The sequence below is a fragment of the Streptomyces canus 299MFChir4.1 genome, from assembly GCF_000383615.1.
Taxonomy (GTDB): domain Bacteria; phylum Actinomycetota; class Actinomycetes; order Streptomycetales; family Streptomycetaceae; genus Streptomyces; species Streptomyces canus_C.
Genome location: NZ_KB911586.1, coordinates 1 through 56,466 on the forward strand (window position 1 = coordinate 1; position 56,466 = coordinate 56,466).

Annotated in this window: 50 protein-coding genes and 2 pseudogenes; 28 read left to right on the top strand and 24 right to left on the bottom strand. The window is 70.7% G+C overall.

The window, feature by feature from the left end:
- Positions 1-198: 198 nt before the first annotated feature.
- Genes H293_RS0113655 through H293_RS0113670 form a run of 4 tightly spaced genes read left to right on the top strand, consistent with a single transcriptional unit; the run spans position 199 to position 4,624 of the window.
- Positions 199-1,263: a hypothetical protein gene (locus H293_RS0113655; protein WP_020118452.1), complete on the top strand. Its 1,065-nt coding sequence runs from the start codon at positions 199-201 to the stop codon at positions 1,261-1,263.
- A gap of 16 nt (positions 1,264-1,279) precedes the next feature.
- Complete coding sequence (locus H293_RS0113660; RefSeq protein ID WP_033415395.1) at positions 1,280-2,473, top strand: toxic anion resistance protein; 1,194 nt, start codon at positions 1,280-1,282, stop codon at positions 2,471-2,473.
- Positions 2,470-4,026: a substrate-binding and vWA domain-containing protein gene (locus H293_RS0113665; protein WP_028807828.1), complete on the top strand. Its 1,557-nt coding sequence runs from the start codon at positions 2,470-2,472 to the stop codon at positions 4,024-4,026. Before H293_RS0113660 ends, H293_RS0113665 begins: the two co-directional genes overlap by 4 nt.
- The gene (locus H293_RS0113670) at positions 4,013-4,624 is read left to right on the top strand and encodes a hypothetical protein (protein WP_020118455.1); all 612 of its coding nucleotides are present in this window, start codon (positions 4,013-4,015) and stop codon (positions 4,622-4,624) included. Before H293_RS0113665 ends, H293_RS0113670 begins: the two co-directional genes overlap by 14 nt.
- 7 nt (positions 4,625-4,631) lie before the next feature.
- Here the strand turns inward: H293_RS0113670 and H293_RS0113675 are convergent, their stop codons facing one another.
- Together H293_RS0113675 and H293_RS0113680 are read right to left on the bottom strand one after the other, a co-directional pair.
- Positions 4,632-6,653 (bottom strand): DUF11 domain-containing protein, encoded by a 2,022-nt coding sequence (locus tag H293_RS0113675; protein WP_020118456.1) that lies wholly within the window; start codon positions 6,651-6,653, stop codon positions 4,632-4,634.
- Between the two features lie 255 nt (positions 6,654-6,908).
- Positions 6,909-8,732, bottom strand: coding sequence for a phosphoenolpyruvate carboxykinase (GTP) (locus H293_RS0113680; RefSeq protein WP_020118457.1), 1,824 nt, complete (start codon positions 8,730-8,732; stop codon positions 6,909-6,911).
- A 339-nt stretch (positions 8,733-9,071) separates the two neighbouring features.
- Here H293_RS0113680 and trhA point away from each other — a divergent pair, with 339 nt between their 5' ends.
- From trhA to H293_RS0113700, 4 genes are all read left to right on the top strand, one after another.
- Positions 9,072-9,785, top strand: coding sequence for a PAQR family membrane homeostasis protein TrhA (trhA, locus tag H293_RS0113685; protein ID WP_020118458.1), 714 nt, complete (start codon positions 9,072-9,074; stop codon positions 9,783-9,785).
- Between the two features lie 103 nt (positions 9,786-9,888).
- On the top strand, positions 9,889-11,427 hold the full coding sequence (locus H293_RS0113690) for an MFS transporter (protein ID WP_020118459.1): 1,539 nt from the start codon (positions 9,889-9,891) through the stop codon (positions 11,425-11,427).
- 11 nt (positions 11,428-11,438) lie between these two features.
- Positions 11,439-12,065, top strand: a complete 627-nt coding sequence (locus H293_RS0113695; protein ID WP_020118460.1) for a TetR/AcrR family transcriptional regulator — start codon at positions 11,439-11,441, stop codon at positions 12,063-12,065.
- Between the two features lie 33 nt (positions 12,066-12,098).
- Positions 12,099-12,857, top strand: coding sequence for a Mut7-C RNAse domain-containing protein (locus tag H293_RS0113700; protein ID WP_020118461.1), 759 nt, complete (start codon positions 12,099-12,101; stop codon positions 12,855-12,857).
- On the opposite strand, the gene H293_RS0113705 is transcribed toward H293_RS0113700, so the two are convergent.
- A complete protein-coding gene (locus tag H293_RS0113705) occupies positions 12,814-14,844 on the bottom strand; it encodes a thioredoxin domain-containing protein (RefSeq protein ID WP_020118462.1) in 2,031 nt (676 codons plus the stop codon). The two genes, H293_RS0113700 and H293_RS0113705, sit on opposite strands and share 44 nt — an antisense overlap.
- A gap of 167 nt (positions 14,845-15,011) precedes the next feature.
- On the opposite strand from H293_RS0113705, the gene H293_RS0113710 reads away from it, so the two are divergent.
- Positions 15,012-18,215, top strand: coding sequence for a tetratricopeptide repeat protein (locus H293_RS0113710; RefSeq protein WP_020118463.1), 3,204 nt, complete (start codon positions 15,012-15,014; stop codon positions 18,213-18,215).
- Between the two features lie 569 nt (positions 18,216-18,784).
- Here the strand turns inward: H293_RS0113710 and H293_RS0113715 are convergent.
- Entirely contained in the window at positions 18,785-19,042 is a 258-nt protein-coding gene (locus H293_RS0113715) for a hypothetical protein (protein WP_007384368.1), read from the bottom strand.
- Entirely contained in the window at positions 19,035-19,895 is an 861-nt protein-coding gene (gene mca, locus H293_RS0113720; RefSeq protein WP_033415396.1) for a mycothiol conjugate amidase Mca, read from the bottom strand. Before mca ends, H293_RS0113715 begins: the two co-directional genes overlap by 8 nt.
- A 136-nt stretch (positions 19,896-20,031) precedes the next feature.
- On the opposite strand from mca, the gene H293_RS0113725 reads away from it, so the two are divergent.
- Complete coding sequence (locus tag H293_RS0113725; RefSeq protein WP_020118466.1) at positions 20,032-20,430, top strand: DUF4307 domain-containing protein; 399 nt, start codon at positions 20,032-20,034, stop codon at positions 20,428-20,430.
- Between the two features lie 167 nt (positions 20,431-20,597).
- Positions 20,598-21,098 carry a transcription elongation factor GreA gene (greA, locus tag H293_RS0113730; protein ID WP_020118467.1) on the top strand — a complete coding sequence of 167 codons (501 nt, stop codon included), beginning with the start codon at positions 20,598-20,600 and terminating at the stop codon, positions 21,096-21,098.
- 60 nt (positions 21,099-21,158) lie between these two features.
- Here greA and H293_RS0113735 read toward each other — a convergent pair whose 3' ends face one another.
- The 3 genes from H293_RS0113735 to ilvA all read right to left on the bottom strand — a co-directional run bounded on the left by H293_RS0113735 (position 21,159) and on the right by ilvA (position 24,405).
- The gene (locus tag H293_RS0113735; RefSeq protein ID WP_020118468.1) at positions 21,159-22,016 is read right to left on the bottom strand and encodes an ABC transporter permease; all 858 of its coding nucleotides are present in this window, start codon (positions 22,014-22,016) and stop codon (positions 21,159-21,161) included.
- The gene (locus H293_RS0113740) at positions 22,013-22,993 is read right to left on the bottom strand and encodes a daunorubicin resistance protein DrrA family ABC transporter ATP-binding protein (protein WP_020118469.1); all 981 of its coding nucleotides are present in this window, start codon (positions 22,991-22,993) and stop codon (positions 22,013-22,015) included. Before H293_RS0113740 ends, H293_RS0113735 begins: the two co-directional genes overlap by 4 nt.
- Before the next feature lie 182 nt (positions 22,994-23,175).
- Positions 23,176-24,405: a threonine ammonia-lyase gene (ilvA, locus tag H293_RS0113745; RefSeq protein WP_020118470.1), complete on the bottom strand. Its 1,230-nt coding sequence runs from the start codon at positions 24,403-24,405 to the stop codon at positions 23,176-23,178.
- 163 nt (positions 24,406-24,568) lie between these two features.
- Between ilvA and H293_RS0113750 the strand changes: the two genes are divergently transcribed.
- From H293_RS0113750 to H293_RS0113760, 3 genes are all read left to right on the top strand, one after another.
- Positions 24,569-25,072, top strand: a complete 504-nt coding sequence (locus H293_RS0113750; RefSeq protein ID WP_020118471.1) for a MarR family winged helix-turn-helix transcriptional regulator — start codon at positions 24,569-24,571, stop codon at positions 25,070-25,072.
- Between the two features lie 169 nt (positions 25,073-25,241).
- Positions 25,242-25,745 (top strand): sigma factor-like helix-turn-helix DNA-binding protein, encoded by a 504-nt coding sequence (locus H293_RS0113755; RefSeq protein ID WP_020118472.1) that lies wholly within the window; start codon positions 25,242-25,244, stop codon positions 25,743-25,745.
- 28 nt (positions 25,746-25,773) lie between these two features.
- A complete protein-coding gene (locus H293_RS0113760) occupies positions 25,774-26,025 on the top strand; it encodes a hypothetical protein (protein ID WP_020118473.1) in 252 nt (83 codons plus the stop codon).
- Positions 26,026-26,051: 26 nt separating this feature from the next.
- On the opposite strand, the gene H293_RS0113765 is transcribed toward H293_RS0113760, so the two are convergent.
- The gene (locus tag H293_RS0113765) at positions 26,052-27,209 is read right to left on the bottom strand and encodes a cystathionine gamma-synthase (RefSeq protein WP_020118474.1); all 1,158 of its coding nucleotides are present in this window, start codon (positions 27,207-27,209) and stop codon (positions 26,052-26,054) included.
- Positions 27,210-27,402: 193 nt separating this feature from the next.
- Here H293_RS0113765 and H293_RS0113770 point away from each other — a divergent pair, with 193 nt between their 5' ends.
- Together H293_RS0113770 and H293_RS60090 are read left to right on the top strand one after the other, a co-directional pair.
- Complete coding sequence (locus tag H293_RS0113770) at positions 27,403-28,521, top strand: hypothetical protein (protein WP_020118475.1); 1,119 nt, start codon at positions 27,403-27,405, stop codon at positions 28,519-28,521.
- 353 nt (positions 28,522-28,874) lie between these two features.
- Positions 28,875-29,033: pseudogene (locus H293_RS60090) on the top strand (peptide-methionine (S)-S-oxide reductase MsrA); the annotation flags it as partial.
- A 168-nt stretch (positions 29,034-29,201) separates the two neighbouring features.
- Here H293_RS60090 and msrA read toward each other — a convergent pair.
- A complete protein-coding gene (msrA, locus tag H293_RS0113775) occupies positions 29,202-29,714 on the bottom strand; it encodes a peptide-methionine (S)-S-oxide reductase MsrA (RefSeq protein ID WP_020118476.1) in 513 nt (170 codons plus the stop codon).
- Between the two features lie 293 nt (positions 29,715-30,007).
- On the opposite strand from msrA, the gene H293_RS0113785 reads away from it, so the two are divergent.
- Positions 30,008-30,928: a DUF5829 family protein gene (locus tag H293_RS0113785; protein ID WP_020118478.1), complete on the top strand. Its 921-nt coding sequence runs from the start codon at positions 30,008-30,010 to the stop codon at positions 30,926-30,928.
- Between the two features lie 72 nt (positions 30,929-31,000).
- Here the strand turns inward: H293_RS0113785 and H293_RS0113790 are convergent, their stop codons facing one another.
- A complete protein-coding gene (locus H293_RS0113790) occupies positions 31,001-31,384 on the bottom strand; it encodes a VOC family protein (RefSeq protein ID WP_020118479.1) in 384 nt (127 codons plus the stop codon).
- Between the two features lie 440 nt (positions 31,385-31,824).
- Here H293_RS0113790 and H293_RS52680 point away from each other — a divergent pair.
- Positions 31,825-32,516 (top strand): annotated as a pseudogene (locus tag H293_RS52680) (FecCD family ABC transporter permease); the annotation flags it as partial.
- 101 nt (positions 32,517-32,617) lie between these two features.
- Here H293_RS52680 and H293_RS0113800 read toward each other — a convergent pair.
- Positions 32,618-33,658 carry an NAD(P)-dependent alcohol dehydrogenase gene (locus tag H293_RS0113800; protein ID WP_020118481.1) on the bottom strand — a complete coding sequence of 347 codons (1,041 nt, stop codon included), beginning with the start codon at positions 33,656-33,658 and terminating at the stop codon, positions 32,618-32,620.
- Between the two features lie 179 nt (positions 33,659-33,837).
- On the opposite strand from H293_RS0113800, the gene H293_RS0113805 reads away from it, so the two are divergent.
- Positions 33,838-34,740, top strand: coding sequence for a helix-turn-helix domain-containing protein (locus H293_RS0113805; RefSeq protein WP_020118482.1), 903 nt, complete (start codon positions 33,838-33,840; stop codon positions 34,738-34,740).
- A 12-nt stretch (positions 34,741-34,752) separates the two neighbouring features.
- Here H293_RS0113805 and H293_RS0113810 read toward each other — a convergent pair whose 3' ends face one another.
- The gene (locus tag H293_RS0113810; RefSeq protein WP_020118483.1) at positions 34,753-35,523 is read right to left on the bottom strand and encodes a group II truncated hemoglobin; all 771 of its coding nucleotides are present in this window, start codon (positions 35,521-35,523) and stop codon (positions 34,753-34,755) included.
- 126 nt (positions 35,524-35,649) lie between these two features.
- Here H293_RS0113810 and H293_RS58425 point away from each other — a divergent pair, with 126 nt between their 5' ends.
- Positions 35,650-35,838 (top strand): hypothetical protein, encoded by a 189-nt coding sequence (locus H293_RS58425; RefSeq protein ID WP_158694416.1) that lies wholly within the window; start codon positions 35,650-35,652, stop codon positions 35,836-35,838.
- Here H293_RS58425 and H293_RS0113820 read toward each other — a convergent pair.
- From H293_RS0113820 to H293_RS0113830, 3 genes are all read right to left on the bottom strand, one after another.
- A complete protein-coding gene (locus H293_RS0113820) occupies positions 35,826-39,146 on the bottom strand; it encodes a S8 family peptidase (protein WP_020118485.1) in 3,321 nt (1,106 codons plus the stop codon). The two genes, H293_RS58425 and H293_RS0113820, sit on opposite strands and share 13 nt — an antisense overlap.
- Before the next feature lie 210 nt (positions 39,147-39,356).
- Positions 39,357-40,040 (bottom strand): ABC transporter ATP-binding protein, encoded by a 684-nt coding sequence (locus H293_RS0113825; protein WP_020118486.1) that lies wholly within the window; start codon positions 40,038-40,040, stop codon positions 39,357-39,359.
- A 523-nt stretch (positions 40,041-40,563) separates the two neighbouring features.
- Complete coding sequence (locus tag H293_RS0113830) at positions 40,564-42,024, bottom strand: ABC transporter permease (RefSeq protein WP_020118487.1); 1,461 nt, start codon at positions 42,022-42,024, stop codon at positions 40,564-40,566.
- A 413-nt stretch (positions 42,025-42,437) separates the two neighbouring features.
- On the opposite strand from H293_RS0113830, the gene H293_RS53735 reads away from it, so the two are divergent.
- Genes H293_RS53735 through H293_RS53745 form a run of 3 tightly spaced genes read left to right on the top strand, consistent with a single transcriptional unit; the run spans position 42,438 to position 43,249 of the window.
- Positions 42,438-42,629, top strand: a complete 192-nt coding sequence (locus H293_RS53735) for a hypothetical protein (protein WP_020118488.1) — start codon at positions 42,438-42,440, stop codon at positions 42,627-42,629.
- A gap of 39 nt (positions 42,630-42,668) precedes the next feature.
- Positions 42,669-42,947: a hypothetical protein gene (locus tag H293_RS53740; RefSeq protein WP_020118489.1), complete on the top strand. Its 279-nt coding sequence runs from the start codon at positions 42,669-42,671 to the stop codon at positions 42,945-42,947.
- Complete coding sequence (locus H293_RS53745; protein WP_020118490.1) at positions 42,902-43,249, top strand: hypothetical protein; 348 nt, start codon at positions 42,902-42,904, stop codon at positions 43,247-43,249. The genes H293_RS53740 and H293_RS53745 overlap by 46 nt, the downstream gene beginning before the upstream one ends.
- Before the next feature lie 64 nt (positions 43,250-43,313).
- Here H293_RS53745 and H293_RS0113850 read toward each other — a convergent pair whose 3' ends face one another.
- On the bottom strand, positions 43,314-44,579 hold the full coding sequence (locus H293_RS0113850; protein WP_020118491.1) for a L,D-transpeptidase: 1,266 nt from the start codon (positions 44,577-44,579) through the stop codon (positions 43,314-43,316).
- Positions 44,580-44,781: 202 nt separating this feature from the next.
- Entirely contained in the window at positions 44,782-45,126 is a 345-nt protein-coding gene (locus H293_RS0113855; RefSeq protein ID WP_033415397.1) for a hypothetical protein, read from the bottom strand.
- Positions 45,127-45,256: 130 nt separating this feature from the next.
- Between H293_RS0113855 and H293_RS0113860 the strand changes: the two genes are divergently transcribed.
- Both H293_RS0113860 and H293_RS0113865 read left to right on the top strand, forming a co-directional pair.
- A complete protein-coding gene (locus tag H293_RS0113860; protein WP_007384334.1) occupies positions 45,257-45,538 on the top strand; it encodes an LPXTG cell wall anchor domain-containing protein in 282 nt (93 codons plus the stop codon).
- A gap of 42 nt (positions 45,539-45,580) precedes the next feature.
- On the top strand, positions 45,581-46,339 hold the full coding sequence (locus H293_RS0113865; RefSeq protein ID WP_051138098.1) for a hypothetical protein: 759 nt from the start codon (positions 45,581-45,583) through the stop codon (positions 46,337-46,339).
- Positions 46,340-46,383: 44 nt separating this feature from the next.
- Here the strand turns inward: H293_RS0113865 and hutH are convergent, their stop codons facing one another.
- From hutH to H293_RS0113880, 3 genes are all read right to left on the bottom strand, one after another.
- Complete coding sequence (hutH, locus tag H293_RS0113870) at positions 46,384-47,922, bottom strand: histidine ammonia-lyase (RefSeq protein ID WP_020118494.1); 1,539 nt, start codon at positions 47,920-47,922, stop codon at positions 46,384-46,386.
- A 79-nt stretch (positions 47,923-48,001) separates the two neighbouring features.
- Positions 48,002-49,150, bottom strand: coding sequence for a GGDEF domain-containing protein (locus H293_RS0113875; protein WP_020118495.1), 1,149 nt, complete (start codon positions 49,148-49,150; stop codon positions 48,002-48,004).
- A 483-nt stretch (positions 49,151-49,633) separates the two neighbouring features.
- Entirely contained in the window at positions 49,634-50,434 is an 801-nt protein-coding gene (locus H293_RS0113880; RefSeq protein ID WP_028807830.1) for an enoyl-CoA hydratase/isomerase family protein, read from the bottom strand.
- A 201-nt stretch (positions 50,435-50,635) separates the two neighbouring features.
- On the opposite strand from H293_RS0113880, the gene H293_RS52690 reads away from it, so the two are divergent.
- The gene (locus H293_RS52690; protein WP_020118497.1) at positions 50,636-51,289 is read left to right on the top strand and encodes a hypothetical protein; all 654 of its coding nucleotides are present in this window, start codon (positions 50,636-50,638) and stop codon (positions 51,287-51,289) included.
- Here H293_RS52690 and H293_RS0113890 read toward each other — a convergent pair.
- On the bottom strand, positions 51,286-52,380 hold the full coding sequence (locus H293_RS0113890) for an adenylate/guanylate cyclase domain-containing protein (protein ID WP_020118498.1): 1,095 nt from the start codon (positions 52,378-52,380) through the stop codon (positions 51,286-51,288). The genes H293_RS52690 and H293_RS0113890 overlap by 4 nt on opposite strands.
- 151 nt (positions 52,381-52,531) lie before the next feature.
- A complete protein-coding gene (locus H293_RS0113895; RefSeq protein ID WP_020118499.1) occupies positions 52,532-53,395 on the bottom strand; it encodes a biotin--[acetyl-CoA-carboxylase] ligase in 864 nt (287 codons plus the stop codon).
- Between the two features lie 111 nt (positions 53,396-53,506).
- On the opposite strand from H293_RS0113895, the gene H293_RS0113900 reads away from it, so the two are divergent.
- Both H293_RS0113900 and H293_RS0113905 read left to right on the top strand, forming a co-directional pair.
- Positions 53,507-55,099 (top strand): acyl-CoA carboxylase subunit beta, encoded by a 1,593-nt coding sequence (locus H293_RS0113900; protein WP_020118500.1) that lies wholly within the window; start codon positions 53,507-53,509, stop codon positions 55,097-55,099.
- Between the two features lie 17 nt (positions 55,100-55,116).
- Entirely contained in the window at positions 55,117-55,326 is a 210-nt protein-coding gene (locus H293_RS0113905; protein WP_020118501.1) for an acyl-CoA carboxylase epsilon subunit, read from the top strand.
- On the opposite strand, the gene H293_RS0113910 is transcribed toward H293_RS0113905, so the two are convergent.
- Positions 55,323-56,435, bottom strand: a complete 1,113-nt coding sequence (locus H293_RS0113910) for an SGNH/GDSL hydrolase family protein (RefSeq protein ID WP_020118502.1) — start codon at positions 56,433-56,435, stop codon at positions 55,323-55,325. The two genes, H293_RS0113905 and H293_RS0113910, sit on opposite strands and share 4 nt — an antisense overlap.
- Between the last annotated feature and the right edge of the window lie 31 nt (positions 56,436-56,466).

The window sequence follows — 56,466 nt, forward strand, 5'->3', positions numbered from 1 at the left end:
GGGGCGCCTCAGTCGGCCCTGTTGATCGGGGACCCCTGCTGCACCTGCCTGGCGCCTGATCGCCGTACGGGCTCGTGCCGGTTCCCCGCGCCCCTGGAGGGGCGCGGCCGCTCCGCCGTGTTGATCCGGGACCGGTACTACACCTGCCGTTCACCCTGTTCGCCGGGGAATGTTGGGTTCCGTGAGCAGGCTGCTCGTGTGAGACGAATCGTAGGGATCGTCCTCGCGGTCCTGCTGGTCGGCGGCGTGGTGGCAGCCGTCGTGGCGGGCCGGGAAGCGGACGACAAGGGCACGGCAACGAAGACCGTGCAGGGAGTGATCGGATCGGAGAAGGCCGAGTTCTTCGAGGATCCGGACGTGGTGAAGGCCCTCGCCGCCAAGGGCTACACCGTGAAGGCCGAGACCTCCGGGTCCTGGGCCATGGAGGGGCTGGACCTGGGCGGGTACGACTTCGCCTTTCCGTCCAGCCAGGCACCGGCCACCGAACTCGCCGCGAAGCACGGGGTACGGGGGACCCTCCCGCGGCCCTTCTACTCGCCCCTGGTCGTCGTGGCCCACAAGAACGCCGCCGAGGTCCTCGCGCGCAACGGCCTGGCCACCCTGGACGCCGAACACCGCGGCACCCTCAAGATGGCCGCCTACATCGACGCGGCCCGCGCGGACCGCACCTGGCAGCAGCTCAAGGGGGCGAGCAAGTACGGAGAGTTGACCGGCACCCTCTACCTCTCCAGCACCGACCCGGAGACCTCGAACTCCGGCGCCCTCTACCTCGCCGCCGCCTCCTATGCGGCGAACCGCGGCAAGGTCGTCTCGAGCGCCACCGAGGTCGCGAGGACGACTCCCCTGCTGCACAAGCTCGTCAGCGTGCAGGGCGCCCAGCAGTCCAGCACGGACGCGGCCTTCCGGGACTTCGTCAGCGGCGCCGGCAATCCGCTCGTGCTGGTCTACGAGTCCCAGGTCGCCGCGCTCCTCGCGGCCGGGCAGCACCCCGACGACCTGGTCGTCCTCTACCCGGACACCACGGTCGACAGCGACCACACGGTCGTACCGCTGACCGAGAACGGCCAGGCCGTCGCCGGACTCCTCGCCACCGACCCGCGGTTGCGTCGGCTGGAGGTCCGGCACGGGTTCCGGCCGCAGGGCGAGGCCACCCAGTTCGCCTCGGCCACCACCTATCTCAAGCAGGAACTGACCGGCGTCCGCCAGGCGCCCGTGCCCACCTCCGCGGTGCTGCACGAGCTGGCGCGACGGGCGCGGGGATGACGGGGGGACAGCACCGATGACATCCATGAACTCCATGAACTCCATGAACGACAACGACACCTTCACGCTCACTCCGCCCGAGCCCGTGGCCGCCGTGCCGCGCGAGAGGGCCGGCGGGCTCGTCCCCGTCGACGACTCCGTGCGGATCGACATGGCCGGGAAGGCCGCCGCGTACGTCGAGGGACTCGCGACGCTCGACGCCCGCTCGCCCGAGTTCGCCGGCAAGGTCGGTGAGATCACCGCGCTCGGCGCCGGCGAACTGCGGGGCGCCGCCGCGCAGTCCAACCGGATGCTGGAGCGGACCGTGCGCAGCCTGCCGGACAAGGGCGGGGACGCCCAGTCCCAGGTGGCCGGATCGCTCGTCGAACTGCGGCGCGTGGTCGAGGACCTGGACCCGAGGGACCTGTCCGCCTCAAAGGGCCGCAAGTTCCTGTCCCGGCTCCCCGGCGGCAACAGGCTGCGCGACCACGTCGCCAAGTACGCGTCCGCGCAGGGGACGTTGAACAGGATCGTGGGCTCGCTGCGCGGCGGTCAGGACGAACTGCGCAGGGACAACGCCGCGTTGCAGACCGAGCGGGTCCGCCTGTGGGAGACCATGGGCAAGCTCCAGGAGTACGTCGTGCTGACCGAGGCCCTGAACGCGGCCGTCGAGCAGCACATCTCCGCCGTGGGAGACCCCGGGGCGGCCGACTCGCTCCGCGCCGACGTGCTCTTCCCGGTCCGGCAGAAGCACCAGGACCTGCTCACCCAGCTCGCCGTCTGCGCCCAGGGCTACCTCGCCATGGACGTCGTACGGCGCAACAACGAGGAGCTGATCAAGGGCGCCGACCGGGCGGCCACGACCACCGTGTCGGCCCTGCGGATCTCCGTGATGCTGGCCTCCGCGCTCGACAACCAGAAGAAGGTCGTCGATCAGGTCAACGCCCTGCGCGGGACGACCGAGGACCACATCCGGGGCAACGCCGAGATGCTGGCGACCCAGAGCGGGGAGATCCAGCGCATCGCGGCCGACCCGGCGGTCGGCGCCGAGACCCTCCGGTCCGCCTTCCAGCAGATCTACCGGACCCTCGACGCGATCGACACGTACAAGGTCCAGGCGACCGAGGTGATGGCGGCGACCGTGGAGTCGCTGGCGTCGGAACTCCAGCACGCCGGCGCGTACCTGGAGCGCAGCCGGTCGCAGGGCGCCCTGGAAGGGGGCCTGGGATGAGACGACGCGCGGTGGCCGCCTGCCTGGCGGCGCTCGGCCTGCTCACCGCCTGCACGACCCGGGACGACGGGATCAGCGGTCTCTCGACGCCCGGCGTGCCCGGGCCCGCGGAGCCGGGCACCCTGCGTGTCCTGTCCTCCAGCGAGCTCGGCGACATGGCCCCGGTCCTCGCCCAGGTCGAGAAGGACACCGGCGTCAAGGTGAAGCTGAACCCCATCGGCACCCTGGACGCCGTGCGGATGCTGGCCGAGGGGAAGACCGACGGACAGTACGACGCCCTGTGGCTGTCCTCGAACGACTACCTCCGGCTGCGCCCCGAGGCGGCGCGGAAGGTGGTCTCCGAGACGCCCGTCATGTCGAGCCCGGTCGCGATCGGGGTGCGGTCCGCGACGGTGAAGGCGCTCGGCTGGAGGCCCGCCGACGTCACCTGGTCCCAGGTCGAACAGGCCGTCCAGGACGGGAGGCTGACGTACGGCATGACCGACCCGGCCCGCTCGAACTCCGGCTTCTCCACGCTGGTCTCGGTCGCCTCGGCCCTCTCCGGCGCCCAGTCGGCGCTCACCGACGCGGACGTCACGAAGGCCACGCCCCGGCTGAAGGAGTTCTTCAAGGGCCAGAAGCTGACGTCGGGTTCCTCGGGCTGGCTGGCCGCGGCCTACGACCGGCGCGGTGACGTCGACGCCCTGCTCAACTACGAGTCCGTCCTCATGGGCATCCCGGGCCTGACCGTGATCCGCCCGCGCGACGGCGTGATCACCGCCGACTACCCGCTCACCTCGCTCAGGTCCACCAGCGCGCGGACCCGCGAGGACGTCCGCCGCGTGACCGAGGACCTGCGCACCGAGAGGATCCAGCGGCAGATCACCGCACGCACCCACCGCCGCCCGGTGGTCGCCTCGGTACCTCCGGCCGGCGGCCTGGACACCACCCGCCGCCGTGAACTGCCCTTCCCGGGCACCCGTTCCGTCGCCGACGGCCTGCTCGACTCCTACGAGAACGAACTGCGGCGCCCGTCGCGGACCGTGTACGTCCTGGACACCTCGGGCTCGATGGAGGGCGACCGCCTGGACCGCCTCAAGACGGCCCTCACCGATCTCACCGGCGACTTCCGCGAACGCGAGGAGGTCACGCTGATGCCGTTCGGCTCCCAGGTCAAGAGCGTGCGGACCCATGTGGTCGAGCCGGCGGACCCGCGGGCCGGCCTGGCCGCCATCCGCGAGGACACCTCGGCGCTCTCCGCGGACGGCGACACCGCGATCTACACCTCGCTGGAGAAGGCGTACGGCCATCTCGGCACCGGCCGCGACGCGTTCACGTCGATCGTGCTGATGACGGACGGCGAGAACACGGCCGGGGCGAAGGCGCGGGACTTCGACGCCTTCTACGCGCGGCTCGGCCGGGAGGCCCGGGACACCCCCGTCTTCCCCATCCTCTTCGGCGACTCCGACCGCTCGGAGCTGGCCCACATCGCCGACCTGACCGGCGGCCGCCTCTTCGACGCCCGGCAGGGCTCGCTGGACGGCGCCTTCGAGGAGATCCGTGGCTATCAGTAGGTACCTGGAGTCCCGCAAGAACATCGCGGGCAGCGCGTGCGGACTGGCGGGCCTGGTCCTGACCTTCACGGGGGTGGCGGGCCCGTACTGGCCCGTGGTCGTGGCCGGGCTCTACGGCGCGGGCGCCCTGGTCGCCCCGCCGGAACGGCCGGCGCTCCCGGACTTCCCGGACCCCTCGGCCCAACTGGACTCGCTGCGCGCGGACTTCGACACGCTGCGCACCTATCTGACGGACATCGAGCTGTCGGTCACGGCGGCGGCCCGGCTGCGCGAACTCACCGAGCTGCTGACCGCCTTGCTCGACCGGGGCTGGGGCACGCAGCTGCTGACGCACGACCCGGAGGGGGTGCACTCCCTGTCCCGGATCGTCCGGCGCGACCTGCCCGAGGCCGTCGACAGCTTCGTACGGACGCGATGGTGGACGCGGATGACCCCGGGCACGGATTCCCCGGAGCTCCATCTGGAGCAGCAGCTGGGCCTGATGAAGAAGGACGCACAGCACCTGGCGGCGGCCCTCCGGGACACGGAGGCCCGCCGCCAGGAGACCCACACCCGGTACCTGGAGGACCGGGGCGGGCAGAGCGGGGTCAGTACGTGAGGGACGGTCAGGGGCAGCTGACGCGGATGTCACCCGAGTCGGTCGTGCAGGTGTCGGTGTTGGGTCCGCCGTTGGCGGTGTCGTTGCCGGAGACGTTGTCCACGGTGTTGAGGTTGTCGGTGCCGTAGTTGCCGGTCAGGTTGTCGTTGCCGGGGCCCGCGACCAGGGTGTCGTTGCCGACGCCGCCGTCGACGCGGTCGTTGCCGTAGCCGCCGTGCACGGTGTCGTTGCCGTAGCTCGCGTTGACGGTGTCGTCACCGCCGAGGGCGCAGATCACGTCGTTGCCGGAGGTGCCGTTGATGGTGTCGTTGCCGCTGGTGCCGATGCGGGTGCAGCCGCGGGCGTTGTTGACCGTGGTGGTCACCGTGGCCGTGTTGTTCGCGGTGGCCGGGTCGCTCTGGGCGGCGGTCGCCGAGGCGCGCTCGGTGAGGGTACCGGTGGCGCGGGGTTCGGTGACCACGGTGACGGTGGCCTTCGCACCGGGGGCGAGGGTGCCGAGGGCGCAGGTGACGGCGGTGGTGCAGGTGCCTTGGGAGGGGGTCGCCGAGATCACCGAGCCGGCCGGGCCGGTAAACGTGTCCGTGAGGGAGACGCCGGTGGCCGTGGTGCCGGTGCTGTTGTTGGTGACCGTGACGGTGTAGGTCGCCCGGTCGCCGATGCTGACCGTGCCGGGACCGGACTTCGTCACCGACAGATCCGCTCCGGCCGGTGGCGGCGGAGTGCTGCCGCCACCCTGGAAGCGGGCCAGGGCGAAGTCGGTGTCCGGACCGCCCCGGCCGGCGGCGACGATTCTGCCGTCGGACTGGACGGCCACGGCGCGGGCGAGGTCGCTGCCGCCGAAGTCCGCGGTCGCCGTGCCCCCGGTGCCGAAGCCGCTGTCCGTGCTGCCGTCGGGGTTGTAGCGCTGGACGGCGAAGTCACCGGCCGGCCCGGCGTCGCCGGCGAGGACGATCCGGCCGTCGCCCGGTTGCAGCGTCACGTCCCATGCGCCGATTCCGGCGGGGACGACCTTGCCGTCGCCGTCGAAGCCGGTGTCGAGGGAGCCGGACGGGTTGTAGCGGGCCAGACTGTCGCCGCCGGCGGCGACGATCTTCCCGTCGGGCTGGAGCGCGAGGCCCTCCACGGTCTCGTAGTCACCGAAGTCGGTGCGGACGACGCCGTCGCCGTCGAAGCTCGTGTCCACGCTGCCGTCGGTGGTGAAGCGCATCAGGAGGAAGTCGAACCGGGTCGAGCCCACCTGGCCCCCGACGACGATCTTCCCGTCGGGCTGAAGCAGCAGGGAGCGGGCGTCGCCGCCCTCCTCGGGGGCGGCGGACGGGTCGGCGGTCACCGTGCCGTCGCCGCCGAACGTGGTGTCCGGGGTGCCGTTGGCGTTGAGCCGGACCACGGCCACCTCGCCCCCGGTGTAGCCGGCCGCGACGATCCGGCCGGACGGGTCGACGGCCACGTCACGGGCCTCGGTCGGGCCGGCGATGTCGGCGAAGAACCTGCCGTCACCGCTGAAGGTGTTGTCGAGGCTGCCGTCGGAGTTGTACCGGGCCACCGTGAACCAGCAGCAGTCCTCGTACGAGCGTGTGCTGTAGCCCGCCACGATGATCCGGCCGTCGGGCTGGAGCGCCACGGCGTTGGCCTCGCTCCACTGGAGATCCGGGTCCATGTTGTTGATGGCGGTCGTCACCGTGCCGCCGGTGCCGAAGCCGGTGTCCGGGGTGCCGTCGGCGTTGTGCCGGGTGAGCGCCCAGCGGCCTTCGATCGCCGCGTTGTCGGTGGAGGAGCCGACGGAGAGGATCTTTCCGTCGGGCTGGACCGCCACGTCGTAGGCCTGGTCGTCGTCGGCGATGTCGGTGAGGACCTTGCCGTCGGCGCTGAAGGAGGTGTCCAGGTCGCCCGGGGCCGCGGCCGCGATGCCGGGCAGGGTCAGGACGAGGGCCAGGACGGTCGCCGCGACGGTTGCGGCCCGGGCCAGAAGGGCCCGGTGGCGGCGTGCACCCTGTCGGCGCCGCGCCGGTCGCGCATGAGCTGTGAGCATGTGCGACAGCCTTGCGCCGTACGCACACACCGGCGGCCGCCACGAGCGGCGTTGCCCTCACCGGACGCAGGAATCCATCCCGGTGGGTGAGCGGGCAGCACGCCCCGCACGCCATTGTGCGGGGCCGTTCGTGACTCAGGGCCTGTCCGGCGGACCATGCCGACGGGCAGCCCCTCGTGCCGCCACCCGCGGCCGGCCCGTGACGATCACGGGTCAGGGCTCCCATCGGGGCCGGCCGCGGGGGTCTACGGGGGATCAGCCCAGGCGCTCCACCAGCGCCCGGTACTCGTCCCACAGCTCCTTCGGGGTGTGGTCGCCGAAGGTGTTGAGGTGCTCGGGAATCAGGGACGCCTCCTCCCGCCACACCTCCTTGTCGACCGTGAGCAGGAACTCCAGGTCGGAGTCGGCCAGGTCGAGGCCCTTGGTGTCGAGGGAGTCCTTGGCCGGCAGGACACCGATCGGCGTCTCGACGCCCTCGGCCTTGCCCTCCAGCCGCTCCACGATCCACTTCAGGACGCGGCTGTTCTCGCCGAAGCCGGGCCAGACGAACTTGCCCTCGTCGTTCTTGCGGAACCAGTTGACGTAGTAGATCTTCGGCAGCTTCGACTGGTCCTTGCCCTTGGCCACGTCGACCCAGTGCCCCATGTAGTCGCCCATGTTGTAGCCGCAGAACGGCAGCATGGCGAAGGGGTCGCGGCGCAGCTCGCCGACCTTGCCCTCGGCGGCGGCGGTCTTCTCGGAAGCCACGTTGGCGCCGAGGAAGACGCCGTGGTTCCAGTCGAAGGACTCCGTCACCAGCGGCACCGCCGAGGCGCGCCGGCCGCCGAAGAGGATCGCCGAGATCGGCACGCCCTTGGGGTCCTCCCACTCGGGCGCGATGATCGGGCACTGCGCGGCGGGGGTGGTGAAGCGGGCGTTGGGGTGGGCTGCGGGGACGCCTGAGTCCGGCGTCCAGTCGTTGCCCTTCCAGTCGGTGAGGTGCGCCGGGGTCTCCTCCGTCATGCCCTCCCACCAGATGTCGTTGTCGTCGGTGAGGGCGACGTTGGTGAAGACCGAGTTGCCCCACAGCGTCTTCATCGCGTTGGCGTTGGTGTGCTCACCGGTGCCCGGCGCGACGCCGAAGAAGCCGGCCTCGGGGTTGATCGCGTAGAGGCGGCCGTCCTCGCCGAACCGCATCCAGGCGATGTCGTCGCCGATGGTCTCGACGGTCCAGCCGGAGATCGTGGGCTCCAGCATGGCGAGGTTGGTCTTGCCGCAGGCGGACGGGAACGCGGCGGCGACGTACTTGGACTCGCCCTGCGGCGGGGTGAGTTTGAGGATGAGCATGTGCTCGGCGAGCCAGCCCTCGTCGCGGGCCATCACCGACGCGATGCGCAGGGCGTAGCACTTCTTGCCGAGCAGGGCGTTGCCGCCGTAGCCGGAGCCGTAGGACCAGATCTCGCGGGACTCCGGGAAATGCGAGATGTACTTGGTGGAGTTGCACGGCCAGGGCACGTCCGCCTGGCCCTCCTCCAACGGCGCCCCGAGGGTGTGGACGGCCTTGACGAAGAAGCCGTCGTCGCCGAGTTCGTCCAGGACCGGCTGTCCCATACGGGTCATGGTACGCATGGAGACCGCGACGTAGGCGGAGTCGGTGATCTCGACGCCGATCGCGGAGAGGTCCGAGCCGAGCGGGCCCATGCAGAACGGGACGACGTACATCGTCCGGCCCTTCATCGAACCGCGGAAGACGCCCTGCTCCCCGGCGAAGATGTCCCGCATCTCCCCCGGTGCCTTCCAGTGGTTGGTCGGCCCCGCGTCCTCCTCCTTCTCCGAGCAGATGAAGGTGCGGTCCTCGACGCGCGCGACGTCGGTCGGGTCGGAGGCCGCGTAGTAGGAGTTGGGGCGCTTGATGGGGTCGAGCTTCTTGAAGGTGCCCTTCGCGACGAGCTCCTCGCACAGGCGCTCGTACTCCGCTTCGGATCCGTCACACCAGACCACGCTGTCCGGCTGGGTCAGTTCGGCGATCTCGTTCACCCACGAGATCAGTTCCTTGTGCTGGGTGGGGATGACGGGGGGAGCCGCGATGTCGCGCGCCACGATTGCTCCTAGATGAGGGATTTTTTGTTTGGAGGCCCCGTGGGGGCTGCGACCCGGATGCTTCTCGTGCCTTTTCGGTGGTGACCTTGGCGCTCATCCGGTGCCGACCGCACTCATTTGATCATCCGACCGAAGCGCCCATCTGTCCAGAGGGCATCACAGGTGAGCGGAGTGAGGATCGCCACGCTTTACATGGACACAGCGCGTTTATTTGCGTGCACTTAGCGTTCAGCCAACCGTTTCTTTACTGGTCAACTCCCGTGAGACGATGGCCACTCTCGACCGTTCCTCACGCAGTACTCATGCGTAACTTACGGTCCCGTAGGTACGATGCCGGGCATGACGCCGTCCGCCCCCGACGCCAACGCACCGTCCCTGCCCCACCAGATCAAGCAGCACGCCCACGACCTGGCCGAGCCCATCAAGCCGAAGCTGCGCGGCTGGCTCCACCTCGGCATGTTCCCGACCGCACTGATCGCGGGGCTGGTGCTCACCGCCCTCGCGGACTCCACCAGAGGCCGGATCGCCTGCGGGATCTTCGCCCTGACCGCCTGCCTGCTGTTCGGAGTCAGCGCGCTGTACCACCGGGGCACCTGGAGCCCCCGCATGGACGGCGTCCTGCGACGGCTGGACCACGCCAACATCTTCCTGATCATCGCGGGCACCTACACGCCGCTGACCATGCTGCTCCTGCCGGGCAGCAAGGGGCGCTGGCTGCTGTGGGGCATCTGGGGTGCGGCCGTGGCCGGCATCCTCTTCCGGGTCTTCTGGGTCGGCGCCCCGCGCTGGCTCTACACCCCCTGCTACATCGCGATGGGCTGGGCCGCGGTCTTCTTCCTGCCCGACTTCATGCGCGCCGGCGGGGTCACGGTCCTGGTCCTGGTCGTCATCGGCGGCCTGCTCTACAGCGCGGGCGGCGTGATCTACGGCCTCAAGCGACCGAACCCGTCACCGCGCTGGTTCGGCTTCCACGAGGTGTTCCACTCCCTGACCGTGGCCGCGTTCGCCGTCCACTACGTCGGCATCTCACTGGTGGCGTACCAGCACACGTAGACCGCTGCACACCCCTCCGAGGGCCACGGCTCCCCAGCTGTGGCCCTTTTTGCATGCCAAAGTCGATTGACAGTCTCTAGCTTTTGAGAGTTACTCTCATTTCATGGAAACCATCACTCCGGACCCCCGACGCTGGTGGGCCCTGGCCGCCCTCGTCGCAAGCATGCTGACGCTCGGCTTCGACCTGACGATCCTCAACGTGGCCCTGCCGACCATGGCCGCCGACCTCGACGCCGGAACCGGCGCCCAGCAATGGATGGCGGACGCCTACGTCGTCGTCTTCGCCGCCCTGATGCTCCCCGCGGGCCTCCTCGGCGACCGGTTCGGACGGCGCCGGATGCTGATCGCGGGACTCGCGGTCTTCCTCGCCGGCTCCCTGGTCGGCGCACTGGCCGGCGACGTCAACGCGGTCATCGCCGCCCGCGCGCTGATGGGCGTCGGCGGCGCCCTCGTCACCCCGCTCGCGCTCTCCGTGCTGCCCACGCTCTTCGCTCCCGACGAGCGCACCAAGGCCGTCGGCATCGTCTCCGCCGCCTCCGCGCTCGGCCTGCCGCTCGGCCCGATCATCGGCGGCTGGCTGCTGAACCACTTCTGGTGGGGCTCGGTCTTCCTGGTCAACGTCCCCATGGCCGCGATCGGCATCGCCGCCTGCGTCTTCCTGCTCCCCGAGACCCGCGACCCCTCCTCCCCCACGGTCGACGCCCTCTCCACCGCGCTCACCGTCACCGGCCTCGGCGCCCTCGTCTACGCGATCATCGAGGCACCCGCCCGCGGCTGGGGCGACCCGCTGGTGCTGGGCATGCTGGCGGGATCCGTCGTCCTGATCGCCGGACTGGTGCTGCGCGAACGCCGGGTCCGGCACCCCATGCTCGACATGACCCTGCTCACCCACCGCGGCTTCCTCTTCAACACCATCGCCGCGACCCTCGTGAACTTCGTCCTCTCCGGCCTGCTGTTCGTCCTCCCGCCCTTCCTCCAGGCCGTCCTCGGCCACGACGCCCTCGGCACCGGCGTCCGGCTGCTGCCGATGATGGGCGGACTGCTGGTCGCCTCCCGCCTCGCCCCCAAGGTCGTCACCCGCTTCGGCGCCCGCGCCACGGTCAGCGCCGGCCTGGTGGTCCTGGCCTTCGCCGGGCTCCTGGGCAGCCGTACGACCGCGGACTCCGGCTACGGATTCGTCGCGCTGTGGCTCTCGCTCACCGGCTTCGGCTTCGGCCTCTCGCTCATCCCCGCCATGAACGGCGGCCTCAGCGCCCTGCCCCGCGACCGCGCAGGCAGCGGCTCCGGACTCCTGATGACCATGCGCCAGGTCGGCGGCGCGATCGGCATCGCCCTGCTCGGCAGCCTGCTCGCCTCCACCTTCCGGGACCGCCTCGACGTCACCGGACTGCCCGCACAGGCCGCCGGCACCGCCCAGGAGTCCGTGGTCGCCGCCCACCAGGTCGCCCAGCGCACCGGCTCGGCCGACCTGCTGGCCTCCGCGAACAGCGCCTACGCCCACGGCATGGGCGTCGTCCTGCTGGTCTGCGGCATCGCGGCCCTCGTCGCCGCACTCCTCGCGGCCGCGTTCCTGCCGGGCACATCCCGCCCGACCGATACCCCCACCGACCCGGACATGGCTGCCGAGGAGGCCCATGCCTGAGAATGGCACCTATGACGCCCGTACACTCCACTCCCCCCGCTGACCTCTCCCAGCTGGGACTTCGCGAGCGGAAGAAGATCAAGACCCGGACGGCGATCCGCGACGCGACGTACGCGCTGATCGAGGAACAGGGCTACGAAGCCACCACGGTCGAGCAGATCGCCGAGCGCGCCGAGGTGTCGCCGTCCACGGTCTTCCGCTACTTCCCCACGAAGGAGGACATCGTCCTCACGGACGAGTACGACCCCGTCATGCTGGAGGAACTGCTCGCCCGGCCCGCGGACGAGCCGTGGATGGAGTCCGTGCGGCACATCCTGCACCGCGCCCTCGACGTCTCCGCGGTGGAACAGGAGGTGACCCGGCTGCGGGCCCGCCTGATGATCCAGGTCCCCGCGGTCCGCGCCCGCATGATGGAGAGCATGTCCGTCACCGGCCGCCTGCTCGCCGGCGCCATCGCGGAACGCACCGGCCGGGACGCGGACGACCTGGAGGTACGGGTCCTGACGATGTCCCTGCTCGGCGGTCTCACCGAGATGTACCAGTACTGGGCGGAGAACGGCATGCGGGACGACCTGCACGGCCTCACCGACCGCGCCCTGCACGTCCTGGAACACGGGCTGCCCCCGAAAAAGCCCTGAGCCCACCGCGCGCCCGCATGCCATCCTGACCCGGTGAGCGCACCCGAGATCCACGTCGAATTCGCCCCGGAACTGGCCCTGTTCATCCCGCAGGGACGCCGCCTCGGAGCCACCCCGGTCACCACCGACGGCACCTCCTCCCTCGGCCATGTCGTGGAGTCCCTCGGCGTCCCGCTCACCGAGGTCGGCACACTGCGCGTCAACGGCCGCGAGGTGCCGAGGTCCTACGTCCCCTCCGCGGGCGACACCGTCGACGTCCTCCCGGTCGCCCGCCCCCAGCAGGTCCCCGGCGCCCCGCTCCGCTTCCTCCTCGACGTCCACCTCGGCACCCTCGCCCGCCGACTGCGCCTGCTCGGCGTGGACACGGCCTACGAGTCCACGGACATCGGCGACCCGGCCCTCGCCACCCGCTCCGCGACCGAGAAACGCGTCATGCTCAGCCGCGACCGGGGCCTGCTGCACCGCAGGGAACTCTGGGCGGGCGCCTTCGTCTACAGCACCCGCCCCGAGGACCAACTCCGCGACATCCTGGACCGCTTCCGCCCCGAACTACGCCCCTGGACCCGCTGCACCGCCTGCAACGGCCTGCTGCGCGAGGCCACCAAGGAGCAGGTCGCGGACCGGCTGGAACACGGCACGGAACGCTCGTACGACGTGTTCGCCCAGTGCGAGGACTGCGGCCGCCCCTACTGGAAGGGCGCACACCACGAACAGCTGGAGGCGATCGTGGCGAACGCCCTGGCGGAGGCTAGCCGCCCAACGCCACCCGCAGCGCCTCCGCGTCGGTCGTAGGCGCGTCACAGGTGAAGTGCCGGCAGACGTAAGCCGTGGGCCGGCCGTCGACGAGGATCCGGTCGGCGAGCAACGGCAGTTCGTCACTGCCCGCGGTCCCCACCGCCACCACCGCGCCGGGAGCGGTACCCAGAAGTGCCGTCCGGTGCAGCGCCTTCGTGGCGTCGTCGGCCGGCGCGGGCCCCACGATCGCGACCTCCTTCGGCCCGTCCAGGAACGCCTCAGCGACCGCCAGCCCCCACCCGACGAACCGCGGCACCCGGGGCCCGAGCGCCTTCACCACCCCGAGCGCCTTCTCCGCGCCCTCGCGATGGGGCTCGGACCCGGTCTGCGCGGCGTAGGACACCAGCGCCCCCGCAGCGGCCGTCCACCCGGAGGGCACCGCGTTGTCGGTCGGGTCCTGCGGCCTCCGGATCAGCCGCTCGGCGTCGGCGGCGGTGTCGAACAGCGCCCCCTCCGGCCCGGTGAACCGCGTCAGCACGTGGTCGAGCAGGAACCCGGCGAAGTCGAGCCAGACCCCCTCCCCGGTCACCGACGCGAGCGCGAGGAACCCCTCGGCCACGTCGGCGTAATCCTCCAGCACCCCGGCGTTGGCACCCACCTGACCGTCCTTGCTGGTACGGGACAGCCGGACCTGCTCGTCCAGATGCAGCCGTACGAGGAGGTCGGCGGCCCCGAGCGCGGCGTCCACCAGGTCGGGCCGGTCGAAGTAGGCACCGGTCTCGGCGAGCGCGGCGATCGCGAGGCCGTTCCACGCGGCGACGACCTTGTCGTCCCGGCCGGGGGCAGGCCGCCGCGCCCGCGCGTCCAGCAGCCGCCGCCTGATGGACTCGACCTTCTCGGCGTCGAACACCGTCTCCTGCTGCGGGAGTTGCAGCACCGACTGCCCGTGCTCGAAGGTGCCCTCCTCGGTGACACCGAAGTACTGGGCGGCGAGCTCGGCATCCTGCTCCCCGAGCACCTCACGCAACTGCTCCGGCGTCCACACGTAGTACGCGCCCTCGACATGCCTGCCCGTCCCGTCGTCGCTGTCGGCATCCAGCGCCGAGGCGAACCCGCCCTCGGCGGTGCGCAGTTCCCGCACCATGAAGTCGGCGGTGTCGAGCGCGACCCTACGGGCGAGGTCGGAGCCGGTGGCCCGCCAGAGGTGGGCGTAGACACGGCACAGCAGGGCGTTGTCATAGAGCATCTTCTCGAAGTGCGGCACGATCCAGTCCCGGTCCACGGAGTAGCGGGCGAAGCCGCCACCGAGCTGGTCGTGGATACCGCCCCGGGCCATCCGCTCGCAGGTGTCCTGCGCCATCTGAAGAGCACCCTCGGCACCGGTGCGGGCGTGGTGCCGCAACAGGAACTCCACGACCATCGACGGTGGGAACTTCGGCGCCCCGCCGAAACCGCCGCGCTGCGCGTCGTACTCCCGCGTCAGCCCGAGCAGGGCCGCAGCGAGCTGCTCCTCACCGGGCGCCTGCGAGTCCCCGTACGAGATCTCCCGCCCGGCCAGGTCCCGCACGATCTTCCCGGCGACCTCCGCGACCTCGTCCCGCCGGTCGCTCCAGGCGGCCCGTACCCCCTCCAGCACCTGCCGGAAGGAGGGCATGCCCTGGCGGGGCGAGGGAGGGAAGTAAGTGCCGAAGTAGAAGGGCTCGGCGTCAGGGGTGAGAAACACGGTCATGGGCCAGCCACCCTGCCCGGTGGCGGCCTGCACGGCCTCCATGTAGACGGCGTCCACGTCGGGGCGTTCCTCGCGGTCGACCTTGATGTTGACGAAGTGCTCGTTCATGAAAGCGGCGACCGCTTCGTCCTCGAAGCTTTCCCGGGCGAGGACGTGGCACCAGTGGCAGCTCGAATACCCGACGCTCAGCAGAACGGGTTTGTTCGTCTTCCGCGCCTCCTCGAAGGCCCCGGCCGACCAGGGCCACCAGTCGACCGGGTTGTCCGCGTGCTGCAGGAGGTAGGGGGACGTCTCGTGGGCCAGTCGGTTCGGCATGGGGTCCATCCTGCCGCAGTACCCCTCGGGTCAGGCGGCAGGCGGTCCCGACTGCGATGTCGACAAACCCTCCCCGATCGGAGCGGGATCGCCTCGCCCTCTCGCCCCGATGCCCCGTCCGCAGCACACTTGACCAAGAAAGCCGTTGCCGCCGGAGGGGGACTGACATGCGGGACAGCCATCGGGCGGAAGCCGAACGGCTGTTGGGGCGGGCCGTGGAGGAGGAGGTGCGGCGATCGGGCGGGCGGGTCGACGGCGTCGTACTGCTCGCGCGGGCCCGTGGATCGCTGGACGCGATGGCGCAGACGGCCGCCGAGGAGTACGAGGCCTACACGCGCGCGCTGGACGAGGCGCAGGCCGGGCAGCTGACCTTCGGGCAGCGGTATGCGAAGGAGGCGTCCGGGACTCCCCTGCTGGTGGCGGCGGTCGCCGCCCTGGCCGCCGCCGTCGCCGACCTGGCGCTCGGCACCGACGCGGGCACCGCGCTGGGCGCGGGCGTGGTCGTGGGGGTCGTGGGTGCCGCGGCGACCGTGGTGAAGGTGGCCGGTTCGCATCTGCCGGCCGCGCATCACCGGGCGGGCGCGATGGGCCAGCCCGGCGGTCCGGAACAACTGCGGCTCCAGTGGCTGACGGCGCTGGAGGTACGGGGGATCCGGCCCTTCCTCGACCAGCAGCGGGTGCTGAACGCGTCGACCGGTCCGAAGAAGACGGGCCCTCGACTGCGCGGCACGGACAAGAGCGCGGCGGCCAGGGGAAGGAGCGTGCTGGAGCAGTCGTTCGGTCAACTTCCCGAGCGGATCGGTGAGTTCGCGGGCCGCCGGACGGAGATGGGCCGGATACGGCAGTGGGTGCAGGCGTCGCGTGCGACCACCGAGACCCGGCCCACGGTGGTCGTGCTGCACGGACCGCCCGGCAGCGGCCGTACGGCACTCGCGGTCCGGGCGGCGCACGAGCTCAAGGACTACTTCCGGGGTGCCTGCGTCGTGGACCTGCGCGGCGACAACCCGGAGGAGTCGCCGCTGTCCACCCGGGACGCGCTGATGCATCTGCTGAACCGGCTCGGCGCCCCGCGCGAGCAGTTGTTGTTCCGTGAGCGTTCCTCCCCGGACCAGCAGGTCAAGCGGCTGAGCGAGCTGTACCAGCAGCATCTGACCGGTCTGCCGGTGACCATCGTCCTGGACGACGCCTCGGACCCCGAGCAGGTCCGCACCCTCGTCCCCGAGCGTTCCGACAGCCTGGTCCTGGTCACCGCGCGCGAGCCGCTCGTTCTGCCGTCGGACCTCGCCGCCCAGGTGCACGAGCTCCCGGTCGACTCCCTGGACGCGGCGGGCGCCGAGGAGCTCCTGGAGGCGGCCGCCCAGTCCGCCACCGGCCCCTACGACGCCCAGTCCGCGGACCGGATCAGGGAGCTGTGCGGCGGTCTGCCGCTGGCCCTGCGCATAGCGGGCTCGTCCCTCGGCTCCCGCTCCCCGCGCCAACTCGCCGCGGATCTGGGGGCGTACGGTCCGGTCGGGCCGGTCGAACGCGCCCTGTGGCTCCGCTACACCGACCAGTCGGAGCCGGCCCGCCGGCTGCTGCGCCGGCTCGCGCTGGCCGGGCGGTCCTCGCTCGGCGCCGCCGCGGCCGCCGCGCTGCTGGCCACCGACGAGACGGAGGCGACCCGGCACCTGGTGGCGCTGGCCCGCGCGGGCCTGATCGACCACGTGCGCGGCAGCCGTTACCGCGTCCACGACGTGGTCCGCGCCTTCGCCCAGGCCCGACTGTCGGACGAGGAGGAGCCGGCCGAGCGCACGGCCGCGCAGGAACGCCTCATCGTCAACTACGCCGATCTCGCCGACAACGTGCTGCGCCTGGTCGACGGCAACATGTCGACCCGCTCGGACCGGTTCAGCCCGCACGGTTTCACCTCCCTCGACGAGGCGCTGCGCTGGCTGGACGACGAGTCCAGCTTCATCACGGCGGCGCTGCGGCACGCGGACGGCGTCAACCAGGGGGCGGTCCTCAACCTCCTGGGCGCGCTGTGCGACTACTGCCTGCTGCGCGGCGACCTCTACCGCCTGGGCGAGATCAGCGAGTTGGCGCAGGCGGTGGACCAGGGGCTGCTGGTCCGTTCGGTGCAGTGGCGCACCGGTATCGCCGCCCGCCAGCTGGGCGAGCTGGACAAGGCGCGCACGACCCTGACCTCCGTGGTCGACCTGTACTTGGAGGCCCACCACGACGCGGGCGCCGCGCGCGCCCTGTGCTCCCTGGGCATCACCCTGCACCATCAGGGTCATCTGACGGAGGCGGCGGCGAAACTGCAGGAGGCGCTGGCCCTCCAGTCGCCTCCCGAACTGGCCACGGACCGCGCCTGGACCATGCACGCCCTGGCGGCCGTCGAGCGTGACCGTGGGCGCGTGGCCGAGTCCCTGGACCTCCTCACCCGCTCCCTGGTCCTGCACCACGCCGGCGAGTCCGTCCACGGCGAGGCCTGGGCCCACTTCCAGCTCGGCCAGCTGTCCCTGCGCATGGGCGACGTACCGCGTGCGGAGTCGGAGCTCAGAACGGCCCTCGACCTGTACGGCCGTACCCGCGACGCGCGCGGCGAGGCGTGGGCGCTGACCCAGCTGGCGCGGGCCCGGCTGGTGGCCGGGGACCCGTCGGCGGCGGTGGACGGTCTGCGCCAGGCGGCCTCCCTGCACCGCGACAACGAGGACGCGCGCGGTGAGGCATGGACGGTGTACTACCTGGGCCAGGCGCTGGAGGAGACGGGCAACCTGGACCTCGCGGTCCGTGAGCTGGAGCGCTCCCGCACGATGTTCTCCCGCATGCGGGACGTCTACGGCCTGGCCTGCGCCCGCCACCACTCGGCCCGTGTCACCCGCGACCAACGGGCCGCGCAGACGGGCTCGTTGCGCAACTCGGGCTTCGCGCGCCAGCTCCTGGTCGACGCCCGCGCCGACTTCCAGCGCATCGGTGTCGCCCACGGCGAGGCATGGACCTGCCTGGAACTGGCGGTGGTGGACGCGGGCAACGGCCGTACCCCGCAGGCCCTCGCCCTGTGCGACGAGGCGGCGGCCCTGTTCGCCTCCTACGGCGACCAGCGGGGCGAGGACTGGGCCCGCTTCCTGCGCTGCACGCTGCTGCCGTACGCGGCACCGGGCGGCGTGGAGATCGGCGCCGCGGTCGCCCAGGAGGAACTGGCGGAACTGGGCCGCCGGGAGCACGCGGCACGGGACGAGAAGCTGGACGACTACGTGGGGGCGTACGGCCTGCTGCTGGAGCGCGGGGTCAACCTGGACGCGGGATGGCAGGCATGGCGCCTGGGCATGGTCCCGAACCGGCATGCGCGTGAGGTGATGGGGGTGGGGGTGGCCCCGGCGCGGGGCTGAGCGGCACGGGCGTAGCGGACACCCGCGGGGTCTCGGTGGTCCGGGTGCCGGGTGCCTGGGATACCGGGCGCGCGTGTACCTCGGCGCCCCGGAGACTGTAGTACGTCTCAGAGATCCGGAAGCCGCGCGCCTCGGTGACCCGCACGCCGAACGTCACGGCGACCCGAAAGCCGGGCGCCACGGTGATCCAGAAGCCGGGCGCGTTGGTGCCCGGCACGCCGGGCGTCACGGCAATCCGCACGCCGACGCCACAGTGACCCGCACACCGGGCGTCACGGCAATCCACACCCTGACGCCACGTTGACCCGCACACCGGGCATCACGGTAATCCGCACACCAACGCCTCGGTGGCCCGCACACCGGGCGTCACGGCAATCCGCACACCAACGCCTCAGCGACCCGGAAACCAGGCGCCACGGTGATCCAGAAGCCAGGCGCCTCGGTGACCCGCACGCGGGCCGGGGCGCGCTTTGGGCCCGGCGTCGGCGGAGTCTGCCCGTCCGCTGCTGTCCCCGGCCCGGACACGGCCGAGGACGGGAGGGGTGTCCCTCCCGTCCGGGCCGCGTGGTTCAGCCCTTGGCCGGCGAGGCCTTGCCGGACGGACCCTCGGCGGTGTTCTTGCCGGAGGTCTCGTCCGGGGACTCCTGGAAGTCGACCTTGTTCATGTGCTTGCTCATGGACTTCATCAGGGCCCACACCGCCAGGGCCATCGCCGCGAAGACGATGAAGCCGAGGACGCCGGGGGTGACCTTGTCCTCGTCGACCTCCTTGGCGAGGGTCACGAAGTGCGTCATTGCCAGGCTTGCGCTTGCGCTCATGTCAGGCATTGTCGCGGATGCCCGCAAAGAGGTCGTCCTCGGGGAGGGAGGTATCGACGAGGGACTTCGCGAGCTCGTACTCCTCCGTCGGCCAGACCTCCTTCTGGAGCTCCAGCGGGACGCGGAACCAGCCGCCGTCGGGGTCGATCTGCGTCGCGTGCGCGATCAGGGCCTTGTCGCGGATCTCGAAGAACTCCGCGCACGGAATGTGCGTGGTCAGGGTGCGGTCGCGCATCGGCGAGTCGTCCCAGCGCTTGAGCCAGTCGCCGTACGGAGACTCCATGCCCCGCTCGATCAGCGCGTGGTGCAGCGCCTCGGTGCGGGGACGGTTGAAGCCCTGGTTGTAGTAGAGCTTGACCGGCTGGTAGGCCGGGCCGAACTCGGACTCGGGGAACTTCTCGGTGTCCGCCGCGCCCTCGAACGCCACCATCGAGATCTTGTGGGTCATGATGTGGTCGGGGTGCGGGTAGCCGCCGTTCTCGTCGTAGGTGGTGATCACCTGGGGACGGAAGGCGCGGATCTGCTTCACCAGCTCGCCGGCCGCCTTGTCGACGTCCTCCAGGGCGAAGCAGCCCTCGGGCAGCGGCGGCAGCGGGTCGCCCTCGGGCAGACCGGAGTCGACGAAGCCGAGCCACTCCTGCCGGACGCCGAGGATCTCGCGGGCCTCGTCCATCTCCTTCTTGCGTACCTCGTGGATGTGCTCCTCGATGTACTTGTCGCCCTGGAGCTTCGGATTGAGGATGGAGCCGCGCTCCCCTCCCGTGCAGGTCACGACCAGCACGTCCACCCCCTCGGACACATACTTCGCCATGGTGGCCGCGCCCTTGCTCGACTCGTCGTCGGGGTGGGCGTGCACGGCCATCAGTCGCAGCTGGTCAGTCAAGACTCAATCCTCGTAGGTCGGCGCCCCCGGTGTCTTCGGGCGCGAACGGCGGCTTCTATAGTGACCGAATCGGGGGACGTTTAATTCCACGGTCTTGGTTTCCCAGGAGACGATCATGAGCACGGCGAGCACGCAGCTGCCCGAGGGCCGGTACGGCCGCGCCTCGGACGAACGTGCCGACCACAAACTCAAGATCGCCGGCGCCGTGCTCGGCGCCTTCCTGCTCGCGTTGATCGGTTACTTCGCCTACCACTACGTCGGCCAGAACAAGATCAGCGGCGAGGTGATCGCCTTCGACGCGAAGAACTCGGCGGTCGAGGTGCATCTGGAGGTCCGCAAGGACTCCGGCACCTCCGGCTACTGCACGATCCGCTCGCAGGCGGCGGACGGCTCCGAGGTGGGCCGGGCCGACTTCCGCTTCGGCGGTGACGCCACCCGCATCGACAAGGTCGTCACGCTCCGTACGACGGCCCCGGGCACCACGGCCGAGCTGCTGGGCTGTCACGCCGACTGACGTCACCCCGATACGTGACCGCTGACCTGCGTCGACGTATTTCTGATGGCTTATGTCCTCCCCCTTCGGCTCCTGAATTGTTAGGCTCGTGGTTTCGCCCATCCGTGAAGGAACATTCTTCTGGGTAGGGCGATGCTTTGTATTCCCAGTACCTACGAGGAGCACCTGTGACCCAGACCAGCGAAGACGTCACCTGGCTGACCCAGGAGGCGTACACCAAGCTCAAGGAGGAGCTGGCGTACCTGTCTGGTCCCGCGCGCGAGGAAGTCACCGCGAAGATCGCGGCAGCGCGCGAGGAGGGCGACCTGCGCGAGAACGGCGGGTACCACGCAGCCAAGGAAGAGCAGGGCAAGCAGGAGCTCCGCATCCGCCAGCTGACCCAGCTCCTGGAGAAGGCCAAGGTCGGCGAGGCGCCGACGTCGACGGACGGTGCCGTGGCGCCCGGCATGGTCGTGACGATCGCCTTCGACGGTGACGAGGACGACACGATGACCTTCCTGCTCGCCTCGCGCGAGTACGCGAGCGCTGACGTCGAGACCTACTCGCCGCAGTCCCCGCTGGGCTCCGGCGTGATCGGCCACAAGGTCGGCGAGGACGCGCAGTACGAACTGCCGAACGGCAAGAAGGCCTCCGTGACCATCCTCAAGGCCGAGCCCTACAACGGCTGACCCCGGCCGACTGTCCGTCCTCGGCGGGCCCCCGGCGCCCTCGCGGCACCGGGGGCTCTGTCATGCGGTGGCCGAGCGGTACTTGCGGACCGCCAACGTCCTGAACACGACGACGATCAGGATCGAGTAGATCAGCGAGGCCCAGACCGGGTGCTGCATGGGCCAGGCGCTGGAGGTGGACTGGCCCGGGTTGGCGAAGAGCACCCGGCAGGCCTGTGCGGTGGCGCTGAACGGGTTCCACTCGGCGATGTGTCTGAGCCACGGGGTCATGTGGCTGGTGTCCACGAAGGCGTTCGAGATGAACGTGACCGGGAAGAGCCAGATCAGCCCGCTGGAGGTGGCCGCCTCGGGGGTACGGACGGACATGCCGATCAGGGCGCCGATCCAGGTGAACGCGTAGCCGAGCAGGAGCAACAGGCCGAAGGCGGCCAGCACCTTTCCGGCATTGGTGTCGCCGTCCGATCCGACGCGCCAGCCGACCAGCAGCGCGACCACGGCGAGGACGACCAGAGTCAGGGCCGTCTGCACCAGGTCGGCGAAGGTGCGCCCGGTCAGCACCGCCCCGCGGGCCATCGGCAGGGAGCGGAATCGGTCGATGAGTCCCTTGTGCATGTCGTCGGCGATGCCCGCGCCGGAGCTCGCGGTGGCGAAGGTGACGGTCTGCGCGAAAATGCCCGCCATCAGGAAGTTCTTGTAGTCGGTCGCGCTGGTGCTGTTGCCGATCTGCATGGATCCGCCGAAGACGTAGGTGAACAGCACCACGAACATGATCGGCTGGATGAGCCCGTAGATGATCATCTCGGGAATCCGGGACATGCGGATCAGATTGCGCTTGGCGACGACCATGGAGTCCCGGAAGGACTGCCTGATGGGGTTCGCGGCCGGTGCGACCCGCGCGGTGTCGGTGACGGCGCTCACTTGGTGGTCTCCTTCGTGTCGCTCTCCTCGTCCTTGACCTCGGCCACGTGTCCCGTCAGAGACAGGAAGACGTCGTCGAGGGTGGGGCGGCGCAGGCCGATGTCGTCTATCTCGATGCCCCGGGTGTCGAGCTCGCGGATGACCTCGGCGAGCAGCTTGGCGCCGCCGGTGACGGGCACGGTGAGCTTGCGCATGTGGTCCTCGACCGTGGTGTCGCCCTTGCCGAAGCCGCGCAGGATCTCCGAGGCGGCCTGGATGTGCTCGCGCTCGTGCACGACGACCTCGACGCGCTCGCCGCCGGTGCGGGCCTTGAGCTGGTCGGAGGTGCCCGTGGCGATGACATGGCCTTGGTCGACGACGGCGATGTCGTGGGCGAGGTGGTCGGCCTCCTCCAGGTACTGGGTGGTCAGCAGCAGGGTCGTGCCCCCGGAGACCAGCTGCTTGATGACCTCCCACAGCAGTTGGCGGTTGCGCGGGTCGAGGCCGGTCGTCGGCTCGTCCATGAACATCACGGGCGGTGAGACCACCAGGGCGGCCGCGAGGTCGAGGCGGCGGCGCATTCCGCCGGAGTAGGTCTTGGTGGGGCGGTCGGCCGCGTCGGCGAGGTCGAACTGCTCCAGCAGCTCGGTCGCGCGCGCCTTCGCCGGCTTGGCCTTCATCTGGTAGAGCTGGCCGACCATCTGAAGGTTCTCGCGGCCGGTGAGGTATTCGTCGACCGCCGCGAACTGGCCGGACAGGCCGATGGAGCGGCGCACGGCGTCGGGGTCCTTGAGGACGTCGATGCCGGCGACGACCGCCGAGCCGCGGTCCGGCTTGAGGAGGGTCGTCAGACAGCGGACGGCTGTCGTCTTGCCCGCGCCGTTCGGTCCGAGGAGGCCCAGGACGGTGCCTTCCGGGACATCGAGGTCGACGCCGTCCAGTGCCTTTACGTCTCCGAAGGTCTTGACCAGGCCTTCGGCATAGATGGCGCCTGGCATATGAGTCTCCACGTCGTCGGGGATTCTGGGGAAAGCCTAGATTTCTGCGGTTTCCTCCGCCCGTCCTTTTCTTCCGTGGGCGGCGTGAGCGGCGACACGAGACACACCATAACGCGATGTATCGCGTCTCTCAATGGACTTACCCGAAAGAGTGATGCCTGACTCCCGGAGGGGCCCTGACCTCAGTCGATGACCGTGTAGCCGGCCTCGCGCAGGGCTCGGCCGACCTCGGCGCAGTGCTCGGGACCCTTTGTCTCCAGGTGCAGCTCGACCTCCGCCTCCGCGAGCCCGAGCCGTGGATCGGTCCGGACGTGGCTCACGTCCAGGACATTAGCGTCGACCACTGACAACACCCCGAGAAGCGTCGCGAGGGCACCGGGCCGGTCCGTCAGGCGCAGCCGCACGGCCAGGTAGCGGCCCTGCGCGGACATGCCGTGCCGCAGGACCCGCTGGAGCAGCACCGGGTCGACGTTGCCGCCGGACAGCACGGCGACGACCGGGCCCTCGAAGGCTCCCGGGTCGCTCAGCAGAGCGGCGACCGGGCTCGCCCCGGCCGGCTCGACGACCAGCTTGGCCCGCTCCAGACACAGCAGCAGCGCGGCGGACAGCTCGTCCTCGGTCACCGTGCGGACCTCGTCCACGAGTTCGCCCACGATCCCGAACGGCACGTCCCCGGGCCGCCCCACCTTCATGCCGTCGGCCATCGTCGCCGGGTTCTCGATCGACACCGGGTGCCCGGCCGCCAGCGAGGGCGGGTACGCGGCCGCGCCCGCCGCCTGCACACCGACGATCCGCACGTCGGGCCTGAGCGCCTTCACGGCGATCGCGACCCCGGCCGCGAGTCCGCCGCCGCCGATGCCGAGGACGACCGTGCGCACCTCCGGGCACTGCTCCAGGATCTCCAGTCCGACCGTGCCCTGGCCCGCGATGACGTCCGGGTGGTCGAAGGGGTGGATGAACACCGCGCCCGTCTCGGCCGCGTACTCCTGCGCGGCGGCCAGGGTCTCGTCGACCACCTGGCCGTGCAGGCGCACCTCGGCGCCGTAGTGCCGGGTGGCGCTGATCTTGGGCAGCGGGGCGCCCTTGGGCATGAACACGGTGGAGCGCACGCCGAGCAGCGTGGACGCCAGCGCCACACCCTGCGCGTGGTTTCCCGCACTCGCGGCCACGACACCCGCGGCCCGCTCCTCGGGCAGCAGGCCGGCGATCCGGACGTAGGCGCCACGCAGTTTGAACGATCCCGTCCGCTGGAGGTTCTCGCACTTGAAGTGCACCGGCGCGCCCACCAGCTGACTCAGATGGCGGCTGCCCTCCATCGCGGTCGTCCGCGCCACGCCCGACAGCATCTTCTGCGCGCCGCGCACGTCGTCGAGCGTCACCGGCGGCACGGGGTGGGCCTTGCGGTAGTTCATGACTCAAGTCTCGCAGTTCACACGCGCGTGTTCGCGCTGTGACCAACGTCCGAGACGGGTTTGCGCAGCGCCGGTACGGCCCGCCCCCCGGCCGCGTACTCTGTCCCCCAATTCAGCTGCCCCTTCATGAAGTGAGCCTCCGGCCATGCCCACAACACCTGGAATGTCGATGGACATGACGACCGTCGGTGACACCGGTCTTCTCGACACCCTGCAGCACGAGGTGGCGGTCTTCGCCCGTCGTGCCGAACAGACCCGGCTCGGCGGAGTGGGCCAGGTGCGCAACTCCATGGACCGCGCCGCGTACCTGCTGCTCAACCGGCTCGACAAGGAAGGACCGATGGGCGTCAAGGCGCTCGCGGCGAGCATGGGCATCGACTCGTCGACGGTCACCCGTCAGGTGGCGCCGCTCGTCGACACCGGCCTGGTCAAGCGCACCTCGCACCCCGAGGACGGCCGCGCGGTGGTCCTCCAGCTGTCCCCGCGCGGGCAGTCCCGGCTGGAGGAAGTGCGCTCCTCCCGGCGTCAGTTGATGGCCGAGCTGACACACGACTGGGCACCGGAGGAGCGCGAGGCGTTCTGCACGCTCCTCACGCGCTTCAACACCGCCCTGTCCTCCCGGATGGCGGTCCAGGGCGTTCCGGGTCCGGAGGCGCAGTCCTCCTAGACAAGCGTCCTCTCAGGTACGCGCACGCGCGCGTGGTGCCCCGCCTCTTGACCGGACGGCCACACCGGGCCTCATATGAGATCGGGTCCTCGGAGACCGGATCCTCGGAGACCGGGTCCTCGTGGTCGTACGAAGCCGACGTACGGCCATCGGCAGGCGGGGAGGTGCGGTGCGGCAACGGCAGGCGTCCCAGAGCACGCGTCGCGCCCGGGAGTTCGAGGCGTTCGTCGCGGGCGCGGCCGGGCGGCTGCTGCATGCCGCGACGCTCCTGACGGCGGAGGCCCCGGACGACAACCCGCGCGCGCGGCGTCTGCTGACGCTGGCGCTCGCCCACACGTACGCGTGCTGGGACCGGCTGCGCGGCGAGGACCCCTACGACCGGGCCCGCGAGCACGTCGCCCTGCGCTTCGCCCACGAGGCCTGGCGCCGCCACGGCCTCCTGCTCGGCGGCCGCACGCCCCCTTCCGGCCCGTTGTCCCGGCTGGCCCCCCAGGAGCGTCTTGTCCTGGTGCTGCGCCTCTACGAGGGCGTGGCCGAGGAACAGGCGGCGGCCCTGCTCGGCCTGCCGGCGGAACGCGTCCGCGCGATCTGCGACCGGGCGACCGCCACGCTGCTGCACCCACCGCGTGGGCCCGCACCGGCGGTGGTGGGACCGAAGGTGGCGGCGTCATGAGACACACGGGTCGCTCCGGGAGGCGCACGTGAACCGGACCCAGCGCGAGGCCGTGGTGCGGCGGCTCATGGAGCAGCAGGGAACACCGCAGGTACCGGCGGATCTGTACACAGACTCCGTGCGGCGGGGCTCGCGCATGCTGCGACGCAGGACCGCGGCGCGCCGGCTCATGTGGCTGCTGCTGCTCGCCGCGAGCGTGGCGTTCGTGGTGTGGGCGCTGACCGCGCGCCCCTGGGTGGAGCCGCCGTCCACGACGACTCCACCGATGACGGGCTGGTGAACCCGGTCCGGCCTCCCGGCCGACGGCTACTTGGCCAGCGCCTGCTGCAGGTCATCCAGCAGGTCGTCGACGTTCTCGATACCCACGGACAGGCGCACGAGGTCGGCGGGGACCTCGAGGGCCGAGCCCGCCACGGACGCGTGCGTCATCCGCCCGGGGTGCTCGATCAGCGACTCGACACCGCCCAGGGACTCCCCCAGCGTGAAGATCCTGGCGCGGTTGCAGACCTCGACGGCCGCCTCCTCGCCGCCCTCCACCCGGAAGGAGACCATGCCGCCGAAGGACCGCATCTGCTTGGCCGCGACCTCGTGGCCGGGGTGCTCCGCCAGGCCCGGGTAGAGCACCTGCGTCACGCGCGCGTGCCGGGTCAGCATGTCGGCGATCTTCGTGGCGTTCTCGCTGTGCCGGTCCATGCGCACCGACAGCGTCTTGGCGCCGCGCAGCACCAGCCAGGAGTCGAAGGGCCCGGCGACCGCGCCCATCGCGTTCTGGTGGTACGCCAGCTCCTCGCCGAGCGTCTCGTCGGCGGTGACCAGCGCGCCGCCCACGACGTCGGAGTGGCCGCCCATGTACTTGGTCAGGGAGTGCACCACGACATCGGCGCCGAGCGACAGGGGCTGCTGGAGGTAGGGCGTCGCGAAGGTGTTGTCGACGACGAGCTTGGCGCCCGCGTCCCGGGAGACCTGGGCGACGGCGGCGATGTCGGTGATGCCGAGCAGCGGGTTGGAGGGGGTCTCCACCCACACGGCCTTGGTCTTCGGGGTGATCGCGGCCCGTACGGCGGCCGGGTCGCTGGTGTCGGCGACCGACCACTCGACGCCCCAGCGGGCGACGACCTTCGCGAAGAGGCGGAACGTGCCGCCGTACGCGTCGTTGGGGATGACCACGTGGTCGCCGGGGCTGAGCAGCGTACGCAGCAGGCAGTCCTCGGCCGCCAGCCCGGACGCGAACGCGAGGCCCCGGCGGCCGCCTTCGAGGGCGGCGAGGTTCTCCTCCAGGGCGGTGCGGGTGGGGTTGGCGCTGCGGCTGTACTCGTAGCCGCCGCGCAGACCGCCCACGCCGTCCTGCTTGTAGGTCGAGACCTGGTAGATCGGCGGGACCACCGCGCCGGTGAGGGGATCCGCGGTGTTGCCCGCGTGAATCGCGAGGGTCTCGAAGTGCTGACTGATGTGCCTGTCGCTCATGGGCTCCGAGGGTAGTCCGCCCGGAGGACCGATGACGGACGACGGGCTCCCGACGGCCGTACGGCAGGGTTTTCCCCAGGTGTCGGGCCGGTGCGGGAGGTTTTCCCCAGGGCGTCCGCGCCGGGCCGGGGAGTTTTCCACAGGGCGCGGACCGGGTTGGGCAATTGTCGGCGGCGTCTGGAACTCTTGGGGCATGGAGATTCTCTGGGTCCTGATGGCGGCGGTCCTGCTGGGCTTCGTCCTGCTTCCATTCCTGCGGCGCAGGCGGGGTGGGATCGAGCAGGTCCCGGCGGGCCACCCGGACGCCGCGGACCCGGCGGACTACGGCTTCGTACGGCAGGAGGAGCTGGACATCCGCATGCCCGGCCCCGACCAGGACCTGCTGGACGTCCTGGACCTGGTGCAGCGCACACAGGACTACAAGGCCGCCTCCCAACTCCTGGCGGGCACCGAGCGGGAGGGCGAGCTGCGCTGGCAGCGCGTGCAGGCCTTCGCCGGGGCCGCCTCGCTGGAGCTTCAGCAGCGGCCGGGCGGGGTCAGCGAGGCGCCGGGCGGACAGTGGCTGCGGGTGTGGCGGGCCGAGCAGCCCAAGGACGCGGGCGGCGCGGCGGTGCACGCGGAGTTCCTGGTGCAGCAGGCGTGGCGGACGTCGACCCCGGGCACGGACGAGTTCCGGATCATCATGGAGGAAGCGAGGGCGGCCAGCGGCGAGGCGGCTCTGCTGGCTCCCGGCGATCCGGTCCCGTACCTCGTCGAGCTCTCGGTCGCGCGCGGACTGGCCTACTCCCAGGCGGAGTTCGAGCAGCTGTGGCTGAAGATCCTGGACCGCGCTCCGAACCACATGGGGGCGCACCTGGCCGCGCTGCACTACTGGTGCGAGAAGTGGCACGGCTCGCGGAAGCTGGCGTACGAGTTCGCGGAGGCTGCGGCCGCCCGGGCCCCGCACGGCTCGCTGCTCGCCGCGATGCCGTTGTTCGCGGTCTTCGAGCACCTGCCCGAGGTCAATCTGGTCAGCGGTTTCTACCAGAGCGAAGTCGTCACCAAGGCCATGCACGGCGCGCTGCACGCCGTCCACTCGGCCCGCGCCGAGGACCCGATGCTGGCCCACGTCCGCCATCTGCTGGTCTTCTTCCTGGTGCGCGGCGAGCGCTGGGCGGAGGCCATGAACCAGCTCGTGCACATCGACGGCCACGTCGGCGCCCTGCCCTGGACCCTGTCCGCAGACCCGGCCGCGGAGTTCGCGATATACCGGGCGCTGGCAGTGGCGGGCTACGAGGCGAACGGCGGCAGCCCGGCGACGCTGACGCAGTGACGCGGTGATTTCTTCGGGGGCCCGCTCACCCGGCTCTCGACGCCGGTCTCCGGCCGAGGGGGCGTGGGCAGGGCGGCTCGCCTCAGCGGGGCCGCGGAGTGTCGGGCGGGTGAGGCGCCCGTGCCGAGGCATGCCTCGCACCGACGTCCGCTTCACCTTCAGCCTTCAGCCTCCCAATGACACCTGCCTGCCTGACTGACTGCCTGCCTTGGGGTGGTTCGGCCACCGCCCTCCACCCCTCCCGCCGCGCAGGTCGACGCCGGGTCTGTCGGAATGCGGGCCGGCAGGGAACCGTTGTTCTCCCTGCCGCCACGCACCTCTGCCCGGCACGCACGATCGAAGGAGCTCGCGTCATGCTGTTCGGCCGTACGCCCGTCCTGCCCACCGCCGAGCAGGCACTGAAGGGCCGCTCCCAGCCGGCGTTCACGGTCCCCGACCGGCACACCGTCCTCGGCACGCCGCTGCTCGGCCCCTACCCCGAGGGCTACCGGATCGCGGACTTCGGCCTGGGCTCCGCCCGGCGAGCGGTGGTGGCACGTCTTCCACTCCGACTGCTCCGAACTCCGGGCTGTCGGCTTCTCCCCCGCCGGGTGTGTGACGCACGGGGGGGGGAGGCTTCAGCCAGCAGACGGCAACCAGCAGGCGGCCGATGTCAGACGGTCGGCGTCAGACAGCCGGCGTCAGCCCTCCGCACGCGCCGGCAGGCGCCAGCCCGGGCGCGGGAAGTGGCAGGTGTAGCCGTCCGGGTAACGCTCGAGGTAGTCCTGATGCTCGGGCTCGGCCTCCCAGAACGGACCGACCGGCTCCACCTCGGTGACGACCTTGCCCGGCCAGAGCCCGGAGGCGTCCACGTCCGCGATCGTGTCCTCGGCGATCCGCTTCTGCTCGTCGTCGACGTAGTAGATCGCCGAACGGTAGCTGAGGCCGATGTCGTTGCCCTGGCGGTTCTTGGTGCTCGGGTCGTGGATCTGGAAGAAGAACTCCAGGATCGTGCGGTAGTCGGTCGCCGCCGGATCGAAGAGGATCTCGATGGCCTCCGCGTGCGTTCCGTGGTTGCGGTACGTCGCGTTCGGCACGTCGCCCCCGGTGTATCCGACCCGGGTCGCCGTCACCCCCGGTAGGCGGCGGATCAGGTCCTCCATCCCCCAGAAGCACCCGCCCGCCAGCACGGCCCTCTGCGTCTGCGCGGCCATCACGGCCCTCCCATGTCTGTCATCGCTCAGCTCGGTCATTGGGGCTGCTCGGCTCGCACGGCTCGCACACCACCGGCACGCCTTACCCATTCTCCTCAACAGAGGAGGGCCTCCCGCGATTCCGCGCCCGGCCGGAGCCCGTCCAGAGCCCGTCCGAAGCCCGTCCGGAACCAGTCCATTGACGCCCCCGCCGAACGCGCCATGTCAAGCATTTCGACCCCGTTGAAAAAGATCCGCGGCCGCCGCCTCCCCACCCTACGATCGCCTGCATGCTGATTCATCGGACATTACGGATGATCGTCGTACTCGTGCTGGCCCTCACCGGAGCGCTCGGGGGTGCCGTGGGGACGGCACAGGCCGAGGGGAACCCGTCCTCGAACGACCGGCAGTTGCTGTACTACAACCACTCCTACGGGGTCTTCGACCGGGAGACCGCCGACGCCATCGAACACTCCGACTACCTGAGGGACTTCGCCAACTTCCAGGTCCGCACCACGACCGGCACCGGCGGACAGACCTGGACCGGCCGCTACCTGATGGGCCGCGAGACCTATCTCGAACTGTTCGGCGTCGGGGACATCGCGGGCCAGGACGGCACCCTCGGCTCGGCTGGGCTGGGCCTGTCCACCGAACAGGACGGTGACCTGGCGACGGTCACCGAGCGGCTGAAGAGCGAGGGGGTCGCCGACCCCATAGAGTTCCTCCAGACCCGGGACTTCGGTGACGGGGTGCCCGTGCCGTGGTTCGACGCCATCCTCACCGCCACCGAGTACGACGCCTTCGGGGCCTGGGCGATGGAGTACCGGCCGGAGTACTTCGCCGATCCCCGCAGCAAGACCGAGCCCGCGAGTTTCCCCGGTGACGTCGGCCGGGAGCGTGTCCTGTCCGACGACTACCGCACTCACCTGATGCGTGACGTGACCTCCGTCCGCATCGCGGTCACCGAGGGCGACCTCGCCGACACCGTGCCGCTGCTGCGGGCCGGCGGGTTCGCCGTCAAGAACGTGGCCGGCGGTGGTGTCGTCGCGCAGGGGGGCGGCACCACGATCCGGTTCGACTCCGTTCCGCGTGAGCAAGCCGGGTTCCAGCGGGTCGAGATGTCGCTCAACCGGCCCGTCCAGGACCGGCACGTGGAGCAGATCGGTCACTCGACGCTCACCGTCGGCCCGGGCAGCCGTGCCGTGTGGACGTTCGCAGCCAACGGCACCCGGTAGCCGGGCAGCAGACAGCGGGTGCGCCCCCTACGAGGGGCGCACCCCCACGCGTCCCCCCTGCCCCAAGAGACCTCAGCCCCCACTGCCGTACGGCCGCGTCAGAATCTCCAGCCGGTGGCCGCCCGGGTCGTCGAAGTACGCGCCCCGGCCTCCGTCGTTGCGGTTGATCTCGCCGGGCCGGTGGTGGAAGGGGTCCGCCCAGTACGTCAGTCCCGCCTCCCGGATCCGGGCGAAGATCGTGTCGAAGTCGTCCTCGGAGACGAGGAACGCGTAGTGCTGCGGCGTGATCTCGTCGTTCGTGTCCATGTAGTCGAGGGTCACGCCGTTGGGGATCGCGACCGGGACGAAGGGGCCGTACCGCGGGCTCACGCTCAGGCCCAGGATGTCGGCCAGGAAGCGGGCCGAGGCGTGCTTGTCGTGTGCGGCGACGATGGTGTGGTTCAGCTGAACGGTCATCGTGGAGGCCTCCTCCTCACGACCATACTCCGCAAGCAGCTAAGGTAAGCCTTGCCTTGCCTTAGCTGCTCAGCGAGAGCCCGGCACCACCGGAGGAGTCGTGCGTACAGCAGCAGTGCAGGCCGTCCTCGCCTCGGTCGTCGTCGGAGGGCTGCTCGCCGGCTGCTCGTCCTCGGACACCGGCGGGACGACCGGGAAGGCCGACCGAAACCCGGTGCTGGGGGCCTCCGGAAACGCCTCCGAGGGCCCTTCCGCCGCCCCGAACACCCTCGCCGACGGCATGGGCTCCGACCGGGACACCGACGGTGCCTTCCCGCGCACGGTCACGCACTTCGAGGGCAGGACCACGGTCAAGGCCCAGCCGAAGAAGATCGCGGTGCTCAGCACCAGGCAGCTCGACGACCTGCTGTCCCTGGGGGTCGTCCCCGCGGCCACCACCCGCGCCGACATCGCCGGCCCTCGCCACCGGGACGGTCGGCGCGCCCGCCGCCATGCCGGTCGTCTCCGTCGCCGGAGGTCTCGGCGCCGACGCCCTCGTCCACGTGCTCGCCTGGCGGCGCGGTATGCAGGCCGGCCGGTTCGTGCTCGTCGGCGTCGGGATCGGGGTCGCCCTGTCCGCCGTCGTGCAGCTGTATCTCGCCGACTCCGAGCTGGAAGCCGCCGAGCAGGTGAAGCTGTGGCTGACGGGGAGTCTCAACGGGCGCGGCTGGGAGCAGGCCGGGCCCCTGGGCGTCGTACTCCTGCTGGCTCTGCCCGCCCTGGTGTGGGCGGCCAGGGCCGCGCGGCCGCTCGGGCTCGACCCGGACACCGCTGCCGCGCTGGGCGTACGGGTGGACCGGGTGCGGCTCGGGCTGACCGTGCTCGGGGTGGTGCTCGCCGCGACCGCCACCGGGGCCGCGGGGCCGATCGGGTTCGTCGCGCTGACCTCGCCGCAGCTGACCCGGCGGCTGACCCGCACGCCCCAGCTGCCGCTGCTGTGCTCGGCGCTGACCGGCGCCCTCGTCTGGTGGCCGCCGATCTCGTCGCGCGGACGCTGCTGCCGCCGCTGGAGATCCCGTTCGGGGCGCTGACCTCGCTGGTCGGGGGGCCGTATCTGCTGTGGTTGCTGGGTCGGCGGAGCGCCGTACGGTGAACCGCCTGCCAGGAGGGCCGTACGGCGAGAAGCCGTGCCGGACGGCCATGCGCCGAAGCGACCCGGTACGGAACCGGGTCCCTTTCTGCGAACTACGTGTGTCAGATCGTCGCCGTGTCGATCACGAACCGGTAGCGGACATCGCTGTTGACGACCCGCTCGTACGCCTCGTTGATCTCCGACGCGGCGATCAGCTCGATCTCGGCGCCGATGCCGTGCTCGGCGCAGAAGTCCAGCATCTCCTGGGTCTCGGCGATGCCGCCGATCGCCGAACCGGCGAGAATCTTGCTGCCGCCGATGAGGGAGAAGAGGTTCAGGGCGATCGGCTCCTCGGGGGCGCCGACGTTCACCAGGGCGCCGCCCGCCTTGAGCAGGCTCAGGTACGCGCCGAAGTTCAGCGGCGCCGAGACGGTGGAGAGGATGAGGTCGAAGGAGGCCGCCAGCTCCTTGAAGGTGTTCTCGTCGCTGGTCGCGTAGTAGTGGTCGGCGCCCAGCTTCAGGCCGTCGTCCTTCTTGCGCAGGGACTGCGACAGGACGGTGACCTCGGCACCCAGCGCGTGCGCGATCTTGACGCCCATGTGGCCGAGCCCGCCCAGGCCGATCACGGCGACGTTCTTGCCGGGGCCGGCGCCCCACCTCTTCAGCGGGGAGTAGGTGGTGATGCCGGCGCACAGCAGCGGGGCGGCCTCGTCGAGGGACAGGCCCTCGGGAATGCGGACGACATAGTTCTCGTCGACGACGATCTTCTCGGAGTAGCCGCCGTAGGTGGGCTCGCCGTCCTTGCCGATGCCGTTGTACGTGGGGACGTTGCCCCGGACGCAGTGCTGCTCGATGCCGGCCTTGCAGTTCTCGCACTCACCGCACGAGTCGACCATGCAGCCGACGCCGACGCGGTCGCCGACCTCGTACTTGGTGACGCCGGGGCCGACCTCGGAGACGATGCCGGCGATCTCGTGGCCCGGGACCATCGGGAAGATCGCCTCGCCCCAGCCCTCACGGGCCTGGTGGATGTCGGAGTGGCAGATGCCGGCGAACTTGATGTCGATCAGGACGTCGTGCTCACGGACCGCCCGGCGCTCGATGGTGGTGCGCTCCAGGGGAGCCTTCGCGGCGGGGGTGGCGTATGCGGCGACAGTGGTCATGCCGGGGTCTCTCCTAGCGAGGGGTGCGTGCCCGGCTGCCTTCTGTCCCTCCGTCCGGGCACGCGCTCCAGCGTGCCTGACGGATCACGATCCACCCAGGTCACCGCTTGGCGTACGTTCGCTGGTCCTACTACTGACGGGGACAGGATGGTGAGCGTACGACCGTGAATACTTGACGTATGGACGAGATGGCCGAGGGACTGCCCAGAAGGGGCTCACTGGACCGGCGTGCCGAGCTCAGCGAGTTCCTGCGCACCCGGCGGGCCCGGCTGAGGCCGGAGGACGTGGGGCTGCCGGACTTCGGACGGCACCGCAGGGTGCCGGGACTGCGCCGCGAGGAGCTGGCCCAGCTGGCGGGCGTCTCCGTGGCGTACTACACGCGCCTGGAGCAGGGCAACGGGCGGAACGTCTCGGCGGAGGTCCTCGACTCGATCGCCCGTGCCCTGCGGCTCACCGACGCCGAGCACGCGCACCTGACGCATCTGGCGAAGCCGAAGGAGCACAAGAAGAAGACCACCGCGCGCACCGAGCAGGTACGCGGGGCGATCAGGCACCTGCTGGACTCCATCGAGGTCCCGGCGTACGTCTCGGGGCGCCGGTCGGACATCGTCGCCTGGAACCGGATGGCGGCGGCGGTCTTCGGGGACTGGGCGGAGCTGCCGGCGCGGGAGCGGAACTGGGCACGGCTGATCTTCCTGCGGCCGGAGTACCAAGACCTGTTCGTGCCGTGGGAGCAGAAGGCCAGTGACGTGGTCAGCCACCTCCGCATGGACGCGGGCTGCCATCCCGACGACCCCCGTCTGTCCGCCCTCGTCGGGGAGCTCTCGGTGAAGAGCGAGGAGTTCAGGCGTCTGTGGGCCACGCACGACGTCAAGGAGAAGGGCTACGGCGCCAAGCACCTGCGTCATCCGCTGGTCGGCGAACTGACCCTGCACTACGAGTCGTTCCCACTGTCCGACGGCACCGAGCAGGTCCTGATCACCTACCACGCGGAGCCGGGCTCGCCGTCCGCGGACGCCCTGCGGCTGCTGGCGAGCTGGGGCGCGGACGCCACCCGCGCGGGTGAGTCCGCGCGCCCCTGACCCGGCGCCCGCTCAGCCCTGGTACGGCGGTGCCGCGCCCCAGTTCCACTGCGGCACCGGCTGCTCCGCGGGCGGCTTGGCGTCCGGTCCCGAGAAGTGGACCGCGAGCCGGGTGCCCCACTCCACGTAGGCGAGGAACGCCGAACGGAACTCCGCGTCGGTGGGCAGCCCGGCCTCGTCGGCGGCGTCCTGGATGAGGTTCACCCAGCGGCGGCGCTGCTGCTCGGTGATGTCGCGGCCCAGGTGCTTGGCGACCATGTGGCCATGGCCGCCCTGGGTCTCCGAGTAGGCGGTCGGGCCGCCGAAGACCTCCGCGAGCCACAGAGCGACATGCTCGGCGTGCTCGGGGGCCAGGCCCGCGAAGACCGGGGCCAGGAGGTCGTCGGCCAGGACCTTCTCGTAGAACACCGTGGTCAGCCGGCCGAAGGCCTCCGCGCCGCCCGCCCACGCGAACAGGGTGGGCACGGCGGCGCCCCGGCCGCGGACCGTCGTCGGTTTGTAGTGGCGCATCTCCTCGATGTTCTCGATGTACGGCCGGATCTCGGCGAGGAAGTCCGGGAACAGCTCGGACTCGCGGAAGCCCTCCAGATGGTCCTCGGTGGAGGTCCAGGTGATGCGCAGGACGAAGTGCTCGAAGTCCTCCTCGCACCGCGCCAGTTCGAAGTCGACGCACTGCGGGGCCGCCGCCAACTGGACCGAGGCGTGGGTGTAGGCGGACAGGAACTCCGCCGAGCGGTCTTCCGGGATGCGGTAGCGGATGTACTCGACGGTTTCTGTGGTCATGCCCTCACACAAACACGGACCTCCGCCGGAAGCTCCCCCTCCACCCCGGAGTTCGCTGTCGGCTCAGTCGGAGGCTCTGACGAAGCCGAGCCGGGCGCGGGCGGGCGACCGGGGCTGGTGGTCCAGGTGGACGACACGGTCGAAGCGGTCCTCGCCCTCGAAATGGAGGACGACCGGGTCACCCGCATCCGGGCGGTACGCAATCCGGAGAACGCGGCCCTGGACGGCCGGCTGACGCAAACGAAAGGACCGCCGGAAGCGGTGTGCTTCCGGCGGGCCCTGCGACTACCGCTTCCTACAGGTCACTTCCCGTAGTACGCGTTGTAGATCGAGATCGTCGACTTGTTGCCCTTCTTGTCGGCGATCTTGGCGTGGAAGGAGATGGCCTTCCCCTTCGCCGGGTTCTTCACGGTGATCTTGCCGCCCGAGACCGTGACCTTCTTCCAGGTCTGGCCGTAGTCGTACGACACGTACACCGCGAGGGACTTCAGGTTGGAGCCCTTCGCGGAGCCCTCGACGGTCAACGGGATCTTGACCGTCTTACCGGCCTCGACCCTGCTGTCCAGACCCGTGGCCGCGTTGAAGCGGACCATGGAGGCGGGCAGCTTGGTGAAGTCGGTCGTCTTCTTCGACGAGAACGTCCAGCTGGCGTCGATCCGGGTGGAGGCCGCCGCGACCTTGACACTGCGCTTGACCGAGGTCGTCAGCTTGTAGTTGGCCTGGCCGGCCGGAACCTTGAAGGTCTTCTCGCCGAACAGCGGGTCGTCGTTCGAGCCGACCTTGACGCCGTTCTTGTACAGCGTGGTGGTCACCGAGGTGAACGCCGAGGAACCGGCGTGGCCACTGCCGTCCGCGAACAGCGGGATGGAGCCGAGGATCTCGTTGCCGTCGCGGTACAGACCGAAGTCGGCGTTGAGATGCGGGCCGAAGACCGCGGTGTTGAAGGTCTTCGCGTAGGACTTGCCGCCCTGGAAGGACTGCGCGGCACCGAGCGTGTAGTACGCGTCGGCGATCGGGAAGCCGTCGGGGTCGACACCGCCGTCCTGCTCGAAGTCCATGCCCCACTTGACGCCGCTGGTGGTGGACAGGTGCAGGGTGCGCGTGCCCGGCAGGGTCTGCGGGATCGCCGTCGAGGAGCCGGAGAAGGAGCCGGGCAGCCAGCCCACGGCGTTGACGGAGCCCTTCTTGCCGCTGGCCGCGGCGCCCATGGCGACCTTGACCGTGGCCAGTTCGCTCGCCTTGTAGTGCTTGGTGTAACCGGTGGCGAACTGCTTGACTTTGCTGCCGGCGACGGTGTCGTACTGCTCGGTGGTGCCCTTGCTCCAGTGGCCGTCGAACTGCTCGGTGAGCGAACCGTCCGTCACCTGCGGGCCGAAGTGCGCGGTACGGAAGCCCGCGTACGAGTCGAGGAACCAGCCGTAGCCGTAACCGCCGTCGGCCGTGTCGACCTGGAAGCCGGGCGCGGCGAACGTCGACTTGGCTGCCGCGTCCGGCACGGTGATGTCGACCGGCTTGGCCTTGCGCGCGTCCAGCGTGATCGTCGTGTTCTTCGTGACGTTCAGCTTCGGCTGGACCATCCAGTCGGCGCCCTTGGTGGTGTCCTCCGGGTCCACGAAGTACGCGGAGTTGAGGATGTAACCGCCCTTGGGCACGCGGACGGTGACCGAGCCGTCCTCCTCGTACGGCGAGAACCACTTGCCGTTGGCGAGGCCGGAAATGCCGGACAGGTCGGTGCTGTAGGTCTTGGCCGGCTTGCCGTCACGGTCGAGGACGTTCAGCGTGACGTCGTACGACTCGACCTCCCGCTGCACCGCCGCCGCCGTGCGGACGGTCTGGCCGCCGCCCGTCGCCGTCACGTACGCGGAGTACGCGCCGTCGAGCGTGCCGCCCAGCTTGGTGTTGACGATGACGTCGACGGAGGCCTTGCCGCCCGCCGGGACCGTCACCGTGGTGGCGCCCAGCTTGAAGAAGCCGGCCGGAGCGGCCTGCCCCTTCGGGTTGGTGGCCGTCGACGACAGCTTCAGCGTGACGTCCTTCGTACCGAGGTTGCGGTACGTCACCTGCTTGGTGACCGGCTTGTCGTCGGTGTGCGGCCACAGCTGCGTGCCGAAGCTCACCGACACCGGGTCGGCGATCACGGACTGCGTGATGGCCTTGTCGACCTGGATACGGCCCGAACCCTGCTGGAACGGCGTGTACTTGCCGCCCTTGGCGGAGCCCGTGAGGGCGCCCTTCAGCTCGGCGTAGCCCCAGTCCGGGTGCTCCTGCTTGAGGATCGCCGCCGCGCCCGCGACATGCGGGGTCGCCATCGACGTACCGGAGATGGTCAGGTAGCCGGCGGGCTTCTCGCCGACCTCCTTGTCGATGAGGCTGCCGGGAGCGGCCGCCGCGGTGATGTCCACACCCGGCGCGGTCACGTCGGGCTTGATCTGCCCGTCGAGGCCGGGGCCGGTGCTGGAGAAGGAGGCCAGCTTGTCCTTGTCGTCGACCGCGCCGACGGTCAGGGCGGAGGCGGCGCTGCCGGGGGAGCCGATGGTCTGCTCGCCGAAGCCGCCCTCGTTGCCTGCGGCGATGGCGAACAGGATGCCCTTGGTCTCCGAGAGCTTGTTGACCTCGGCTTCCAGCGGGTCGATCTCCGGGGTGTCGCCGCCGCCCAGGCTCAGGTTGACGACGTTGGCACCCTGCTCGGCGGCCCACTCCATGCCGGCCAGGATCTGCGAGTCGTCGCCGTAGCCGTCGTCGCTGAGCACCTTGCCGTTGAGCAGCTTGGCGCCGGGGGCCACGCCCTTGTACTTGCCGCCGGACTTCGCGCCGGTACCGGCCGCGATGGAGGCGACGTGGGTGCCGTGGCCGAACTTGTCGGTCGCGTCGGCGGAGGTGGAGAAGTTCTTCGCCGCGATCACCTGGTCCTTGAGGTCCGGGTGGGTCGCGTCGATACCGGTGTCAAGAACGGCGATCTTGACGCCCTTGCCGTCGTAGCCCTTGGCCCAGGCGGTCGGCGCGCCGATCTGCGGCACGGACTTGTCGAGGCTGGCCTTGCGGACGCCGTCGAGCCAGACGTGCGCGATGCCGGAGGCGGTCTTGTCGCCGTTGGTGACCGCGTCCCACAACTCGGGCGCGTCCTCCTTCGGCGTCTGCACCGCGTCGGCGTTCAAGGAGGACAGGGAGTGGCGGAGCGTGCCCGCGTCCCGGACGTCGTCCTTGGCCGCGCTCGCCGCGCCCTTGTAGCCGACGATCACCTTCAGTCCCTTGCTCTGGGACTTGCGGGTGGCGGCCTTGTTGAGCTCGGTGACGTCGAACAGCCGCTGGTCGAGCTTGCCGCTCGACACCAGGCGGACGACGTCGGACGGCAGCACATAGGTGTGGCCGTCGGCCTTGCGGAGCTGCACCGGTATGTGCTCTCGGCCCTTCGCGGGCTCCAGGCCGACAACGCGGCCCTTGGCGTCCACGACGACGCGGTCACCGGTGATCAGAGTGATGCGGTGCTTGGGCGTGAGCTGTGCCTTGTTCGACTGCGAGACACTCGCGGTCTGCTGCGCATCCGCCGACGCCGGGCTGGTCATGCCCGCCGCGAGCGCTACCGCGGCCGCCGTGGCGATCGTGGCCGCGCATGCCTTTTTCACTTGTCTGCGCAAGTTTCCCCCTTGCAGAAGGACCAGGTGAATTCCCCGTTCACCCGGGCGGGGGGACAGTCGCACGCGTATACGTGCGCCCCCCGGCTCTCGCAGTATGCCGAGGGGTGATCACGACCTCAATAGACAGCTCCCCCACAGCAATGTCTGTTACAAGACTGCGGGATTCAGGGGGAGTTGCGGCTGCTCGCATTCACTCGTTCAGGAGGCGGCGTTCTCCTTCACCGTGATCCTGCCCTTGCGGATCGTGGCGAGGCGGGGGGCCTTCTTCGCGATCGCGGAGTCGTGGGTGACCATGATGAAGGTCAACCCCAGCTCCTTCCACATGCGTTCGAGTACGTCCATGATCTCGTCGCGCATCGACTCGTCGAGGTTGCCGGTGGGTTCGTCGGCGAGGAGCACCTTCGGCTCCTTGACGAGGGCCCGGGCGATGGCGACGCGCTGCTGCTGCCCGCCGGACAACTCGGAGGGCAGATGCCTCAACCGCTCCCCGAGCCCGACGGAGGTGAGGGCCTCGGCCGCCCGCTCCCGCCGCTCCTTCGCCTTCACGCCGAGAGGTACGAGGGCGGTCTCGACGTTCTCCTGGGCGGTGAGGGTGGGGATGAGGTTGAAGGACTGGAAGACGAAGCCGATGTTCTCACTGCGGACCCTGGTCAGCCTGGCCTCCGACAGCTTGGCCAAGTCGGTGCCGTCCAGGACGACTTCGCCCTCCGTGGGCTTGTCCAGTGCGCCGAGCATCTGGAGGAGGGTGGACTTGCCGCCGCCGGTGGGGCCCTGGATGACGAGACGGTCCCCGTCGGCGATGGTGAGGTCCACACCGGCGAGCGCGTCGACGGTGTCCTTGCCTCGGGAGTAGCGCTTGGTGACGCTTCTGAGTTCGTACATGGTGAGCTCCTGGGGTGGTGGGGTTCGGGGTGGTGGGTGCGGGTTCGGGGTGGTGCGGGTTCGGGGTGGTGCGGGTCGTTGTCGACCGCGGGTCGGTGGGGGCTGGTCGCGCAGTTCCCCGCGCCCCTGGGTGGGTGCGGTCACGTCGCTCGTACGCGGGACCGGCGGCGTGGGGCTGTGGTGCGGTAGAACCCGCGTGGCAGCGAACAGCCGTCCCGCCGCAGCAGGCGTTCCACCCGCCACGCGCCACCACGAACAGTCCGCGACCCCGGTACGGCAGAACCCGCGTAACCGCAGGCAGCCGTCCCGCCACAACAGGCCTTCCACCCGCCACGCGCCACCACGAACAGTCCGCGGCCTCGCCGGGACAGCGCCCACCCGGCGGCAGGGGCAGGCAGGCATCCCCCGCCCGTAGCTGTGGGAAGCCGCGCGCTCGGGACGGCTCGGGTGGGCGCGGCGACCCCGCCCGGCGGCGGCGTGCGGCACCCTCCCCCGGCCGGCCGGAGGCCACAGCCGACGCCCGCTACTCGACTCGGCGCAACGCGTCCGCCGGTCGCAGTCGCGACGCGCGCCAGCCGCCGAACGCTCCCGCGATGAGCCCGCCCGCGACCGCCAGACCCACCGCGATCGAGACCGTCGTCAGACTCACCGGGGCCGTCAGGGCCACGTCCAGGGTCTTGGCGGCCACCTGCCGGCCGGGGCCCCCGAAGCCCCCACCGCCGGGACCGCCCGCACCACCACCGCCGCCGCCCAACTGCGCCTGCAGGGTGGGGCTGATGGCCGTCACGACGTACGCCCCCGCGAGACCGAGCGCGATTCCCAGCGCCCCGCCGAGCAGCCCGTTGACCATCGCCTCGCCGACGACCTGCCGGGTCACCCGCCCCGACTTCCAGCCCAGCGCCTTGAGCGTGCCGAACTCCCGTACCCGGCGCGAGACAGCGGAAGAAGTCAGCAGTCCGGCCACCAGGAACGCGGCCACCAGCACCGCGATCGACAGCCACTTGCCGACATTCGTCGCGAGGGACGAGGCCGTCGACAGCGACCCCGACACCGTGTCCGCGAGATCCGCCGAGGTCGTCACCGTCGTACCCGAGATGTTCTTCTGGATCGCCGACTTGACGGAGTCGATCTTCTGGGAGTCGGTCGCCTTGACGTAGATCGTGGTGACCTTGTTCTTCGAGTCGCTGAGGGTCTGCGCCTGGGTGAGCGGGACGTAGATGTTGGCGGCCGCGTCCCCGCTGTCCGCGGTGGCGACGCCGATCACCTTGAACTTGACGCTCTTGATGGTGACGGTGGAACCGACCTTGAGCTTCTTCTCCTTGGCGTACGCGGAGTCGACGACGGCGACCTTGGCGTCCGTCTCGGTCGACGTGAACGTACGGCCGCTGGTGATCTTGGAGGAGGTCAGCGGTCCGAGGGCCGCCTTGGTGACGTCGGTGCCGAAGACGGAGTAGTTGTTGACGTCGAAGTTGGCGCCGCCACCCCGCACTTCACCCTGGGGCTGGCCGGTACCGCCGCCGTTCCCGCCGAAGCCGCCTTCACCGCCCCCGTTGCCGTTCTGCTGGAACTGGCCGCGCGTGAACTGGCCGTTGATCTTGATGACCTGGAGGCTCAGCCCGCCGACCGCGTCCGAGACGCCGGTCTGCCGGCCGACCTTGGTGACCGTGGCGGCGGACAGGGTCTGGAACCCCTGCACCAGCACGCGGTCGCTGCTCTGCTCCGCGTCGGACCCGTTGTCCTGCGCGTCGAACCGGAAGCGCGGCCGGTCCGAGGAACTGGCCTGCGGCTGGGCGGCCTTGGTGACCGTCATGTCGGTGCCCAGTCCGTAGAGCGACTGGAGGACCTTGTCCTGGGCCTTTCCCATGCCGGACGACACGGAACTGACCACGATGACCAGCGCGATCCCCAGCGCGAGCCCGGAGGCGACGACGAGGGCCGCCTTTCTGCGGCGGCGCAGTTCGCGCCTCAGGTAGGTGAAGAACATGGCCGCAAGCTAGGTACGGCGCGTGATGACTCCATAAGCCCCGAATAAGAGCTGCATGAGAAGGCTGTCCGGGAGCCAGGGGCGAGCCCTCACACACCTGTCAAGGTGTCACGCGGGCCCGGCTCCGACGAGCGAGAACGCCGGGCGGAGCTTCAATGAGGGAGAGGTGATCCATCACCGCTCTCCAAACGACTGTCCGCCCACGTGGCGACCTGCAAGGGCAGATCACCGAGCTGAAGTATGAGGTCGCCGACCGGACTCCCGGCGATCTCTTACTCGCCGAAAACGCGGAGAGGCACCTGCAAGCGGCGAGGGCAGCGCTGCGAGGGAAGGAGCGGTGGCCGGCTCGGCCCTTCCGGCGCTTCGCGGGCGGGAACGCCGACGGCGCGCTGGCGAACACGCACGAGGCCGAGGTGGCGATCCTGCGCATCGTTCCGCAGGCCGATCTGCGCTGGAGAGGGCTCACCGTGCTCGTGCAGGCACGTCTGCACCTCGATCCGCAGGACCTGCGACTTCGGCAGTTGGAGACGGTGTTCGCTTACCAGGACGCGCGGATCGGAGCACCCGACCGTCAGTTGCTCGTCAGCACCCTGCACGCGGCCTAGCAGGCCGAAGAGGCGGAGCGGGCCAAGGTGCGGAGCTTCATGCACATCGTCTGCGCGGCGACCGTCATGATGGCCCTGATCGCCATCGGGACCAACTTCTGCTTCCCCGAGAATCCTGACGTCCTCAGCAAGGAACCGACCATCTGCCCGTTCGGCAAGAACAAGGCGAACCGGGAAGGTGTATGGCTTATCGAGTTCATGGGAATGCTCGGCGCCGCCCTCGCCGGAGCGGTCGCGCTGCGCAAGGTACGGGGCACCGCCGGCCCCCACTCGTGGCCACGAGCCTGCTGCTCCTGCGACTGCCCGTGGGCGCGTTGACCGCTGTCGTCGGCATCATGTTCCTCAGCGGCCGTTTCTTCCCCGGGCTCACCGCACTCGACACGTTCACCCAGATACTCATGTGGGCCGCGGCCTTCGGCGTGCTCCAGGAGACCGTGATGCAGGCCGTCGACCGGCGCGGACGGGCCCTTCTGGACAACGTCAGGTCACCTGGTCGCGTGCCGGACGAGGACGCCGGCCGGCCCCCACGCAGGCCTCCGCCCCCGCCCCCGCCCCCGGGCGCCGCGCCCGTGAAGAGCCGGGTGGCGCGTGTGGCGGCCCGGGTGAAACGGAAGTCCTGAACAAGCCGAGGGGCGGCCGCCCCTCAGGGCGACCGCCTCTCCTGTGCTCAGGTCGAAGTGGCCGTCAGACCGCCGACCCCGCCTTCCAGTCCGCCCAGCTCAGGTTCCACCCGTTGAGGCCGTTGTCCGGGGCCACCGTCTTGTCGCCGGTGTTCTTCACGACCACCACGTCACCGACGATGGAGTTGGTGTAGAACCAGTAGCCGGCCGAGCCGGTGTCGTTGGCGCCCTTGGTGTCGGACATGCCCACGCAGCCGTGGCTGGTGTTGACGTTGCCGAAGAGGGACTTGGCGCCCCAGTAGTTGCCGTGCACGAAGGTGCCGGAGTTGGTGAGCCGGATGGCGTGCGGTACGTCCTTGATGTCGTACTCGCCCTTGCCGTCGTCGTCGGTGAAGCCCACGGTCGCGCCGTTCATGCGCGTCTCCTTGAACTTCTCGGACATCACCATGATGCCTTCGTACGTCTTGTTCTCCGGGGAACCGGCGGAGATCGGGATGGTCTTGATGACCGCGCCGTTGTGCGTGATCTTCATCTGCTTGGTCTTGGCGTCGACGTACGAGACCTGGTTGCGGCCGATCTTGAACGTGACCGTCTTCTGCTGGACGCCGTAGACACCGGAGGCGCCCTCGACACCGTCGAGCGCGAGCTTCAGCGTGACGGTGGAGTTCTCCTTCCAGTACTGGTCGGGACGGCAGTCCATGCGGACGGTGGAGAACCAGTGGCAGACGACCTCCTGGCCGCTGCTGGAGGAGACCGTGATGCCCTTCTGCACGGCCGCCTTGTTGGTGATCTCCTTGTTGAAGTTGATCGACACCGGCATGCCCACGCCTACGGTCGAGCCGTCCTCGGGCGTGAAGTTGCCTATGAAGCTGTTGGCCGGGGAGACCGTCGTGAACGAGGCGTTCTCGTGGGCGACGAGCCCGTCGGAGTCCTTGGCCTCCGCGGCGACCTTGTAGGTCGTGGAGCGCTCCAGCTGGGTGTTGGGCTTCCAGCTGGTCTTGTCGGCGGACAGCTCGCCGGCCACCTTCGCGCCGTCGGTGGTCGTCATCGTCACGCCGGTGAGCGTGCCCTTGCTCACGGTGACGGCGGCGGAGTTGTTGATGGAGGCGTTGTCCGTGCCGTCCTTGGGTGTGATCTTGATCTCGGCCTGGGAGCTCTTCTTGGCCGCCGCCTCGTCGGCCTTGGCCTGTGAGGTGTCGCCACCGCTGCCGCCCGACGACGAGTCGTCGCCACCGGAACAGGCCGAGAGCACCAGCACCCCGCCGAGCAGAGCGGACGCGACCGTCAGGCCCCTGCGCCGCTTACTGACCGTCATCACACGCATCTCCATCGTTGCCGAATCCCAGAATCCCGAGAGTCCCCGTCAAGGACTAAACGCTACGACCGGTTCGTCCCGTTCCACCTTCCCGGAAGGTGTGGGGCACACCACGTCCGCCGTGGCGGAAGGTGCGTCTGTCGGTCCGTGCGACCCCTGAGACGACGAAACCCCGGGCGGCGGTTGCCACCCGGGGTCACGATTTCCCCGAGCGCGCTCAGCCGACGACCTCTTCTTCCTCGTCCTCCTCGACATCATCCTCGTCAAGGTCCCAGTCCGGCGAATCCGGGTCGTAGTCGATGTGCTCGCTGCTCCAGGAAGCCTGGGCCAGTTCGACCCCCGACACCTCCCCGACCAGGTCGAACGGGTCCACGAGATACGCGAGGGCCTCCGCAGTGTCTTCCGTCACAGCGCTCTCGGCATGCGTCCGCTCATCCTCCGGCATGTCCGGATCCTCCGCGATCCGCGCCAGCGCGGCCCGGGCGACGGCGTCCTGGTCGTCGACCTCGACGACGAGCTCCACCCGAAGCCGTACAAAACGTGATGTCTCTTCAGTGCTCATGCCCGGAGCGTAAAGCCCATCGCTCCCGTGACTTTCCCGTGACCCGCGCCTTTCACTAACATCGCCCCACACGGCCAATTCGCCAGCACCACAAGGGGATCGATATTCCGTGTCATCCGTTCGCCGTCCGTTGCTGACCGCCACCGCCGCGGGGACCCTGCTGGGTGCCCTGTGGTTCGTCCCGTCCGCCAACGCGACTCAGGACAGCCCGGCGAGAACAGAGCCGTCCGTGCAGGCCACCACGCAGGCGCGGGTCACGACCACGAGCGCGGAGACGTCCACGGACGACACCCGGCTCGCCGACACCGGCAGCTTCGACACCACGCCGTACGTCGTCGGCGGCACCCTCTTCCTCACGCTGGGTGCGGGCTTCGTCGTCTATTCGGTACGACGGGAACGGCTGGGATTTTAAACGGGCTTGACGTGCTCTTGACGCGGCCTTCATAGTCCGCGCATGAAGGGATCATCGACGGTGCGCACAGGTGTCACGGCGACCATGGGCGTGCTGTCGCTCGCGCTCATCACGGGATGCGGCGGCGGCTCGGACGACGACTCGAAGGCATCCGGGAGCCCCCGGCCGTCGGAGGCGTCCGCCTCGCCGAGCACGGCCGCCGCGAAGGCGCTCGGCGCGGCCGAGCTGGAGAAGCTGCTGCTCGTCCAGAGCGACCTGCCCAGGGACAAGATCTCCGACGGCGACGACACCCTGCCGAAGTCCCGGAGCGAGCTGCGGACGGACAAGGCCGAGTGCGCCCCGCTCGCCTACGCCCTGACCGGCCTGCCCCCGGGCGACACCGACACGGGCGCGAGCAACACCGTCACATCGGAGGAGCGCGTCGGGAACTCGTTCAACGTCACCATGACCAGCGTGGGCCTGTCCTCCTACGAGGGCGACGGCGCAGCGAAGGCCCTCAAGGCCGTCTCCGACGGGATCGCCCCCTGCTCCGGCGGGTTCGGCATCACGGCCCAGGGCGAGAAGATGAGGATCACCAAGGTCGCCCCGGGCAAGGCCTCCGGCAAGGGTGACGACTCGGTGGCCTTCGCCCTGGACGCCGACATGGACGGCGAGGGCACGGGAACCTTCACCGTGGAGGCGGTGCGCGTCGGCACCGTCGTCTCCACGTACTACGCGGTCGACTTCGCCTCGATGGAGAGCGGCAGGACGTCAGCCGTCCCGCTCGCCGTGATCGACGCCCAGGTGGGCAAGCTCAAGTAACGCTCGGAGCCCCGCCGTCGTCGTACGGCGGGGCCCGTCCCCCTTTACCGCAACGGCCCGGTGACCGTCTCCACCGCCTCGACCAGCCGCCCCTCGCGCACGAACGCGTCGGCCGCGGCGAGGTCCGGCGCCAGGAACCGGTCGGGACCGGGACCCTCGACACCCGCCTTGCGTACGGCGGTGATGGCGGCCTGGGTCGCCGGCGCGGGGCTCAGGCCCTCGCGCAACTCGACGGCGCGCGAGGCGGCGTAGAGCTCGACGGCGAGGACCCGGGTCAGGTTGTCGACGGCGGTGCGCAGCTTGCGCGCGGCCGACCAGCCCATCGAGACGTGGTCCTCCTGCATCGCGGACGAGGGGATCGAGTCCGCGGACGCGGGCACGGCCAGCCGCTTCAGCTCACTGACCAGCGCGGCCTGCGTGTACTGGGCGATCATCAGCCCGGAGTCCACACCGGCGTCGTCGGCGAGGAACGGCGGCAGTCCGTGGGACCGGTTCTTGTCGAGCAGCCGGTCGGTGCGCCGCTCGGCGATCGAGGCCAGATCTGCGACGGCGATGGCGAGGAAGTCGAGCACATAGGCCACCGGCGCCCCATGGAAGTTGCCGTTGGACTCCACCCGACCGTCAGGCAGCACAACGGGGTTGTCGACGGCCGACGCCAACTCCCTTTCCGCCACCAGCCGGGCATGGGCCATGGTGTCCCGCCCGGCCCCGGCGACCTGCGGGGCGCAGCGCACGGAGTAGGCGTCCTGAACACGGGGCGCGTCGTCCTGATGGTGCCCTGTGAGCTCCGAACCCTCCAGCACGGCCAGCATGTTGGCGGCCGAGGCGCCCTGCCCCGGATGCGGCCGGATGGCGTGCAGCTCGGGCGCGAGCACCTTGTCGGTACCGAGCAGCGCCTCAAGGCTCAACGCGGCAGTGATGTCGGCGGACTTGTAGAGCATGTCCAGATCGGCGAGCGCCATGACGAGCATGCCGAGCATGCCGTCGGTGCCGTTGAGAAGGGCGAGCCCTTCCTTCTCCCGCAGTTCGACGGGGGCGATCCCGTGCTCGGCGAGCAGCTCACCGGCCGGCCGCACGGCCCCGTCCGGCCCTTCGGCGTCCCCCTCCCCCATCAGGGTGAGGGCACAGTGCGAGAGCGGCGCGAGATCACCGGAGCAGCCGAGCGACCCGTACTCGTGCACGACCGGCGTGATCCCGGCGTTGAGCACGTCGGCCATGGTCTGCGCGACCTCGGGCCGCACGCCCGTCCGCCCCGAGCAGACGGTCTTCAGCCGCAGGAACATCAGCGCCCGTACGACCTCCCGCTCGACCCGCGGCCCCATTCCCGCGGCGTGCGAGCGGACGATGTTGCGCTGCAACTGGGCCCGGAGTTCCGGGCTGATGTGCCGGGTCGCGAGGGCGCCGAAGCCGGTGCTGACGCCGTAGACGGGCTCGGGCCTGGCCGCGAGGGCGTCCACGATCCCGCGGGCCGCGGCGAGAGCGGCGACGGCCTCCCCGGACAGCTCGATACGGGCACCGTCCCGCGCCACGGCAAGGACGTCGGACGCGGTGACCCCGGACGTCCCCACCACCACAGTGTGCATATCCATATTCAGGAGCGTACGCACTGAATTCCATGATGTCACTACTGGGTAGGGGCTACGCCCCTTACAAATACGGCCCCTAGGGCTGCCGCCCCCGGAACGTCCGCCGCTCACCCGTCTGCCCCGGCGGAGCCGCGTCGGCCAGCCGTACGACGGGATCGTCGGGCCCACCCCGCCCCGCGACGACGGGACGTTCAGCCCGCTCGGCCTTGGCCCGGTACTGCGCGGCATCGGCGAGCCGGAAGAGCCGCCGGGCGGACCGGACGGGCCCGATGGGGTCCGCGGTGGAGGCGACCCCGCACGCCACCCCCTCCCCCAGCTCCAGCTCACCGGCCCGCCGGCAGAGCTCGTCGGCGGCCCTGACGACGTCGTCGGCGGACGGCCCGACGGCGAGCAGACAGAACTCGTCCCCGCCGAGCCGGGCGGCCAGAGCCCCTGGCAGCATGGCCCCGCACAACGACAGCACCGACCCGAAACGCTCCAGCAGCCGGTCGCCCACGGCATGCCCACGGGTGTCGTTGACCCGCTTCAACCCGTTCAGGTCACACACCACGAGGCTGACGACGACCCCGTCCCTCTTGTGCCGGTCGACGGCCTCGTCGAGCCGCGCGTCGACGGCACGGCGATTGGCGAGCCCGGTCAGCGCGTCCGTGAACGCCAGGCGCCTAGCCTCCTCCAGCCGCTCCGCCTGGGCGATCCCGGCGGCGACGACGGCGGCCAGGACGGTGGCGAAGTCGGCGTCCTCCCGCCCGAAGACGGGGGCACCGGTGGGCCGGGCCACATACAGCTCGCCCCACGCCCGCCCGTTCAGCACGATCGGGGCGACGACACAGCTCCCCCGCCCCCTCCTGCGGAGCGCGGCGACCCGCTGGTGCACATACCCGGGCCGCCCCCCGGCCGCCGGACCCTCCGCCGTCTCGACCCACGCGTTGGGCTCACCGCCCCCGGCCCACCGCTCGTGCAGAAACTCGGTGATCTCCGGGAACTGGTGCACCGGATAGGCCTCCCCCTCGGGGAACTCCTCCTCACCGGCGGCCCGCTCCCCCACGTTCACCAGCACCCTGAGCCGCCCGAGCTCCCGCTCCCACACGGACAACGCGGCGAAACTCCCCCCGAGCGCACGGCACGCCCCAGCGGCGGCGGCCCGCCACGCCTCCCGCGAGCCGTGCGCCGCGGCCATGCCCTGAGCCAACGCGACGACCGCGGCCAGCCGGATGTCCTCACCCATCAGTCCAGGTTAGGGATGATTTGAGCGGTTACCGGGGTACGGTTGAGCCGTTCGAGCACGCGGCCAGCTGCGCTGGGCTTGGGCGGGGGCGCCTATGGGGGTGCCGGGTTCGGTTGTTTGGCCGGTGCGGGCTGGTCGCGCAGTTCCCCGCGCCCCTAGGTGGGACAGGTGGACGCACCTTTAGACGCGTACGGCGGCAAGGGGACGGGGTGGGGGGTGTCCGCCCGCAGCGGCCGGCGTCCATTACAGAGCCCTACTCAAGGGACCGAGCCGCCGGACCGAGGACGGATACCCCCCACCCCGGCCCCGACCCCAAACCACACCGCACGCGCTACACAAGCCCCCACCGGACCCGCAGCTGCGCCGCAGGCACCAGGGGCGCGGGGAACTGCGCAAAAACGCCCGCCCCCACCGAACCCGCACTCCAACCCGAACCCGAACCCGAACCCACACAAGACACCGCCCAACCGCCGGAGGCAACCGTCACTGCCCAGGCCACCGAGCCACCCGCCGCTCGTTGAACGCCGCCACCCCCTCCGCCCGATCCCCCGAGAACGCCACCGCCCGCCACGCCGCGTCCTCCACCTCCAGCCCGGCCCGCAGATCCAGCCCCTGCCCGAGCCGCAGCGCACGCTTCGCCGCCCGCAGCCCCACCGGCGAGTTCGCGGCGATACGAGCCGCCAGCGAAAGCGCCTCCGCCCGGTCCTCCCCAGCCTCCACCAGCTGATCCACCAGCCCCAGCCGATGCGCCTCCTCCGCCTCCACCCGCCGCGCCGTGAAGATCAGCTCCGCGGCCCGGGCCGCCCCCACCCGCCGCGGCAGCAACTGCGTCCCCCCGCCCCCGGGGATCACCCCCACCGACACCTCGGGCAACCCCACCACCGCCGTACGGTCGGCCACGATCAGGTCGCACGACAGCGCCATCTCGAATCCCCCGCCCAGCGCGAACCCGTGCACCGCGGCGATGGTGGGCACGGGCAGCTCCAGCACCCCCGTGTACGCCCCCCGGGACACCGGCCGCTGCCGCAGCAGATCCGCGTCACTGAAGGAGTTCCGCTCCTTCAGATCGGCCCCCACACAGAAGGCCCGCTCATGCGTGGAGGTCAGCACGACAACCCGTACCGTCCCATCACCCCCCAGCGCGGAACAGGCGGCGGCGACGGACCGAGCCATCTCCGTGGAGACCGCGTTCATCGCCTTGGGCCGGTCGAGGACCAACTCGGCGACTTCCCCCTCCTCGTGCCGCCTCACCAGCACGAACTCCCCGAACCGCTCCTCGCCCATGACACCCTCCCGGTTAACGTGGGTTAACAAGAACGCTCTGATCATCGCAGCCCGGTCCCCACCGCGAAAGGTTCCCGCCCAAGTCACCCGACACCCCGTTCGAGTGACATCCCGCCCAACTCCCCACCCACCGCTCACGGCAGCGCATAACGTGCGCCCCGCCATGGCGCACAGGGGGCGCAGGCACCCAGGGGAGGAAGCATGACGGCGACGATGACGACGACAGGGCTGGCGGAGGACGGCGGTACCCGCCTGTTCGGACCGCGCGGACGCCACCGCAAGCCCCGCCCCCGCAAGGTCCTGCTCGCCGCGGGCGGCCTCGCCCTGGCCGCGGGCGCCCTGAGCCTCGTACGGCTGACCCCGGACGCGGGAGTGGGCGGCTTCGGCGCGACGGAGACGGACCCGCAGGCCGCCCCAGGAGCGGACACGGACATCGACCCCGGCACCGGCACGGACCGCGCGACGAACGCCGCCGCGACCGTCGGTTCACTCCCCAGGACGAGCCCGTCGTCGCCCGCGGCGATGGGCGGGATCTCCGCGCCCCCCACACCGGGCACCTCTCCGGCCCCGGCCCAGGACCGGGCCCGGCCCCAAGCAGGGTCCGCGACCGCCGTGCCCCTGCCCCTCGCGGCGGCTCCCACGACGATCCCGGACGCACCGAACGACCAGGCCGAGGCGCCGGCCCCCACGGCGACCGCCGCGCCCCACGCCCCGGCGACGACCCCCGCCCCGCAACCGGCCCGGACCACTCCCCCGCCGGCCTCGACACCCACGCCCCGGCCCACGCACTCGGCACAGCCCGCGCCGGGCCTGTGCGTGCCGGTCATCGGTCTGTGCGTGCGGCAGGGGGCCTAGGAAGGGGGCACGTCCCTGCGGGTCAGCAGCCAGGGCTCGACGACGCCGAGACCACGCACCGGCCGCTGCCACATCGGCTGGAGCGCGAAGCGGTAGGTCGGCGGCTCCTCGCCCTCCTTCTCTGCGGCGGCCGCGGCCTCAGCGGCCTCGGCCTCGGAGGCGGGCGCCTCGCCGTGCCGGATCAGCTCCTCGGCGAAGGCGCTGTCGACGAGGACGGCGTCCCGGGGAGCTATCGAGGTCAGCCGGGAGGCGAGGTTCACCGTCGTACCGAAGACATCACCCATACGGGTGGTCACCGTGCCGAAGGCGATGCCGACGCGCAGCTCGGGCATGGTCTCGTCGTTCGCCATGGTCTCGATCAGGCGCAGCGCGATCTCGGCGGCGACGGCCGCGTCGTCGGCCGCGAACAGGACCTCGTCGCCGAGGGTCTTGATGAGCCGCCCGCCCCGCGCCGCCACGAGATCCGCGGCGGTGGTCTCGAAGGCCTCGACGAGTTCGCCGAGCTCCTCCTCCTCCATACGGCGGGTCAGCCGGGTGAACCCGACGAGGTCGGCGAAGCCGACGCACAGCCGCCGGTCGACCATCTCCTCGTCGTCGGCGGCCTGCACGACCCGCCCCGCCGAGGCCGAGAGCTGGCGGCGCCAGACGTAGACCAGGAACTCCTCCAGCTCGGGCAGGAGCAGCTCGATGATCGGGTACGTCACCTCGGTGCGGGTCATGCCCGGCTCCGGGGGGTCGGTCAGGCCCTCCAGGAAGGAGTCGATCTGCCACTCGGCGAGCCGGGCGGTGGTCTGCCCGGTGGACCGCGCCACCTGCACGGCCATGGCCTCGCTCAGCAGCCCCGCCTCGACGAGACCGGCGAGCCGGCGCAGCGCGAGGACGTCCGCCTCGGTGAACGCCTTGGCCTGGCCGACGTCGGCGAAGCCCATCGCCCGCCAGAAGCGGGTGGCCAGCTCCATGGAGACGCCGGCGGTGCGGGCCGCCTGAAAGGGGGTGTAGCGCCGCTCGGCACCGAGGATGAGCTGTTCGAGACGCACGGCGAGCGGGTGCGCGGGCACGTCCGCGCCGGAGCCCGTGTCGTCTGCGGTCACGCCTGCTGCCCTTCCGATCTGTCACGGTCAGGTATCGACCGGCCTCAACTGTACGGCAGGTGTGCGGTAGCTCACTCCCGGAGGAGGGGGCCGGTCGCACCCCGCTGCGGAGCCGCCGATGTCACGCCCCGCGCCCCTGAGGGGCTACAGCTCACGCCGGTCGCAGGTGGACGATGTCTCCCGCGCCCACCGGTTCCTGTACGCCCTCCTCCGTCGCGATCACCAAGCGGCCGTCGCCGTCGACGGCCACCGCCTCGCCCACCAGCGAACGATCTCCCGGCAGCTCCGCCCGTACGCGTCTTCCCAGCGTCGCGCACCCAGCCGCATACGTCTCCTGGAGTCCGCTCACCGTCGGATCCCCCGCCGCCGCGCGCCAGCGCTCGTACCACTCCTCCAGGGAGCGCAGGACGGCCCGCAGCAGGGGGTCCCGGTCGGTGCTCACCGCCCCGGCCAGCGCCAGCGAACCCGCGGTGGGGACGGGCAGCTCGTCCTCCCGCAGCGTGACGTTGATGCCGACGCCCACGACGACACCGTCCCCGCCGGCCCGCTCCGCGAGGATTCCGCCCGCCTTGCGTTCCTCGCCGCCCACGGTCACCAGGAGGTCGTTGGGCCACTTCAGGGCCGTGTCGACACCCGCCGCCCGCGACAGGCCCGTCGCCACCGCCACCCCCGTGAGCAGCGGCAGCCAGCCCCAGCGGGCGACCGGGACGTCGGCCGGGTTCAGCAGGACCGAGAAGAAGAGGCCGGAGCGGGCCGGAGCGGACCACTGGCGGTCCAGTCGGCCCCGCCCCGCAGTCTGCTCCTCGGCGACGAGGACCGCGCCCTCGGTCGCCTTGCCCGCGGCGGCGCGGGCGACCAGGTCGGAGTTGGTGGAGCCGGTGCCGGCCACCACCTCGATCCCCGACCAGAGCCCGCCCTCCCGCACCAGCCCGCGGCGCAGCGCGGCGGCGTTGAGGGGCGGCCGGTCGAGATCCGACCAACGACTGTCGTCTCCTGAAACATCTCGCGGCGTCATGCAAGCCACCCTAGGTGTGTGAAACGCCGCACTGCTGATTCGTAGGGGCACCACTACTCTACGGATGAGTAACCGTCCCCCCTTTTGAGCAGGCAGGGAGCCGCGAGACCGATGTCCGAGCCGGAAGAGATCGACATCCACACCACCGCGGGCAAGCTCGCGGATCTCCAGCGTCGTATTGACGAGGCGACGCACGCCGGCTCCGCACGCGCCGTCGAGAAACAGCACGCCAAGGGCAAGCTGACGGCCCGCGAGCGCATCGAACTCCTCCTCGACGAGGGCTCCTTCGTCGAGCTGGACGAGTTCGCCCGGCACCGCTCCACCAACTTCGGCCTGGAGAAGAACCGTCCGTACGGCGACGGAGTCGTCACCGGGTACGGCACCGTCGACGGCCGCCCGGTCGCCGTGTTCTCCCAGGACTTCACCGTGTTCGGCGGCGCGCTGGGCGAGGTCTACGGCCAGAAGATCGTCAAGGTGATGGACTTCGCGCTGAAGACCGGCTGTCCGGTCATCGGCATCAACGACTCCGGCGGCGCCCGCATCCAGGAGGGTGTGGCCTCGCTGGGCGCCTACGGCGAGATCTTCCGCCGCAACACCCACGCGAGCGGTGTCATCCCGCAGATCAGCCTGGTCGTGGGGCCCTGCGCGGGCGGCGCCGTGTACTCCCCGGCGATCACCGACTTCACGGTGATGGTCGACCAGACCTCCCACATGTTCATCACCGGGCCCGACGTCATCAAGACGGTCACCGGCGAGGACGTCGGCTTCGAGGAGCTGGGCGGCGCCCGCACCCACAACGCGGTGTCCGGCGTGGCCCACCACATGGCCGGGGACGAGAAGGACGCCGTCGAGTACGTCAAGCAGCTGCTGTCGTACCTGCCCTCCAACAACCTGTCCGAGCCGCCGGTCTACCCGGAGGAGGCGGACCTCGCGATCACCGACGAGGACCGCGAGCTGGACACGCTGGTCCCGGACAGCGCGAACCAGCCCTACGACATGCACACGGTGATCGAGCACATCCTGGACGACGCCGAGTTCTTCGAGACGCAGCCGCTGTACGCGCCGAACATCCTCACCGGGTACGGACGGGTCGAGGGCCACCCGGTCGGCATCGTCGCCAACCAGCCGATGCAGTTCGCCGGCTGCCTCGACATCACCGCGTCCGAGAAGGCGGCCCGCTTCGTCCGCACCTGCGACGCCTTCAACATCCCGGTCATCACCTTCGTGGACGTCCCCGGCTTCCTCCCGGGCGTCGACCAGGAGCACGACGGCATCATCCGCCGCGGCGCCAAGCTCATCTACGCCTACGCCGAGGCCACGGTCCCCCTGATCACGGTGATCACCCGCAAGGCCTTCGGCGGCGCCTACGACGTCATGGGCTCCAAGCACCTCGGCGCGGACATCAACCTGGCCTGGCCCACCGCCCAGATCGCCGTCATGGGCGCCCAGGGCGCGGTCAACATCCTGCACCGCCGCACGATCGCGGAGGCCGAGGCCGCCGGAGACCTGGAGGCGACCCGGGCGCGGCTGATCCAGGAGTACGAGGACGCCCTCCTCAACCCCTACATCGCGGCCGAGCGCGGTTACATCGACTCCGTGATCATGCCGTCCGACACCCGCCGCCACGTGGTCAGGGGCCTGCGCCAGCTGCGCACCAAGCGCGAGTCCCTGCCTCCGAAGAAGCACGGCAACATCCCCCTCTAGCCCTGCCGGGAGCCGTCATGAACATCAAGGTCGTACGCGGAAACCCCACCCCGGAGGAGCTTGCCGCCGCCCTGGCGGTGGTCCGGGCCCGCGCCGCGGCGGCGACGAACACGCCGTCCGGCGCGGAGGAGACCAGGGCCGCGTGGTCCGACCCGTCCCGCATCGCGGGCCGCCGCCTGCCCCAGCCGGGGCCGACGGCCTGGTCCCGCACGTACTGGCCGGCCTAGAGGACGGCTGACAGCGCCTCGGCCATCACCTCGTACCCGAGATCGTTCGGGTGCAGGTGATCGCCGAAGTCGTACGACGGGTGCAGCCGGTCCGGATCCCGCGGACCGGCCAGCTCCCGCGCGAAGTCCACCACCGCGTCGTACTCGCCGGAGCAGCGCACCCACTCGTTCACCTCGTGCGAGACCTTCGCCGCGTGCTCACCCCAGTGGTCCGAGCCGCCGAACGGCAGCAAGGTGCACCCGATCACCCGCAGCCCCCGCGCCTGCCGTATCAACTCCCGGTGTCCGGCGATGAGTTCGGCCGCCTCCACCACCGGGGCGGGCTTGTACGTCGGCTGTTCGCCGGTCTCGCTGAAGCCGATGTCGTTGAGCCCCAGCAGCACGACGACCGTGTCCACGCCGGCCAGGCCCAGCACATCCCGCCGGAACCGGCCCACCCCCTTCTCCCCGTACCACGCCGAGTCGTTGAGCAGCAGGTTCCCCCCGATCCCGGCGTTGAGCACGGGCCGGCCGGTGAGCCGGGCCAGCGCGTCCGACCACCGCCGGTCCGCCCCCACGGTGGACCCGAACCCGTCCGTGACGGAGTCCCCGAACAGCGCGATCCCGTCCGTACGTCCCGCGTCCGTCTCGACGGCGGCCAGGAAGTACCAGGACTCGCTCACCGCGTCGAACCCGTCCCCGCCCGTGTCACCGAGCAGATCCCCCTCTCCCCGGTAGCCGGCGGTGAAGGCCTGCGCGTGGAAGGTCGCGGGCCCGGTCGCCGCGTCGAAGTACAGGGTGACCGTCACCGACTCCCCGGCCGCCACGGTGAGTTCGACCGGCTCGCTCACCAGGGGTCCCCGGGCGGGGATCTCGGGCGGGAGCGTGAGCCTGCGCAGAGATCCCGGCTCCACGGCCGCCCCCGCGGTCGTACGGCCGACGGTCGCACCCGCGAGGCGGACCGGCGAGGTGCCGCAGGCGTGGGACAGCCGGATCCGCACCCGCTCCCCTCCCGCCGAGAGCCGGACGACCTGGCGCACGGACTGCCGCCAGAAGCCCTCGCGGGACCAGTTGGGGGTGAAGCCTTCGGCGGGGAGCTGAGGCGAGGCGGACCAAGCGGTGGTGAACACGACACGTACCCCTCTCACGGACTGCTAATGG

Coding starts and splice junctions, on each gene's coding strand:
- H293_RS0113800 (WP_020118481.1), bottom strand. CDS start 33,658: ATGACCACTGTCGCCGCATACGCCACCCCCGCCGCGAAGGCTCCCCTG.
- H293_RS0113900 (WP_020118500.1), top strand. CDS start 53,507: ATGTCCGAGCCGGAAGAGATCGACATCCACACCACCGCGGGCAAGCTC.
- H293_RS0113665 (WP_028807828.1), top strand. CDS start 2,470: ATGAGACGACGCGCGGTGGCCGCCTGCCTGGCGGCGCTCGGCCTGCTC.
- mca (WP_033415396.1), bottom strand. CDS start 19,895: ATGGCCGTGCACGCCCACCCCGACGACGAGTCGAGCAAGGGCGCGGCC.
- H293_RS0113830 (WP_020118487.1), bottom strand. CDS start 42,024: ATGTTCTTCACCTACCTGAGGCGCGAACTGCGCCGCCGCAGAAAGGCG.
- H293_RS0113705 (WP_020118462.1), bottom strand. CDS start 14,844: ATGCCGAACCGACTGGCCCACGAGACGTCCCCCTACCTCCTGCAGCAC.
- H293_RS0113855 (WP_033415397.1), bottom strand. CDS start 45,126: ATGAGCACTGAAGAGACATCACGTTTTGTACGGCTTCGGGTGGAGCTC.
- hutH (WP_020118494.1), bottom strand. CDS start 47,922: ATGCACACTGTGGTGGTGGGGACGTCCGGGGTCACCGCGTCCGACGTC.
- H293_RS0113690 (WP_020118459.1), top strand. CDS start 9,889: ATGGAAACCATCACTCCGGACCCCCGACGCTGGTGGGCCCTGGCCGCC.
- H293_RS0113895 (WP_020118499.1), bottom strand. CDS start 53,395: ATGACGCCGCGAGATGTTTCAGGAGACGACAGTCGTTGGTCGGATCTC.
- trhA (WP_020118458.1), top strand. CDS start 9,072: ATGACGCCGTCCGCCCCCGACGCCAACGCACCGTCCCTGCCCCACCAG.
- H293_RS0113660 (WP_033415395.1), top strand. CDS start 1,280: ATGACATCCATGAACTCCATGAACTCCATGAACGACAACGACACCTTC.
- H293_RS0113770 (WP_020118475.1), top strand. CDS start 27,403: ATGGAGATTCTCTGGGTCCTGATGGCGGCGGTCCTGCTGGGCTTCGTC.
- msrA (WP_020118476.1), bottom strand. CDS start 29,714: ATGGCCGCGCAGACGCAGAGGGCCGTGCTGGCGGGCGGGTGCTTCTGG.
- H293_RS53740 (WP_020118489.1), top strand. CDS start 42,669: ATGCACATCGTCTGCGCGGCGACCGTCATGATGGCCCTGATCGCCATC.
- H293_RS0113785 (WP_020118478.1), top strand. CDS start 30,008: ATGATCGTCGTACTCGTGCTGGCCCTCACCGGAGCGCTCGGGGGTGCC.
- H293_RS0113675 (WP_020118456.1), bottom strand. CDS start 6,653: ATGCTCACAGCTCATGCGCGACCGGCGCGGCGCCGACAGGGTGCACGC.
- H293_RS0113865 (WP_051138098.1), top strand. CDS start 45,581: ATGAAGGGATCATCGACGGTGCGCACAGGTGTCACGGCGACCATGGGC.
- H293_RS0113790 (WP_020118479.1), bottom strand. CDS start 31,384: ATGACCGTTCAGCTGAACCACACCATCGTCGCCGCACACGACAAGCAC.
- H293_RS0113880 (WP_028807830.1), bottom strand. CDS start 50,434: ATGGGCGAGGAGCGGTTCGGGGAGTTCGTGCTGGTGAGGCGGCACGAG.
- H293_RS0113750 (WP_020118471.1), top strand. CDS start 24,569: ATGTCGATGGACATGACGACCGTCGGTGACACCGGTCTTCTCGACACC.
- H293_RS0113805 (WP_020118482.1), top strand. CDS start 33,838: ATGGACGAGATGGCCGAGGGACTGCCCAGAAGGGGCTCACTGGACCGG.
- H293_RS0113710 (WP_020118463.1), top strand. CDS start 15,012: ATGCGGGACAGCCATCGGGCGGAAGCCGAACGGCTGTTGGGGCGGGCC.
- H293_RS0113905 (WP_020118501.1), top strand. CDS start 55,117: ATGAACATCAAGGTCGTACGCGGAAACCCCACCCCGGAGGAGCTTGCC.
- H293_RS52690 (WP_020118497.1), top strand. CDS start 50,636: ATGACGGCGACGATGACGACGACAGGGCTGGCGGAGGACGGCGGTACC.
- H293_RS0113740 (WP_020118469.1), bottom strand. CDS start 22,993: ATGCCAGGCGCCATCTATGCCGAAGGCCTGGTCAAGACCTTCGGAGAC.
- H293_RS0113695 (WP_020118460.1), top strand. CDS start 11,439: ATGACGCCCGTACACTCCACTCCCCCCGCTGACCTCTCCCAGCTGGGA.
- H293_RS0113765 (WP_020118474.1), bottom strand. CDS start 27,209: ATGAGCGACAGGCACATCAGTCAGCACTTCGAGACCCTCGCGATTCAC.
- ilvA (WP_020118470.1), bottom strand. CDS start 24,405: ATGAACTACCGCAAGGCCCACCCCGTGCCGCCGGTGACGCTCGACGAC.
- H293_RS0113825 (WP_020118486.1), bottom strand. CDS start 40,040: ATGTACGAACTCAGAAGCGTCACCAAGCGCTACTCCCGAGGCAAGGAC.
- H293_RS0113850 (WP_020118491.1), bottom strand. CDS start 44,579: ATGGAGATGCGTGTGATGACGGTCAGTAAGCGGCGCAGGGGCCTGACG.
- H293_RS0113725 (WP_020118466.1), top strand. CDS start 20,032: ATGAGCACGGCGAGCACGCAGCTGCCCGAGGGCCGGTACGGCCGCGCC.
- H293_RS0113715 (WP_007384368.1), bottom strand. CDS start 19,042: ATGCCTGACATGAGCGCAAGCGCAAGCCTGGCAATGACGCACTTCGTG.
- H293_RS0113810 (WP_020118483.1), bottom strand. CDS start 35,523: ATGACCACAGAAACCGTCGAGTACATCCGCTACCGCATCCCGGAAGAC.
- H293_RS0113875 (WP_020118495.1), bottom strand. CDS start 49,150: ATGGGTGAGGACATCCGGCTGGCCGCGGTCGTCGCGTTGGCTCAGGGC.